52 protein-coding genes, 1 tRNA gene and 1 pseudogene (1 of these 54 only partly in view) are annotated in these 57,465 nt (G+C 75.5%); 45 read left to right on the forward strand and 9 right to left on the reverse strand.

Annotated features, from left to right (window positions below; all coding sequences use genetic code 11):
• Positions 1–149: 149 nt before the first annotated feature.
• The 5 genes from ACJTNH_RS08400 (at position 150) to ACJTNH_RS08420 (ending at position 2,834) form a co-directional block, all read left to right on the forward strand.
• A complete protein-coding gene (locus ACJTNH_RS08400) occupies positions 150–371 on the forward strand; it encodes a hypothetical protein (RefSeq protein WP_458174539.1) in 222 nt (73 codons plus the stop codon).
• Between the two features lie 37 nt (positions 372–408).
• Positions 409–1,488, forward strand: a complete 1,080-nt coding sequence (locus ACJTNH_RS08405) for a WD40/YVTN/BNR-like repeat-containing protein (protein ID WP_458174541.1) — start codon at positions 409–411, stop codon at positions 1,486–1,488.
• Complete coding sequence (locus ACJTNH_RS08410; RefSeq protein WP_458174542.1) at positions 1,485–1,769, forward strand: ubiquitin-like small modifier protein 1; 285 nt, start codon at positions 1,485–1,487, stop codon at positions 1,767–1,769. Before ACJTNH_RS08405 ends, ACJTNH_RS08410 begins: the two co-directional genes overlap by 4 nt.
• A gap of 95 nt (positions 1,770–1,864) precedes the next feature.
• Positions 1,865–2,392: an NUDIX hydrolase gene (locus tag ACJTNH_RS08415; RefSeq protein WP_458174544.1), complete on the forward strand. Its 528-nt coding sequence runs from the start codon at positions 1,865–1,867 to the stop codon at positions 2,390–2,392.
• Positions 2,367–2,834: a RipA family octameric membrane protein gene (locus ACJTNH_RS08420; protein WP_458174546.1), complete on the forward strand. Its 468-nt coding sequence runs from the start codon at positions 2,367–2,369 to the stop codon at positions 2,832–2,834. Before ACJTNH_RS08415 ends, ACJTNH_RS08420 begins: the two co-directional genes overlap by 26 nt.
• 4 nt (positions 2,835–2,838) lie before the next feature.
• Here ACJTNH_RS08420 and ACJTNH_RS08425 read toward each other — a convergent pair whose 3' ends face one another.
• Genes ACJTNH_RS08425 through ACJTNH_RS08435 form a run of 3 tightly spaced genes read right to left on the reverse strand, consistent with a single transcriptional unit; the run spans position 2,839 to position 4,741 of the window.
• Entirely contained in the window at positions 2,839–3,621 is a 783-nt protein-coding gene (locus tag ACJTNH_RS08425; protein WP_458174548.1) for an adenosylcobinamide-GDP ribazoletransferase, read from the reverse strand.
• Positions 3,618–4,181, reverse strand: a complete 564-nt coding sequence (gene cobU / locus ACJTNH_RS08430) for a bifunctional adenosylcobinamide kinase/adenosylcobinamide-phosphate guanylyltransferase (protein WP_458174550.1) — start codon at positions 4,179–4,181, stop codon at positions 3,618–3,620. Before cobU ends, ACJTNH_RS08425 begins: the two co-directional genes overlap by 4 nt.
• A complete protein-coding gene (locus tag ACJTNH_RS08435) occupies positions 4,178–4,741 on the reverse strand; it encodes a histidine phosphatase family protein (RefSeq protein ID WP_458174552.1) in 564 nt (187 codons plus the stop codon). Before ACJTNH_RS08435 ends, cobU begins: the two co-directional genes overlap by 4 nt.
• Positions 4,742–4,823: 82 nt before the next feature.
• Between ACJTNH_RS08435 and ACJTNH_RS08440 the strand changes: the two genes are divergently transcribed.
• A complete protein-coding gene (locus tag ACJTNH_RS08440) occupies positions 4,824–5,621 on the forward strand; it encodes an oxidoreductase (protein ID WP_458174553.1) in 798 nt (265 codons plus the stop codon).
• 49 nt (positions 5,622–5,670) lie between these two features.
• Entirely contained in the window at positions 5,671–6,660 is a 990-nt protein-coding gene (locus tag ACJTNH_RS08445) for an aldo/keto reductase (protein WP_458174555.1), read from the forward strand.
• Positions 6,661–6,716: 56 nt separating this feature from the next.
• Here the strand turns inward: ACJTNH_RS08445 and ACJTNH_RS08450 are convergent, their stop codons facing one another.
• Complete coding sequence (locus tag ACJTNH_RS08450) at positions 6,717–7,580, reverse strand: HAD family hydrolase (RefSeq protein WP_458174557.1); 864 nt, start codon at positions 7,578–7,580, stop codon at positions 6,717–6,719.
• Positions 7,581–7,705: 125 nt separating this feature from the next.
• Here ACJTNH_RS08450 and ssd point away from each other — a divergent pair, with 125 nt between their 5' ends.
• From ssd to ACJTNH_RS08485, 7 genes and pseudogenes are all read left to right on the forward strand, one after another.
• Positions 7,706–8,800 carry a septum site-determining protein Ssd gene (gene ssd, locus ACJTNH_RS08455; RefSeq protein ID WP_458174559.1) on the forward strand — a complete coding sequence of 365 codons (1,095 nt, stop codon included), beginning with the start codon at positions 7,706–7,708 and terminating at the stop codon, positions 8,798–8,800.
• Positions 8,797–9,951 (forward strand): TadA family conjugal transfer-associated ATPase, encoded by a 1,155-nt coding sequence (locus ACJTNH_RS08460; RefSeq protein WP_458174561.1) that lies wholly within the window; start codon positions 8,797–8,799, stop codon positions 9,949–9,951. The genes ssd and ACJTNH_RS08460 overlap by 4 nt, the downstream gene beginning before the upstream one ends.
• A complete protein-coding gene (locus ACJTNH_RS08465; RefSeq protein WP_458174563.1) occupies positions 9,948–10,739 on the forward strand; it encodes a type II secretion system F family protein in 792 nt (263 codons plus the stop codon). Before ACJTNH_RS08460 ends, ACJTNH_RS08465 begins: the two co-directional genes overlap by 4 nt.
• Before the next feature lie 7 nt (positions 10,740–10,746).
• Complete coding sequence (locus ACJTNH_RS08470; protein ID WP_458174565.1) at positions 10,747–11,478, forward strand: type II secretion system F family protein; 732 nt, start codon at positions 10,747–10,749, stop codon at positions 11,476–11,478.
• Between the two features lie 134 nt (positions 11,479–11,612).
• Complete coding sequence (locus ACJTNH_RS08475; protein WP_458174800.1) at positions 11,613–11,834, forward strand: DUF4244 domain-containing protein; 222 nt, start codon at positions 11,613–11,615, stop codon at positions 11,832–11,834.
• Positions 11,835–11,888: 54 nt separating this feature from the next.
• Entirely contained in the window at positions 11,889–12,227 is a 339-nt protein-coding gene (locus ACJTNH_RS08480; protein WP_458174567.1) for a TadE family type IV pilus minor pilin, read from the forward strand.
• A gap of 8 nt (positions 12,228–12,235) precedes the next feature.
• A pseudogene (locus tag ACJTNH_RS08485) lies at positions 12,236–12,565 on the forward strand (Rv3654c family TadE-like protein); the annotation flags it as partial.
• A 30-nt stretch (positions 12,566–12,595) separates the two neighbouring features.
• Here the strand turns inward: ACJTNH_RS08485 and ACJTNH_RS08490 are convergent.
• Complete coding sequence (locus ACJTNH_RS08490) at positions 12,596–15,148, reverse strand: DEAD/DEAH box helicase (protein WP_458174569.1); 2,553 nt, start codon at positions 15,146–15,148, stop codon at positions 12,596–12,598.
• Between the two features lie 195 nt (positions 15,149–15,343).
• On the opposite strand from ACJTNH_RS08490, the gene ACJTNH_RS08495 reads away from it, so the two are divergent.
• The 8 genes from ACJTNH_RS08495 to ACJTNH_RS08530 all read left to right on the forward strand — a co-directional run bounded on the left by ACJTNH_RS08495 (position 15,344) and on the right by ACJTNH_RS08530 (position 27,418).
• Positions 15,344–17,605, forward strand: a complete 2,262-nt coding sequence (locus ACJTNH_RS08495; RefSeq protein ID WP_458174571.1) for a sodium-translocating pyrophosphatase — start codon at positions 15,344–15,346, stop codon at positions 17,603–17,605.
• Between the two features lie 137 nt (positions 17,606–17,742).
• A complete protein-coding gene (locus tag ACJTNH_RS08500) occupies positions 17,743–18,066 on the forward strand; it encodes a hypothetical protein (RefSeq protein ID WP_458174573.1) in 324 nt (107 codons plus the stop codon).
• Positions 18,063–19,589 (forward strand): alpha/beta hydrolase, encoded by a 1,527-nt coding sequence (locus tag ACJTNH_RS08505; protein ID WP_458174575.1) that lies wholly within the window; start codon positions 18,063–18,065, stop codon positions 19,587–19,589. Before ACJTNH_RS08500 ends, ACJTNH_RS08505 begins: the two co-directional genes overlap by 4 nt.
• A gap of 195 nt (positions 19,590–19,784) precedes the next feature.
• Positions 19,785–22,667, forward strand: a complete 2,883-nt coding sequence (gene topA / locus ACJTNH_RS08510; RefSeq protein ID WP_458174577.1) for a type I DNA topoisomerase — start codon at positions 19,785–19,787, stop codon at positions 22,665–22,667.
• A 21-nt stretch (positions 22,668–22,688) separates the two neighbouring features.
• Complete coding sequence (locus ACJTNH_RS08515; protein ID WP_458174579.1) at positions 22,689–23,432, forward strand: class I SAM-dependent methyltransferase; 744 nt, start codon at positions 22,689–22,691, stop codon at positions 23,430–23,432.
• Between the two features lie 265 nt (positions 23,433–23,697).
• Complete coding sequence (gene tmk, locus ACJTNH_RS08520; RefSeq protein WP_458174581.1) at positions 23,698–25,983, forward strand: dTMP kinase; 2,286 nt, start codon at positions 23,698–23,700, stop codon at positions 25,981–25,983.
• 102 nt (positions 25,984–26,085) lie between these two features.
• Complete coding sequence (locus tag ACJTNH_RS08525) at positions 26,086–27,264, forward strand: DNA polymerase III subunit delta' (RefSeq protein ID WP_458174583.1); 1,179 nt, start codon at positions 26,086–26,088, stop codon at positions 27,262–27,264.
• A gap of 81 nt (positions 27,265–27,345) precedes the next feature.
• A tRNA-Thr gene (locus tag ACJTNH_RS08530) sits at positions 27,346–27,418 on the forward strand.
• A 172-nt stretch (positions 27,419–27,590) separates the two neighbouring features.
• Here ACJTNH_RS08530 and ACJTNH_RS08535 read toward each other — a convergent pair.
• The gene (locus tag ACJTNH_RS08535; protein WP_222192492.1) at positions 27,591–28,079 is read right to left on the reverse strand and encodes an inorganic diphosphatase; all 489 of its coding nucleotides are present in this window, start codon (positions 28,077–28,079) and stop codon (positions 27,591–27,593) included.
• Positions 28,080–28,793: 714 nt separating this feature from the next.
• Between ACJTNH_RS08535 and dacB the strand changes: the two genes are divergently transcribed.
• The 10 genes from dacB to ACJTNH_RS08585 all read left to right on the forward strand — a co-directional run bounded on the left by dacB (position 28,794) and on the right by ACJTNH_RS08585 (position 39,068).
• Positions 28,794–31,073 (forward strand): D-alanyl-D-alanine carboxypeptidase/D-alanyl-D-alanine endopeptidase, encoded by a 2,280-nt coding sequence (dacB, locus tag ACJTNH_RS08540; protein WP_458174587.1) that lies wholly within the window; start codon positions 28,794–28,796, stop codon positions 31,071–31,073.
• A 121-nt stretch (positions 31,074–31,194) separates the two neighbouring features.
• Positions 31,195–32,286: a zinc-dependent metalloprotease gene (locus ACJTNH_RS08545; RefSeq protein ID WP_458174589.1), complete on the forward strand. Its 1,092-nt coding sequence runs from the start codon at positions 31,195–31,197 to the stop codon at positions 32,284–32,286.
• Positions 32,287–32,308: 22 nt separating this feature from the next.
• On the forward strand, positions 32,309–33,316 hold the full coding sequence (tilS, locus tag ACJTNH_RS08550; RefSeq protein ID WP_458174591.1) for a tRNA lysidine(34) synthetase TilS: 1,008 nt from the start codon (positions 32,309–32,311) through the stop codon (positions 33,314–33,316).
• A 5-nt stretch (positions 33,317–33,321) separates the two neighbouring features.
• Positions 33,322–33,921: a hypoxanthine phosphoribosyltransferase gene (gene hpt, locus ACJTNH_RS08555; protein WP_458174593.1), complete on the forward strand. Its 600-nt coding sequence runs from the start codon at positions 33,322–33,324 to the stop codon at positions 33,919–33,921.
• Between the two features lie 227 nt (positions 33,922–34,148).
• Positions 34,149–36,152 (forward strand): ATP-dependent zinc metalloprotease FtsH, encoded by a 2,004-nt coding sequence (ftsH, locus tag ACJTNH_RS08560; protein WP_458174595.1) that lies wholly within the window; start codon positions 34,149–34,151, stop codon positions 36,150–36,152.
• A complete protein-coding gene (gene folE, locus ACJTNH_RS08565) occupies positions 36,149–36,838 on the forward strand; it encodes a GTP cyclohydrolase I FolE (RefSeq protein ID WP_458174597.1) in 690 nt (229 codons plus the stop codon). Before ftsH ends, folE begins: the two co-directional genes overlap by 4 nt.
• Positions 36,835–37,695, forward strand: a complete 861-nt coding sequence (gene folP / locus ACJTNH_RS08570; protein ID WP_458174599.1) for a dihydropteroate synthase — start codon at positions 36,835–36,837, stop codon at positions 37,693–37,695. The genes folE and folP overlap by 4 nt, the downstream gene beginning before the upstream one ends.
• Positions 37,688–38,050, forward strand: coding sequence for a dihydroneopterin aldolase (folB, locus tag ACJTNH_RS08575; RefSeq protein WP_458174601.1), 363 nt, complete (start codon positions 37,688–37,690; stop codon positions 38,048–38,050). Before folP ends, folB begins: the two co-directional genes overlap by 8 nt.
• On the forward strand, positions 38,047–38,550 hold the full coding sequence (gene folK, locus ACJTNH_RS08580) for a 2-amino-4-hydroxy-6-hydroxymethyldihydropteridine diphosphokinase (RefSeq protein ID WP_458174603.1): 504 nt from the start codon (positions 38,047–38,049) through the stop codon (positions 38,548–38,550). Before folB ends, folK begins: the two co-directional genes overlap by 4 nt.
• Positions 38,547–39,068 carry a DUF3180 domain-containing protein gene (locus tag ACJTNH_RS08585; RefSeq protein ID WP_458174605.1) on the forward strand — a complete coding sequence of 174 codons (522 nt, stop codon included), beginning with the start codon at positions 38,547–38,549 and terminating at the stop codon, positions 39,066–39,068. The genes folK and ACJTNH_RS08585 overlap by 4 nt, the downstream gene beginning before the upstream one ends.
• A 90-nt stretch (positions 39,069–39,158) precedes the next feature.
• On the opposite strand, the gene ACJTNH_RS08590 is transcribed toward ACJTNH_RS08585, so the two are convergent.
• A complete protein-coding gene (locus tag ACJTNH_RS08590; protein ID WP_458174607.1) occupies positions 39,159–40,349 on the reverse strand; it encodes an ABC transporter ATP-binding protein in 1,191 nt (396 codons plus the stop codon).
• A 47-nt stretch (positions 40,350–40,396) separates the two neighbouring features.
• Between ACJTNH_RS08590 and ACJTNH_RS08595 the strand changes: the two genes are divergently transcribed.
• From ACJTNH_RS08595 to ACJTNH_RS08605, 3 genes are all read left to right on the forward strand, one after another.
• A complete protein-coding gene (locus ACJTNH_RS08595; protein WP_458174609.1) occupies positions 40,397–41,074 on the forward strand; it encodes an ABC transporter permease in 678 nt (225 codons plus the stop codon).
• The gene (locus tag ACJTNH_RS08600; protein WP_458174610.1) at positions 41,071–41,793 is read left to right on the forward strand and encodes an ABC transporter permease; all 723 of its coding nucleotides are present in this window, start codon (positions 41,071–41,073) and stop codon (positions 41,791–41,793) included. The genes ACJTNH_RS08595 and ACJTNH_RS08600 overlap by 4 nt, the downstream gene beginning before the upstream one ends.
• 147 nt (positions 41,794–41,940) lie before the next feature.
• Positions 41,941–42,942, forward strand: coding sequence for a glycine betaine ABC transporter substrate-binding protein (locus ACJTNH_RS08605; RefSeq protein ID WP_458174612.1), 1,002 nt, complete (start codon positions 41,941–41,943; stop codon positions 42,940–42,942).
• 60 nt (positions 42,943–43,002) lie between these two features.
• Here the strand turns inward: ACJTNH_RS08605 and ACJTNH_RS08610 are convergent, their stop codons facing one another.
• Positions 43,003–43,611: a DUF1684 domain-containing protein gene (locus ACJTNH_RS08610; RefSeq protein WP_458174614.1), complete on the reverse strand. Its 609-nt coding sequence runs from the start codon at positions 43,609–43,611 to the stop codon at positions 43,003–43,005.
• Between the two features lie 234 nt (positions 43,612–43,845).
• Here ACJTNH_RS08610 and ACJTNH_RS08615 point away from each other — a divergent pair, with 234 nt between their 5' ends.
• Positions 43,846–45,714: a DUF6779 domain-containing protein gene (locus ACJTNH_RS08615; RefSeq protein WP_458174615.1), complete on the forward strand. Its 1,869-nt coding sequence runs from the start codon at positions 43,846–43,848 to the stop codon at positions 45,712–45,714.
• A 93-nt stretch (positions 45,715–45,807) separates the two neighbouring features.
• Here the strand turns inward: ACJTNH_RS08615 and ACJTNH_RS08620 are convergent, their stop codons facing one another.
• Entirely contained in the window at positions 45,808–46,560 is a 753-nt protein-coding gene (locus tag ACJTNH_RS08620) for an SDR family oxidoreductase (protein ID WP_222192476.1), read from the reverse strand.
• A 312-nt stretch (positions 46,561–46,872) separates the two neighbouring features.
• On the opposite strand from ACJTNH_RS08620, the gene ACJTNH_RS08625 reads away from it, so the two are divergent.
• From ACJTNH_RS08625 to ACJTNH_RS08665, 9 genes are all read left to right on the forward strand, one after another.
• The gene (locus tag ACJTNH_RS08625; protein ID WP_458174617.1) at positions 46,873–47,835 is read left to right on the forward strand and encodes a Rossmann-like and DUF2520 domain-containing protein; all 963 of its coding nucleotides are present in this window, start codon (positions 46,873–46,875) and stop codon (positions 47,833–47,835) included.
• Complete coding sequence (panC, locus tag ACJTNH_RS08630) at positions 47,832–48,686, forward strand: pantoate--beta-alanine ligase (protein ID WP_458174619.1); 855 nt, start codon at positions 47,832–47,834, stop codon at positions 48,684–48,686. The genes ACJTNH_RS08625 and panC overlap by 4 nt, the downstream gene beginning before the upstream one ends.
• On the forward strand, positions 48,683–49,189 hold the full coding sequence (gene panD, locus ACJTNH_RS08635; RefSeq protein ID WP_458174621.1) for an aspartate 1-decarboxylase: 507 nt from the start codon (positions 48,683–48,685) through the stop codon (positions 49,187–49,189). The genes panC and panD overlap by 4 nt, the downstream gene beginning before the upstream one ends.
• Complete coding sequence (locus tag ACJTNH_RS08640) at positions 49,186–50,853, forward strand: L-aspartate oxidase (protein WP_458174623.1); 1,668 nt, start codon at positions 49,186–49,188, stop codon at positions 50,851–50,853. Before panD ends, ACJTNH_RS08640 begins: the two co-directional genes overlap by 4 nt.
• Positions 50,850–51,803, forward strand: coding sequence for a carboxylating nicotinate-nucleotide diphosphorylase (gene nadC, locus ACJTNH_RS08645; protein WP_458174625.1), 954 nt, complete (start codon positions 50,850–50,852; stop codon positions 51,801–51,803). The genes ACJTNH_RS08640 and nadC overlap by 4 nt, the downstream gene beginning before the upstream one ends.
• A 1-nt stretch (position 51,804) precedes the next feature.
• Complete coding sequence (locus ACJTNH_RS08650) at positions 51,805–52,617, forward strand: type III pantothenate kinase (RefSeq protein WP_458174627.1); 813 nt, start codon at positions 51,805–51,807, stop codon at positions 52,615–52,617.
• 10 nt (positions 52,618–52,627) lie between these two features.
• Positions 52,628–54,133: a lysine--tRNA ligase gene (lysS, locus tag ACJTNH_RS08655; protein WP_458174629.1), complete on the forward strand. Its 1,506-nt coding sequence runs from the start codon at positions 52,628–52,630 to the stop codon at positions 54,131–54,133.
• 142 nt (positions 54,134–54,275) lie between these two features.
• Complete coding sequence (locus tag ACJTNH_RS08660) at positions 54,276–54,629, forward strand: histone-like nucleoid-structuring protein Lsr2 (RefSeq protein ID WP_458174631.1); 354 nt, start codon at positions 54,276–54,278, stop codon at positions 54,627–54,629.
• 439 nt (positions 54,630–55,068) lie between these two features.
• Positions 55,069–57,465, forward strand: the 5' portion of a protein-coding gene (locus ACJTNH_RS08665; protein ID WP_458174802.1) for an ATP-dependent Clp protease ATP-binding subunit. Its footprint extends 147 nt past the window's final position; only the first 2,397 of its 2,544 coding nucleotides appear in the window; its start codon is at positions 55,069–55,071; its stop codon lies beyond the right edge, outside the window.

Here is a 57,465-nt window from a genome sequence, read left to right on the forward strand (position 1 = left end):
ACCCCCCCCCCCCCGCCCCCCCCCCCCGCCCCCCCCCCCCCCCCCCCCCCCCCCCCCCCCCCCCCCCCCCCCCCCCCCCCCCCCCCCCCCCCCTGGCGAGGTCCCCCACCGCGCCTGACACCGGAGGCAGGCGGTGGCAGGGTGGGGGGATGGCTGAGCCGCGCGAGCGTCACGGCGGAGCGGCGGGGGGACTGGCGGTCGAGCTGGGCTGGTTCGCCGCGTACTTCGCCGTCGTCTACGTCGTCCAGGAGGTGGTCTACCGGGCGACCGGCTGGCCCCGGCTGTGGATCCTCCTGGTCGTGGTCTCGGTCGCCTGGTCGGCCAAGGTCGCTGCGCAGCGGTGGTGGGGGCGACGCTCCGCGAACCGGTGACCGATGAGTTCGTCGGCGCCGGGCGGTCCACCACTGCATGGCGACGACTCTGCTGGCGATCGGCACCCGCAAGGGGCTCTGGCTCGCGACGAGTGAGGACCGGCGCAACTGGTCGCTCTCCTCGCCGCACTTCCTGATGACCGAGGTGCCGAGCATCGGCATCGACACCCGTGCCGGCCGCACCCGGCTGATGATCGGCGTCCGGTCGGAGCACTTCGGCCCGACCGTCGTGCACTCCGACGACCTGGGGGTCACCTGGACCGAGCCGGCCGGCGGGGCGATCCGCTTCCCGGCCGACACCGGCGCCGCGGTCGAGCGGATCTGGCAACTGCGGCCGGACGCCGACGACCGGCCCGGGGTGGTCTGGGCCGGCTGCGAGCCGATCTCGGTCTGGCGCTCGGACGACGCTGGCGAGCACTTCGAGCTGTGCCGCGGGCTCTGGGACCACCCGCACCGCGCCGAGTGGGGAGCCGGCTACGGCGGGGCGGCCGCGCACTCCGTCGTCCCCGGGCCCGGGAGCACGGTGCACGTGGCGATGAGCACCGGCGGGGTCTACCGGACCCGGGACGGCGGGGCGTCCTGGCAGCCGCGCAACGCAGGCATCTCCGCCTACTTCCTGCCCGGCCCCGCGCCGGAGTTCGGCCAGTGCGTGCACAAGATCGCCCGGGACGGCGCGGTGCCCACCCGGCTGTACGCGCAGAACCACCACGGTGTGTACCGCTCCGACGACGACGGTGACACGTGGACCTCGATCGCCGACGGGCTGCCCTCGGACTTCGGCTTCGTGATGCTGGCCGACCCGCGCCGGGGCGGGCGGATCTGGGTGGTCCCACTGGTCGCCGACGCGCAGCGGATCCCGCCGGACGGGCGCCTGGCGGTGCACCGCAGCGACGACGCGGGGCAGACCTGGCAGCGGCTGGACGCCGGGCTGCCGGCCGACGAGTACAACGCCGTGCTGCGGGACGCCGCCTGCGTGGACACCGACGACCCGGTGGGCGTCTACGTCGGCACCCGCGGCGGCGAGGTGTACGCCAGCGCCGACGCCGGGGAGTCGTTCACCCAGGTCGCCGGCCACCTGCCCGACGTGCTCTGCGTCCGCGCCGCGGTGCTCCCGTGACCGTGCGGGTGCGGCTGCCCTGCATGCTCGCCGACTGCACCGGCGGCCGGACGTCGGTGTCCCTCGACCTCGCCGACGACGCCACCGTGTGCGCGGTGCTCGACGCGCTGGCCGCGCAGCACCCGGTGTTCGACCGCCGGGTGCGCGACGAGACGGGCGCGCTGCGGCGCTTCGTCAACGTCTACGTGGACGGCGACGAGGTGCGCCGGCTGGCCGGGCTGGCCACGCCGGTGCCGGCGGGAGCCGAGGTCATGGTCGTGCAGTCGGTCGCCGGCGGTTGACCCCCCATGACGAGTCGGTCACTCCGGAGGTGTGCTGGCCGCGTGTCTGTGGACGGGCTGCTGCGTCGACGTCGTCGAGCTGCAAAGCTGGCTTCATGCCGGCACCGAGTCCGACCTCTCTGATCGACGTCGTCGACGAGAGCAACGAGCCCATCGGTGCTGTACCGCGCGGTGAGGTCTTCGAGCGTCGGGTCAACTTCCGCACAGTCCACGTGCTGGTCTTCAACGCTTCTGGTGAGCTCCTGCTGCAGCAGCTCAGCTCGTCGAGGCGGCACCCACTGCAGTGGGGCAGCAGCGTCGCCGGATATCTGCACGCGGGGGAGTCCTATCAGCACGCGGCGGTGCGACGACTCCATGAGGAGCTGCAACTGTCGGCTCCCGTCAGCTCCCTCGGCGTGCTGTCGATGACGGATGAGGGGCTCACCAAGTTCGTCGGCGTGTTCACCGCGCAGTCCGACACACCGAAGATCGGCGAGCCTGACCACATCGCTTCGTTGGCGTTCCGACCGCCGGCGCAGATCCGCGAAGACGTCGACAGCCATCCAGAGCTCTTCACCGAGACCCTTCGAGAGGTCCTCGCTTTCTGGGAGAAGGTGGATGGCGGCACCCGCAGGCGAGGGTGACGATCGGGCCGAAGCGTTGAAGCTGTACGAGTTGGCCGTCGACGAGTACCGCTTCCAGGTCCAGCTGAACTGGGATCGATCCAAGTACCTGCTGGGCTTCACCGTCGCCATCATCGGTCTCGGCGCGGGATTGCTCCGGGTGGGGGATCGAGCAAGTCCGTTCTTGGTGTTCGTGTTCGTCGTCGGACTGTTCGCGTCGTTGCTGTCGCTGCTCGTCATCCACCTCCAGCACGGCTACTACCAGCGCACACGCGATGTCATGACGGCTCAGGGCAGAGGCCTTGGGTTGGCTGAACGGGCCGTCTCCACCACCCCCGGGGCGCGTGGGGAACGAACGACCTGGAGTTTCCGCCTCCTCAAGGTCCAGACAGCGCTCTACCTCTTCTTCGTCTCCTGCTCGCTGGTCAACGTGATCGGGATCCTCTTCGTGTTCCTGACCTGATCTCTCACCCGAGCAGCAGGGCCGCCGTGAGCAGGGTGACCGTGGCGGCGACCTCGCCCATCGCGCCCATCACGTCGCCGTTGACCCCACCCAGCCGGCCGACGGCGCGGGCGGACAGCGCCTCGGACGCACCCAGCCCCGCCGCGAGGGCGGCCACCTGCACCAGCGCCGCGGTCGTGCCGGAGCCGACCAGCAGCGCGACACCTGCGGCTGCGGTTCCGGTGAGCAGGGCGGCGACGGCCAGCCAGCCGCGGGAGACGGTGCCGGCCACCGCCTGACCCAGCGACGAGCCCTCGGCGATCGGCACGCCGGGCAGGCCGGTGCGGGCCATCGCCAGCCGGGCGGTGACCACGGCCGCCGGCAGGGCGAGCCAGCCGCCGTCCACGGTGAGCAGCTGCGCCAGGCAGCCGACCTGCAGGAGCAGGACGAGCACCAGGGTGACCACGCCGAAGGGCCCGACGTCCCCGGCGCGCATCACCGCCAGCGCGCGCTCCCGGCCGCGCAGCGGGCCCAGCCCGTCGGCGGTGTCGGCCAGCCCGTCCAGGTGCAGGCCGCGGGTCAGCCAGGCCAGCACGGCCACCCCGAGGACGGCGCCGACCAGCGGGCTCGCGGCCCGGCCGGCGGCCCAGGCGACCGCGGTGGCCACCGCGCCGAGCACCAGCCCGACCAGCGGCGCCCACGGCAGCACCCCGCGGGCCGACGCGGCGGCCGGCACCCGCAGGCTGGTCAGCAGCGCGAACGACTCCGCCGGCCCCGCCCACCGGGACCGCCGCGTGCCCTCGCTCACCGCAGCCGCTGGGGCAGCCCGGCGACGACGAACCACACCTCGTCGGCGGTCGCGGCCAGCCGCTGGTTCACCTCACCCAGGGTGTCCCGGAACAGCCGCCCGGCCCGGGTCTCCGGCACCACGCCCAGCCCGACCTCGTCGCTGACCGCGACCACGTGCGCCGGTGTCATCACCCAGTTGTCGACCAGGGCGTCACAGCGGGAGGCCAGCCGGTCGCGGGCCGCGGCGGCGTCGGTGGCCGAGCCCGCGGCGTGGGCGCCGGTGGTGTCCAGGGTGTCCCAGATGCCCGTCTCGTCCATCAGCGCGGCCACCCAGGTGGTGACGCTGTCGACGAGCACGGCACCGGCGCGGATCAGCTCCGACGGTGCCGTCGTCTCCAGCGTCGTCCACCCGGCGGGGCGGCGGGCGCGGTGCGCGGCGACCCGGGCCGACCACTCGGCATCGGCGTCGTCGACCCGGGAGGTCGCGAGGTAGGTGACCTCGGTCCAGCCCGCCAGCAGCTGCTCCGCGTGCGCGGACTTGCCCGACCGCGAGCCGCCCAGCACCAGCGTCCGGCTCACGCCAGCACCAGCCGGGTGACCGTGCCGTTGTGCGGGGTCACACCCGGCAGCTGGTCCGGGCCGAGCCCGGCGACCACCGCCTGCGCGGCACGGATCGTGTCGCCGTGGGTGACCAGCGCGACCACGTCGGCCGGCGGGTCGGCGCGGAGAGCCTGCAGGTAGCCGGCGACCCGGGCGTGCAGCGCGGCCAGGCTCTCGCCGCCCTCGGCCGACCAGTGCGGATCGGTCCAGTCGACGACGTCCCACAGCTCCCGGGACGGCCGGCCCTCCAGCACGCCGTAGCCCTGCTCGCGCAGCGCCGGGGTGGTGGTCAGGGTCAGCCCGGTGGCCGCGGCGCAGTGCTCGGCGGTCTGCACCGCCCGCAGCAGGTCGCTGGAGACGAGGGCACCCGGGCCGGCGCCGTCCCGGGTGAGCGCGGCCAGCTCCGCCGCGGCCTGCGCGGCCTGCTGGTGGCCGAGCTCGGTGAGCGGGACGTGCGCGGTCTGCCCCTGCATCAGCCCGGCGGCGTTCCACTCGCTCTGCCCGTGCCGGACGAGGAGGAGGGTCAGCGGGCTGGTCATCGCAGGGAGCCTAGGTGGGCGCCCCGGGCCCGGGGACACCCGACCGGGTGGCCCGGGCGGCGCGGCTCGTACGGTCGCAGCCGTGACGATCCCGCTGCGCCCCGGCGCCGGCCGCGCCCCCCGGCCCGCCGCCCGCCCGACCGGCCCCGACCCGCTCGCGCCGCTGATGGACCTCCCCGGGGTCGCCGAGGCCGCCGAAGGTGCCCGCGCCGCCGTCGACCGGCTGCTCGGTCACAAGGTGCTCCGCCGGGAGTCCGCCGGGGTCAGCGCCGAGTCGGCGCTGCGCGGCGCCCGGGCGTCGGCCGCGCTGGAGGGCGTGGACCTGCCGCTGGGCCAGCTGCGGGCCGGTGAGGTGAGCGACCCCGTCGTCCAGGGGGCGCTCCGGGTCTCGGTCGGGCTCGGCTCGATGGTGGAGACCTGGGAGCGGGCGCCGGGGCAGGTGCTCGCCCGGCTGCACGTGCTGGCCGCCACCGACCTCGCCGACCCCGCCGACCTGGGGCGCCCGAACGGCGCGGCCGGGCCGCGGCTGGGCGGGCTCTTCTCGATCATCACCGGCGCCACCACGGTGCCGGCGGTGGTGGTGGCCGGTGTCGTCCACGGCGAGCTGGCGGCGCTGGCCCCCTTCGGGGTGCAGGACGGCGTGGTCGCCCGGGCCGCGGGCCGGCTGGTGGGGATCACCCGGGGGCTCGACCCCAAGGCCGTGTCGGTGCCCGAGGTCGGGTTCGCCGAACTGGGCGCGGACTCCTACGGCGCGGCGCTGGAGGGCTACCGCTCCGGTGGTCCCGCCGGGGTGGCCGGGTGGCTGGTGCACTGCTGCCGGGCGACCGAGCACGGCGCCACCGAAGGGCTGGCCATCTGCGAGAGCCTGCTCCGCGGCTGACCCCGCCGCCCGGACTGCCGTACCGCGGTGTCGACCCGACACTGGGCAGATGCGCTTCCTCGAGGTGGACGGTCTGGGACAGGTCAGCCGGGTCGGGCTGGGCACGTGGCAGTTCGGCTCCCGGGAGTGGGGGTACGGCGCCGACTACGCCTCCGGCCCGGCCCGGGACATCGTGCGCCGCGCCCGCGAGCTGGGCGTCACCTTCTTCGACACCGCCGAGGTCTACGGCATGGGGAAGAGCGAGCGGATCCTCGGTGCGGCGCTGGGGGAGGACCGCGGCTCGGTCGTCGTGGCGAGCAAGGTCTTCCCGGTCGCGCCCTTCCCGGCCGTCGTCCGCAACCGGGCGCAGGGCAGCGCCCGCCGGCTCGAGCTCGACCGCATCCCGCTGTACCAGGTGCACTGGCCCAACCCCGTCGTCCCGGACTCGGTGGTCATGCCGGGGCTGCGCACCCTGCTGGACGAGGAGCGCATCGGTGCCGTCGGTGTCTCCAACTACCCGCTGGACCGCTGGCGCGCCGCCGACGCCGCGCTGGGCCGGCCGGTGGTCAGCAACCAGGTGCAGTTCTCCCTCGCCTCCGCCGGGCCGCTGGCGGACCTGGTGCCCTTCGCCGAGCGGGAGGGGCGGTTGGTGATCGCCTACAGCCCGCTCGCCCAGGGCCTGCTCGGGGGCCGGTACTCCCTCGACCACCGCCCCGGCGGGGTCCGGGCGACCAACCCGCTGTTCGGCACGGAGAACCTGCGTCGCGCCGAGCCGCTGCTCCAGCTGCTCCGGGACGTCGCCGCCGCCCACCAGGCGAAGCCCGCCCAGGTGGCGCTGGCCTGGCTGCTTGGCCTGCCGCAGGTGGTCGTCATCCCGGGGGCGTCCAGCGTCGAGCAGCTCGAGTCGAACGTGGCGGCCGCCGAGCTGGAGCTGACCCCTGCCGAGCAGCAGGCGCTGACGACCGCGGCCCGGGAGTTCCAGCCGGTCTCGGCTGCCCGCACCGTGGTCGACCAGGTGCGCGAGAAGGTGGCCCAGGTGCGGGAGCGCGTGGGCGGCTGAGCCGCCCACGCCGTCGGTCGCCGGGACGCCGCGGTCGGGTGGTGGGAGCCGGCCGGTCAGGCGCCGGGACGACGCCGGCGGCCGGGCGAGGGCAGTGCCAGGGCCGGGCCGGCGACCGGCGCGGCGGCCGGGAGCGCCCGGAGCGCGCGCCGCCGGGCGTACCAGGCGATCCCGGCGACAGCGGCACCCACGCCCATCGCGGTGCCGGTGACCACCGGGGTGCGGGCCGTGGCCGAGCGGGACCGCAGCGTCACCGGGCGGGTGAACTCCAGCACCGGCCAGCCCCGCTCGGCGGCGGCCCGGCGCAGCCCCCGGTCGGGGTTGACCGCCGTCGGGTGGCCGACCGCCTCGAGCATCGGCAGGTCGGTGACCGAGTCGCTGTAGGCGAAGCAGTCGGCCAGGTCCCAGCCCTGCTCGGCGGCCAGCTCGCGCATCGCGGCGGCCTTGTTCTCGCCGTAGGCGTAGTACTCGATCTCGCCGGTGTACCGCCCGTCGCGGGTGACCATCCGGGTGGCGACCACCCGGTCCACGCCGAGCATCTCGCCGATCGGCTCGACCATCTCCGCGCCGCTGCTGGAGACGATCACCACCGCGCGGCCGGCGGCCCGGTGCGCCTCGATCACGTCGGCGGCCTCGTCGTAGATCAGCGGGTCGACGATCTCGTGCAGCGTCTCCCGGACGATCTCGTGCACCACGGCGACGTCCCAGCCGGTGGTCATCGCGGTGATCTGGCGGCGCATCCGCTCCATCTGGTCGGCGTCGGCGCCGGCCAGGGAGAAGACGAACTGCGCGTAGGCGCCCTTGAGGACGGCCCGTCGGTTGATCAGCCCACCCTGGAAGAAGGGTCGTCCGAAGGCCAGCGTGCTGGACTTCGCGATGACCGTCTTGTCCAGGTCGAAGAACGCCGCAGCGCGGGTCATGTCCTCCACGGTAGGAGGATCGGCACCGCGGGCAGCCGGGTGCAGCGGAATCCACACCCCGATGGGTGGTCCACAGATCCTCCGCCGGGCTGTCCCGCCGTGCTCCCGTCGGCTGCGCTGGTGCGGTGTCCACCGCCAGCCGCGCCGCCGGTCCTGCCCCTGCCCGCCCGCTCGTCGTCAGCACCGACCCGCTGCTGCTCGACGACCTGCTCCGGTTGCTGGCCGCCGCCGGCAGCACCGGCGAGCTGACCAGCGGCGGGAGCCCGCTGCGCCGCGCGCACCGCGATGCGCCGCTGGTGCTGCTGGGCACCGAGGTGCTGGGCAGCGCCGCGGTGCGCGCCCTGCCGCGGCGGCCCGGGCTGCTGGTGGTCGCCGCCGACGAGCCGGGGCCCGAGGTGTGGCCGGCGGCGGTCGAGCTGGGCGCCGAACGCGTGGTGGTGCTGCCGCGGGACGAGACCTGGCTGGTCGAGCGGGTCGCCGCGGCCGTGCGGGCACCGGTGCGACCGGGCTGGCTGGCCGTGGTCGGCGGGGCCTGCGGCGGCGCCGGGGCCAGCACCCTGGCCACCGCCCTGGCCCTGACCGCCCGCACCCGGGCCGGCGACGACGTGCTGCTGGTCGACGGAGACGGCTGGGGCGCGGGGCTCGACCTGCTGCTGGGCGCGGAGAGCGAGCCCGGGCTGCGCTGGCCCGAGCTGGCCGGGGTCAGCGGGCGGGTCGCCGGCCCGGCGCTGGCCGCCGCGCTCCCGGAGGCCGCCGGGGTCGCCGTGCTCGCCGCCTCCCGCGAGCAGCCGCAGCCGGTGGTCCCCGACGCGCTGCTCGCGATCGCCGCCGGCGCCCGGGACAGCGGCTGCGGCGTGGTGGTCGACCTGCCCGCGCGCGGCGACGGCGCGGCCGAGCTGCTGGCCGAGGCGGACCTGGCAGTGCTGGTGGTCCCGGCCCGGCTGCGCGCGGCGGTGGCCGCCCGCCCGCTGGTGCGCGGACCGGACGACGAGTCGGGGCCCTGGTCGTCGGCCCTGGTGGTGAGCCGCCCGGTGGCCGGCGGTCTGACCCGCGCCCAGGTGGCCGACGCCGTCGGGCGGCCGGTCTTCGCCGAGCTGGCCGCCGACCGGTCCGCGGTGGCCCGCAGTGAGCGCGGCGAACCGCCGTCCGTCGCCGGGCGCGCGCCGTTCGGCGTGCTCGGCCGGCTGCTGCTGGCCCAGCTGCCCGGGCGGGCGGCGTGAGCACGGAGGCGGCGTCCCCGCTGGTCGAGCGGGTGCGGGCGCGGCTCGCCGCGGTGTCCGGGCCGCCCAGCCCGGCCGCGGTCGCGGCACTGGTCCGGGAGGAGTCCGGTGGCCTGCTCGGTGACCGGGGCGTGCTGGACGCCGTTCGGGCCGCGACCGACGAGCTGTCCGGGGCCGGCGCGCTGGAGCCGCTGCTGCGCAGCCCCGGGGTCACCGACGTGCTGGTCAACGGGCCGGACTCGGTCTGGATCGACCGGGGGAGCGGGTTGGAGCGGGTCGACGTCCGGTTCGTCGACGAGGGGGCCGTGCGCCGGCTGGCGGTGCGGCTGGCCGCCTCCGCCGGGCGGCGGCTCGACGACGCCTCACCGTGGGTGGACGCCGGGTTGCCCGACGGCACCCGCCTGCACGCGGTGCTGCCCCCGGTCTCCGGATCGGGCACCTGCCTGTCGCTGCGGGTGCTGCGCCGGGCGGTGCTCTCCTTCACCGACCTGGCCGCACGCGGTGCCTTCCCGGGGGCGGCCGGCGACCTGCTGGCGGCCGTGGTGCGGGCCCGGCTGGCGTTCCTGGTGACCGGCGGCACGGGCACCGGCAAGACCACGGTGCTCTCCGCGCTGCTCGGCCTGGCCGACCCGGTCGACCGGGTGGTGCTCTGCGAGGACGCCCCGGAGCTCACCCCGCAGCACCCGCACGTCGTCCGGCTGCTCACCCGGCCGCCGAACGTGGAGGCCGCCGGTGCGGTGACCCTCCGCGACCTCGTCCGGCAGGCGCTGCGGATGCGGCCGGACCGGCTGGTGGTGGGTGAGGTCCGGGGTGCGGAGGTGGTCGACCTGCTGGCGGCCCTGAACACCGGTCACGACGGGGGCTGCGGCACGGTGCACGTCAACCGGGCGCGCGACCTGCCCGCCCGGCTGGAGGCCCTCGGCGGTGCCGCCGGGCTCGGCCGGGCGGCGGTGCACAGCCAGGCCGCGGCCGCGCTCTCCCTGGTGGTGCACCTGCGGCGCAGCCCGGCCGGGCGGCACGTGGCCGAGCTGGGCGTCGTCCGGCGGCGCGGGGAGCTGATCGAGGTGGCACCCGGCTGGCGGGCGGACGGCGGCGACTGCCCGGCCCGGTCGGAGCTGGCCGACCTGCTGGGTGTGCGGGTGCCCGGGTGACCCCGGCGCTGCTCTGCCTGGCGGCGGCGCTGCTGGCCTGGCCGTCCGGCGCCCGGCCTGGCCGGCTCGTCTCGCGGCCCGGCGTCCGGGCCGGCCGCACGCCGGTCGCCGTGCTGGCCGGCCGGGGCGGGGTGGTGGTCCCGGCGCTGGCGGCCCTCGCCACCGGTGCACTCGTCTCGACGCCGGTGGTGGCGGCCCTGGCGGGGGTGTGCGCCGGGTTCGTCGGCCGGGCCCTCCAGGCGCGGGGCCGCGCAGCGGCCGGGCAACGGCGCACCCGGGCGCTGGTGGAGGCGCTGGGCGTGCTCACGGCCGAGGTGCGTGCCGGTCGTTCCCTGGCGGAGGCGACCGGCGCGGCGGTCGAGGGCTGCCCGGACCCGGCGACGGCGGCGGCGCTGGGGCCGGTGCTGCGGCTGGGTGAGCCGCCGCCGGGCGGACCGGACGGCGGGAGCGCCGCGGCGCTGGTGCGGATCGCGGCGGCGGTGCGGCTGAGCGCGCACACCGGCTGCTCGCTGGCCGGGGTGCTGACCGCCGTGGAGGACGACCTGCGGGCGAGGCTGCGGGCCGAGGAGGAGCTCCGCTCCGCGGTGGCCGGGCCGCGGGCCAGCGCGGCCGTGCTCGCCGGGCTGCCCGTGCTGGGCCTGCTGATGGGCAGCGGTGTCGGCGCCGACCCGTGGCGGGTGCTCACCACCACGGCGCCCGGCACGGTGCTGCTGGTCGTCGGGGTCGGCCTGGAGCTGGCCGGCACGGCCTGGTCTGCGCACCTGGTCCGGCGGGCGGTGCAGGGGTGAGCCGGCGGTGCTGACCGCGTTGGCCGTGGCGGCGCTGGCCGGGGCGCTGTTGCTGTGGGAGCCGGCCGCCGACGTCCGCCGGGACCGGCTGGCGGCCGTCGCCCCCGCCTCGCGACGCGCCTCGCCCCGCAGCCACGTGCCCGACCGGCCTCCCGGGACGCCGCGGCGCTGGTCCATGGCCGCGGCGGCGGGTGCGGGCGTCTTCCTCCTCCTCGGCGCCGGGCTGCCGGCCGCGGTGCCGGCGGTCGTCGCGACGGTGCTCGCCGAGCGGTTGCTGCGCCGGGCCGGGACGCCACCGGAGGACGCCGACCGGCTCGCCCGGGACCTGCCCGTGGTCTGCGACCTGCTCGCCGTCTGCCTGACCGCCGGCACCCCGGTGGGCGCTGCGCTGGCCGCGGTCGGCGGCTCGGTGGCCGGGCCGCTGGGCGAGCGGCTGGTCGCCGTCGGTGGGCTCTACCGCCTCGGTGCCGCCCCGCGCCAGGCCTGGGCCGGGGCGCCGCCGCCGGTCGACGCGCTGGCGCGGGTGGTGGTGCGGGCGGGGGAGTCCGGGTCGGCCGTCGTCCCGGCCCTGCAGCGGCTGGCCGGCGACCTGCGCAGCACCGAGCACAGCCGGGTCGAGGCCGCCGTCCGCCGGGCCGGGGTGTGGGTGCTGGCGCCGCTGGGGCTCTGCTTCCTGCCCGCCTTCCTCTGCCTGGGCGTCGTCCCGCTCGTGCTCGGGATCGCCGCGGACGTCTTCTGAGGCCGTGCGCTGCCCGGCGTCCACAGCGGGCCCCGCCGTCCACACCTGCCCGGCAGCCCTGGGGCGCCGGGCCCGCGCGCCGGAGGCTCGATGACGACGGGCCGGTGGTCGGCCCGCGGAGAGGGGACGTGGAGATGGGCATCCAGCAGGAGGAGCAGGTGCCGACGCCGAGGCAGGTGCGGCGCTGGGTGCGGAGCCGGCTCGTCGAGGAGGACGGGATGAGCACCGCGGAGTACGCCGTGGGCACCGTCGCGGCCTGCGCCTTCGCCGCCGTGCTCTACCAGGTGGTCACCGGCGGCTCGGTGGTGTCTGCGCTGGGCGAGCTGGTGCAGTCGGCGCTCAGCACGCTCTCCTGAGTCGACGTGTCGACACGTCGACACCGGACGGCCCGGTGGCACGGCGAGGCGGGGATGGTCACCGCCGAGACCGCGGTGGTGCTGCCGGTGCTGCTGGTGGTGCTGGCCGGCGCGGTGGCGGCGGTGGTGGTGGTCGGCGCCCAGCTGCGCTGCGTGGACGCCGCCCGGGAGGGGGCCCGGGCGGCGGCCCGCGGCGACGAACACGGCCGGGTCGTGGCGCTGGCCGGCCGTGCCGCGCCGGACGGTGCCCGGACCGATGTCGGCGGTGACGGGGAGTCCGTGCGGGTCACCGTCTCCGTCACGGTCGCCCCGCTGGGCCCGCTGCCCTGGCGGGTCGAGGTCTCCGCCTCGGCCACCGGGGTGCGGGAGCCGGCCGCGGGCAGCCCACCGTGACCGGGTCGGTGCACGACGGCGAGCGCGGCTCGGCCACCGTGTGGACCGTCGCCCTGGCCGCGGTGCTGGCCCTGATCGGTGCGGCGACCGTGCTGGTGGGTGCCGCCGTGGTGGCGCGGCACCGGGCGACCACGGCTGCCGACCTGGCGGCGCTCGCGGCGGCCGGCAGTGCGGTGCAGGGCGATCCGGCCGCGTGCGCGGTCGCGGGCGAGGTGGCCGTGGCGAACGCCGCGGTCCTGGACTCCTGCCGGCTCACCCCCGGCGCGGTGGTCGAGGTGCGGGTGCACGTGCCGGTGCGCCTGGGGCCGCTGGGCGTCCTCGACGCCCGGGCCCGCGCCCGAGCCGGCCCGGCGCCACCGGGGATCGGGTCAGAAGACCAGGTCGTCGGGGTCGGCGTCCTGGGCCACGGCGCTCTGCTCCACAGGAGCAGAGCGGGACGCCGCGTCGGTGGCCGCCCCGGGCCCGGCCGGGGCGCTGGTGCCGAACAGTGCCGGCGTCGGCCGCCGGGTCACCTCCGCCTCCTCCGCGGTGAGCTCGGGGGCCGAGGCCAGCTCGTCCAGGACGACGTCGAGCACCCGCACCGCGCCGGCCTTGTCCAGCGGGTCGTTGCCGTTGCCGCACTTGGGCGACTGCACGCACGACGGGCAGCCGGACTCGCACTCGCAGCTGGCCACGGTCGCCCGGGTCGCCTGCAGCCAGTCCCGCAGCACCGCGTAGCCGCGTTCGGCGAAACCGGCACCGCCCGGGTGCCCGTCGTAGACGACGATCGTCGCCGCGCCGGTGTCCGGGTGCAGGGCGGTCGAGATGCCGCCGAGGTCCCACCGGTCGCAGGTGGCCAGCAGCGGCAGGATGCCGATGGAGGCGTGCTCGGCGGCGTGCAGCGAGCCGGGCAGGGCGGCGTCGTCGACGTCGGCGCGGGCCACGGCCCGCTCGTCGAGCGTCAGCCAGACCGCCCGGGTGCGCAGCTGCCGCGCGGGCAGGTCCAGCGGGAACTCCGCCAGCACCTCGCCGGTGCCCAGCCGGCGTCGCTGGTAGGCGACCACCTGGTTGGTCACGTCGACGACGCCGGTGTGCGCGGTGACCGCGCCCAGTGCCCGGGTGCGGTCGATCGAGACGATGGAGAGGTCGACGGTGTCCCGGGCCACCGTCGTCCACTCCGGGCTCTCCGGGTGCACCACGGCACAGGAGTCCTCGACGTCGAACTCGTCGACCACGTAGCTCTCGCCGCGGTGCACGTACAGCGCACCGGTGTGCACCGTGGCGTGCGAGGCGTCGCCGTCGACGGTGCCCAGCAGGCGCCCGGTCGCGCCCTCGATGATCGAGACCGGGGCCTCGCCGCTGCCCCGGATGTCGACGTCCGGCCGGCCCCGGCCGGCCCAGTACCAGCCGGTCGGGCGGGCGCGCAGCAGCCCCTCGGCGACCAGTTCGGCCACCTGCGCCTCGGCCACCTCGCCGCCGAAGTCGGCGAGCTCGTCGGCGCGCAGCGGCAGCTCGGCCGCCGCGCAGCACAGCTGCGGGCCGAGCACGTAGGGGTTGGCCGGGTCGGTGACGGTCGCCTCGACCGGCCGTCCGAACACCGCCTGCGGGTGGTGGGCCAGGTAGTGGTCCAGCGGGTCGTCACGGGCCACGAACACCACCAGCGACTCCCGCTGCGCCCGGCCGGCCCGGCCGGCCTGCTGCCACATCGAGGCCAGCGTGCCGGGGTAGCCGGCGAGCACCACGGCGTCCAGCCCGGCGATGTCGATGCCGAGCTCCAGGGCGTTGGTGGTGGCCACGCCCAGCAGGTCGCCGGCCGACAGCGCCCGCTCCAGCTCCCGGCGCTCCTCGGGCAGGTAGCCACCCCGGTAGGAGTCGACCGTGCGCACCAGGTCGGCCCGGCCCCGCGAGCGCAGCAGCGCCCGGGCCTGCTCGGCCACCGACTCCGCCGACCGGCGGGACCGGACGAAGGCGAGCGTCCGGGCCCCCTGCTCGACCAGGTCGGCCAGCAGGCCCGCGGCGTCCGCGGCGGCCGAGCGCCGCAGCGGCGCCCCGTGCTCACCGGTCTTCTCCGTCAGCGGCGGCTCCCACAGGGCGAAGGTCGCGCCCGGCCGGGGGGAGCCGTCCTCGGTCACCGCGGCCACCGGTGCGCCGACCAGCCGGCTGGCGGCCGCGGCCGGGTCGGCGACGGTGGCCGAGGCCAGCACGAAGACCGGTTCGGCGCCGTAACGCCGGCAGACCCGGCGCAGCCGGCGCAGCACGTGGCCGACGTGCGAGCCGAACACCCCGCGGTAGGCGTGGCACTCGTCGACCACCACGTAGGCGACCCGGCGCAGCGTGCTCGACCACTTCTGGTGGGCGGGCAGGATCCCGCGGTGCAGCATGTCCGGGTTGGTGACGATCCACCGCGAGTGCCGACGCACCCACTCCCGCTCCTCGCCCGGGGTGTCCCCGTCGTAGGCGGCCGGCCGCACCGAGGGGTCGGCCAGCGCGGCCACCGACGCCAGCTGGTCGCGGGCCAGCGCCTTGGTGGGGGCGAGGTAGAGCACGCAGGCCCGGGCGTCCTCGGCCAGCGCGGTGAGCGCGGGCAGCTGGTAGGCCAGCGACTTGCCCGACGCCGTCCCGGTGGCCACGACGACGTGGTCGCCCGCGTGGGCCAGCTCGGCGGCGGCCACCTGGTGGCTGAACGGCGCCAGCACGCCCCGTTCGGCCAGCCGCTCGCGCAGCGGGCCGGCCACCCACTCCGGCCACGGCGCCGTCCGGCTCTCCCGGACCGGCAGCCGGTGCACGTGGGTCACCGGGTCGTCCTCGGCCTCGGTGCCGGCGAGCAGTGCGGCGAGCAGCTCGGTACCCGGCAGCGCGGTCACCTGCGGCCCCTCCTCGGGCTCGGGGCCGGCCGCGGCGGGCACCTCGGCGGGGAGCCGCACGGAGCGCAGGGACGTCACCACCCCACTGTCACACCGCCGTGCAACCAGCCGCCGCGAGGGTGACCAGGATGACCGTGCGTGTGAACGAGATCACATGGGGGTCTGGCGGTGTGAGAGCGGCTGCGGCACAGTGCGTGCCACGCCGGGCCCTCCCCCGAGCGAGAAGCGGGGGACGCCGGGCCGGTGCGTGCCCACCTCGCCGCGGAGGACCACATGCCCGACACCGACCTGTCCGGAGGAGACCTCGCCCTCGTGGCGATCGCGCTCCTCATCTCCCTCGCCGCCCTGGGCTTCGCCGCCTGGCTGGTCCGCGCCGTGCTCGCGGCCGACCAGGGCACCGCCTCGATGCAGGAGATAGCGAGGGCGGTCCAGGAAGGTGCCGTCGCCTACCTGCAACGGCAGTTCCGCACCCTCGCCGTCTTCGCGGTGATCGTCTTCGTGCTGCTGCTCCTGCTGCCGGTCTCCGACGGTGGGCTGGGCACCCGGCTGGGGCGCGCCGCCTTCTTCCTGGTGGGGGCGGCGTTCTCGGCCAGCGTCGGCTTCATCGGGATGACGCTCGCCACCCGCGGCAACGTCCGGGTCGCCGCGGCCGCCGCGGCCGGTGGGCACCGCCCCGCCTTCCGGATCGCCTTCCGCACCGGTGGGGTGGTCGGGATGATCACGGTCGGCCTGGGCCTGTTCGGTGCGACCCTGGCGATGCTGCTGTTCCAGGAGACCGCGCCGGTCGTGCTGGAGGGGTTCGGCTTCGGCGGCGCGCTGCTGGCGATGTTCATGCGGGTCGGCGGCGGCATCTTCACCAAGGCCGCCGACGTCGGCGCCGACCTCGTCGGCAAGGTGGAGGCCGGCATCCCGGAGGACGACCCGCGCAACGCCGCCACGATCGCGGACAACGTGGGCGACAACGTCGGTGACTGCGCCGGCATGGCCGCGGACCTGTTCGAGTCCTACGCCGTGACGCTGGTCGCCGCGTTGATCCTCGGGCAGGTCTTCTTCGGCGCCGTCGGCATGGTGTTCCCGCTGGTCGTCGCCGCGGTCGGGGTGATCGCCTCGGTGGTCGGCATCCTGGCCAGCAACCCCGGCGCCCACGACCGCAACTGGATGTCCCCGGTCAACCGCGGCTTCTTCGCCTCCGCGGCGGTCTCCCTGGTGCTGGTCGCCGCCGCGTCCTTCACGGTGCTGCCCACCATCTCCGACGGCCTCGACGTCGCGGTCAGCCCGCAGGTGCTCGGCTTCGTGTCGGTACTGGTCGGCATCGTGCTCGCCGCCGCCATCCAGCAGCTCACCGGCTACTTCACCGAGACCGCCCGCCGGCCGGTCAAGGACGTCGGCCGCAGCTCGCTGACCGGCCCGGCGACGGTGATCCTGTCCGGGGTCTCGCTGGGCCTGGAGTCGGCCGTCTACGCCGCCCTGCTGATCGGGGCGGCCGTCTACGGCGCCTTCCTGATCGGTGGGGCCGCCGCGCTGTACGCCGTCGCGCTGGCCGGCTGCGGGCTGCTCACCACGGCCGGGGTCATCGTCGCGATGGACACCTTCGGCCCGGTCAGCGACAACGCCCAGGGCATCGCCGAGATGTCCGGGGAGATCGACGAGGAGGGTGCCCAGGTGCTCACCGACCTCGACGCGGTGGGCAACACGACCAAGGCGATCACCAAGGGCATCGCCATCGCGACCGCGGTTCTGGCGGCCACCGCGCTGTTCGGCTCCTACAACGCGAGCATCCTGCTGGCCCTGGACGACGCCGGCTCCGTCCTGGGCGAGGCCTTCACCCTGGTGTCCCCGAACAACGTGGTGGGCGCGGTGATCGGCGCCGCCGTCGTCTTCCTCTTCTCCGGCCTGGCGATCAACGCGGTCTCCCGCGCCGCCGGCCGGGTGGTGTTCGAGGTGCGCAAGCAGTTCCGCGAGCACCCCGGGATCATGGACCGCACCGAGCGGCCGGACTACGGCGCCGTCGTCGACATCTGCACCAAGGACTCGCTGCGCGAGCTGGCCACGCCGGGCCTGCTCGCGGTGCTGGCGCCGGTCGCCGTCGGCTTCGGCCTGGGCTTCGGCCCGCTGGCCGCCTACCTGGTGGGTGCGATCGCCACCGGCACGCTGATGGCCGTCTTCCTCTCCAACTCCGGCGGGGCCTGGGACAACGCCAAGAAGATGGTGGAGGACGGCGCCTACGGCGGGAAGGGCAGCGAGGCGCACGCCGCGACCGTCATCGGGGACACCGTGGGCGACCCGTTCAAGGACACCGCCGGGCCGGCGATCAACCCGTTGATCAAGGTGATGAACCTGGTGGCGCTGCTCATCGCCCCGGCGGTCGTCTCCCTCTCCGTCGGGGCGGACGCCAACACGCCGGTGCGGGTGGCCATCGCGGTGGTCGCGACCCTGGTGATCGTGGTGGCTGTGGTGGTGAGCAAGCGCCGCTCGACCGTGGTCGGTGGGGAGACCGACGCCACCACCGGGGCGCTCACCACGAGCGCCCCCTGACCGTGCTGCGCGGCGGCGGCGTCCGGGTGTGGACACCACCGCCGGATGTGGACGACGGGCCCCGGGTTGGCCGCCGGCCTTCCTAACGTCGCCGCATCGGTCCCTCCCCGGGGCCGCCGTCGCGCCGGGAGGCAGCCGTGTCCGACCTGATCTCCGTCCAACTCGACGCCCTGGGCGCGCTGCTGGCGGAGCTCACCGCGCTGGGTGCCGAGCTGGGGGAGGAGGGGGAGCTGGCCGAGGTGACCGGCCGCTCGCTGGGCACCGCCCTGGCCGGGCCGGTCGGCGCCGGTGCCGCGACGGCCGGTGCCGGCTGGGCCGAGGTGCTCACCGCCCTGGCGGCCCGCACCCTCGCGGTCGCCGCCACGCTGCACGGCGCCCTGGATGCCTACCGCCGGGCCGACGCCGGGATCGCCGGGCAGCTCGGACCGGGGCTGGTGGGGTCCACCCCGGTGCCGCGATGACCACGACGCTCACCGAACTGGCCGGCTGGGACGTCCCGCAGCTGCGCGGCTGCGTCGGGACGCTGGGCCTGGTCGCCGACCGGCTGCTGCCCTGGCGGTCCCGGCTGGACGCGCTGGGCCGGGAGCTGGGAGCCGCGGAGTGCTGGTCGGGTCCGGCCGGCACCGTGGCGGCGTCCGCGCTGGTCGAGCTCTCCACGGTGGCCTCCGGGCTCTCGGGGGCGCTGGCCGCCTCGGCGGCCGACCTGGACGGGCTGGTCGCCGCGGCCGCCGAGGCGCAGGAGCGGGCCGCGACCGCGCTCGCCGTCGCCGGCTCCGCCGGTCTGCGGCTGGACGAACGGGGGACGGCGGCGGGGGTGCCCGCCGCGCCGCTGCCGGTCATGGCCGCCGACCAGGTCGCCGACGTCACAGCTGCACGCGCGGCCGCCGCGGTGGCCGAGGCGACCGCGGCGGGCGCGCTGGTCGCGGCCGCGCGCGCCGCGGCGCATGCGGCCGCGGCAGCCGGGCCGCTGGCCGGGCTGGGGGTGCTGGACGCGGGCCCGGTCGACCTCACCGACCTGGCGGTCCGCCTCCCGGCGCCGGTCCCGTCCCTGCCCTCCGGTGGCGGGCCGCGCTCGGTCGCGGCCTGGTGGTCCGGGCTGACGGCCGGGCAGCAACTGGCGGCGATCGACACCTGGCCGGGTGCCGTCGGTGCCCTGGACGGGCTGCCGGCGTGGGCCCGCGACCGCGCCAACCGCCTCGACCTCGCCGCGGCGCTGCGCCACCTGCCGCCCGGTTCGGCCCGGCACGACATGGCCCGGGCCGTGGAGTCCGCGCTGGCGGAGGTGACCGACGCCGGGCAGGTGGCGCAGCTGCTGCAGTTCGACCCGGCCGAGGGCCTGGTCGCGATGAGCCGGGGCGACCTGGACACCGCTGACGCCGTGGGCGTGCTCGTCCCCGGGATCAACACGAGCCCCATCGGCGACCTGGGCGGGCTGGTCGCGGATGCCGCCGGCGTCGCTGCGGCCGCGGTGGCCGCCGCGCCCGGGCTGGCCGTCGCCACCGTGGCGTGGCTCGGCTACCGCACGCCGATCGGCCGGGAGGCGGTCGAGCTCCGGGCCGCCCGCACCGGCGGTCCGGCGCTCGACCGGGCGCTGGACGGGCTCGCCGCGGCGCGCACGGCCCCGGGCGCGCCGGCCCCGCCCCGGGTGACAGTCGTCGGGCACAGCTACGGCACGGTCGTCACCGGGCAGGCCGCCCGCGCTCCGGGGCGCCTGGCCGCCGACGCCGTGGTGCTGCTCGGCAGCCCGGGCACCAGCGTGGGGCGGGCCGACCGGCTGGAGGCACCGGAGGTCCACGGCGCGTGGTCGGTGGCGGACCCGATCTCGACGAGCGGGTTCTACGGAGCCAGCCCCTCCGGTCTCTTCTTCGGCGACGTCCCGTTGCCGACCGAGCTCACCCAGGGCCACACCGACTACTACGACGCCGACCGGCCCACCCTCGCGGCGCTGGGTGAGGTCGTCGCGGGCACCCGGGCGCCCCGGTGACCTGCACCGACGCCGTCGGGAACCGGCGCCGTCCTCATCCGTTGGAGTCAGGACGGCGCGCCCGTGCTGGTCCGCCGCCCGGCCTCCCCGCCGCGCGGTGGCCTACCGTGGCCTCGCCGAACGGGTGCAGCTCCCACTGCCCCGTGCGCGTCCGGGTCCACCCGGCGCCTGCACCAGCACCCCGACAGGAGCACCGTGCCGCCCACCAAGACCACGAAGTCAGCCACCAGCACCGGGAGCCGCGCGCCGCGCAAGCAGGCCGCCGCGGCCGGCGGCAAGCCGCTGGTCATCGTGGAGTCGCCGACCAAGGCGAACAAGATCGCGGGCTACCTCGGCAGCGACTACGTCGTGGAGGCGAGCGTCGGGCACATCCGCGACCTGCCGCGCAACGCCGCCGACGTGCCCGCCGCGCACAAGGGCGAGTCGTGGGCCCGGCTCGGGGTCGACGTGGACAACGGCTTCTCCCCGCTCTACGTGGTCAGCCCCGACCGCAAGCAGCAGGTCACCCGGCTCAAGCAGCTGGTGAAGGGAGCCAGCGAGATCTACCTCGCCACCGATGAGGACCGCGAGGGCGAGGCCATCGCCTGGCACCTGATCGACACCCTCAAGCCGACCGTGCCGATCCGCCGGATGGTCTTCCACGAGATCACCCGCGAGGCGATCGCCCGCGCCGTGGCCAACCCGCGTGAGCTGGACACCGCGCTGGTCGACGCCCAGGAGACCCGCCGCATCCTCGACCGGCTCTACGGCTACGAGGTCTCCCCGGTGCTGTGGAAGAAGGTGCTGCCGAAGCTGTCGGCCGGCCGCGTGCAGTCGGTCGCCACCCGGATCGTGGTGGAGCGCGAGCGCGCCCGGATGCGGTTCACCGCCGCGGACTACTGGAGCCTGGACGGCGTCTTCGAGGTCGCCGAGAAGCGGGCCGGCACCGACGCGGGAGAACCGACGACCCTGCGGGCGCGCCTGGTGACCGTGGACGACGGCCGGGTCGCCACCGGCAAGGACTTCGACGCCGACACCGGCACGGTGACCAGCAACGTCGTGCACCTGGACGAGGCCGGTGCCCGTGGCCTGGCCGCCCGGCTCGAGGGGCGCGCGGTCACGGTCAGCCGGGTCGACGAGCGGGACTACACCCGCAAGCCCTACGCCCCCTTCATCACCTCCAGCCTGCAGATGGAGGCCGGCCGCAAGTTCGGCTGGTCGTCGGCCCAGGTCATGCGGGTGGCGCAGCGGCTGTACGAGAACGGCCACATCACCTACATGCGGACCGACTCGACCAACCTGTCCAACGAGGCGATCACCGCCGCCCGCCGGCAGGCCGCCGAGCTGTACGGCGACGCCTACGTCCCGGCCGAGCCGCGCCGCTACGACAAGAAGGCCAAGGGCGCCCAGGAGGCGCACGAGGCGATCCGCCCGGCCGGTGACTCCTTCCGCACGCCCGGTCAGCTGGCCGGTCAGCTGGCCCGCGACGAGTTCCGGCTCTACGAGCTGATCTGGCAGCGCACCATCGCCTCGCAGATGGCCAACGCCGTGGGCAAGACCCTCAGCATCCGGCTCGCCGGCAGCTCGAGCACCGGTGAGGCCGTCGAGTTCACCGCCTCCGGCCGGACGATCACCTTCCCGGGGTTCCTGCGGGCCTACGTCGAGGGCAGGGACGAGGGCTCGGGCACCGACGACGAGGCCGACGACAGCGAGCGCCGGCTGCCGCGGGTCGAGCAGGGGCAGCGGCTGGACACCCGGGAGCTCGACCCCCGCGGGCACACCACCAGCCCGCCGGCCCGGTACACCGAGCCGAGCCTCACCGCGCGGCTGCAGGAGCTGGAGATCGGTCGGCCCTCGACCTACGCGTCGATCATGCAGACCATCCAGGACCGCGGGTACGTGTGGAAGAAGGGCTCGGCGCTGGTGCCGTCCTTCATCGCCTTCGCCGTGGTCAACCTGCTGGAGCAGCACTTCGGCCAGCTCGTCGACTACGACTTCACCGCCTCCCTGGAGCGCGAGCTCGACGAGATCGCCGCCGGTCAGCTCGGCCGGGTCGACTGGCTCACCGAGTTCTACTTCGGCGGCGAGGGTCAGCACGCCGGCGGCATCGGCGCCTCCGGCGGGCTGAAGTCCGTCGTCGGCCAGCGGCTGGAGGAGATCGACGCCCGCGGCGTCAACTCCATCCCGCTGCGGGCGGTCGCGCCCAACGGCGACCCGGTGGTCGTCCGGGTCGGCCGCTACGGGCCCTACCTCCAGGCCGGCGGTGAGGACGGCGCCCGGGTGAGCATCCCGGAGGACATCGCCCCCGACGAGCTGACCAGCGAGAAGGTCCAGGAGCTGCTCAACGCCCCCTCCTCCGACCGAGAGCTGGGCACCGACCCGGAGTCCGGCTTCCCGGTGGCGGTCAAGGCCGGCCGGTACGGGCCCTACGTCACCACGCTGGTGCCCGAGGGCAGCAAGGAGCAGCCGCGCACGGCGAGCCTGTTCAAGTCGATGGCCCCCGAGACGGTCACCCTGGAGCAGGCGCTGCGGCTGCTGACCCTGCCGCGCACGATCGGCAAGGACGCCGACGGCGAGGAGATCCAGGCGCTGAACGGCCGCTACGGGCCCTACATCAAGAAGGGCACCGACTCGCGCTCGCTGGAGACCGAGGACGCGCTGTTCACGATCACCCTCGACGAGGCGCTGGCCGTCTTCGCCCAGCCCAAGCAGCGCGGGCGGGCCGCGGCCAAGGCGCCGCTCAAGGAGCTGGGCGCCGACCCGGTCAGCCAGGGGCAGGTCACGGTGCGCGAGGGCCGCTTCGGTCCCTACGTCACCGACGGGGAGGTCAACGCCAGCCTGCGCAAGGGCGACGAGGTCGAGACGATCACCCTCGAGCGGGCCGCCGAGCTGCTGGCCGACCGGCGCGAGCGGGCGCCGGTGAAGAAGAAGGCCACCAAGAAGGCAGCGGCGAAGAAGGCCCCGGCCAAGAAGGCCGCCGCCAAGAAGACGGCCAAGACGACGACGGCGAAGACCACGGCGGCGACGAAGAAGACGACGGCGACGAAGGCCGAGCCCGTCGCCGCCGACGTCGCCGAGTCGGTGCCGGCCGGCAGCTGAGCCGGCGGGGGAGGGGCAGCGGTGGACGACTGGCAGCAGCGGCGCACCTCCTTCGGGTCGGTGGCGGCCGACTACGCCGCCCTGCGGCCGGGCTACCCCGCCGACGTGGTGCCGTTCCTCCTCGGGGCGGCACCACGCCGGGTGCTCGACCTGGGCGCCGGCACCGGGCTGCTGACCGAACGCCTGCTGGCCGCCGGGCACGAGGTGGTCGCGGTCGACCTGTCCGAGCCGATGCTCGACCAGCTGCGGGCCCGGCTGCCGGGTGTCACGGCGGCGGTCGGCGGTGCCGAGGAGGTCCCGCTGCCCGACGGTGACGTCGACGCGGTGGTCGCCGGGCAGGCGGCGCACTGGTTCGACGTCGCGCCGGCCGCCGCCGAACTGCGCCGGGTGCTCCGCCCGGGCGGGGTCGTCGGCCTGGTCTGGAACACCCGGGACGAGCGGGTGCCGTGGGTGCACGCACTGGGCGAGCTGCTCGCCGACGAGGCCCGCGACCACGAGGCCGACCAGACGGTGGTCGACCGGTTCGCCGCCGAGCTGCCCGCCGACGTCGCGGTCCTCGACTCGGCGGTCACCCAGCCGGTCACCCCGGACCAGGTGGTCGCCGGCATCGGCACCCGTAGCTACGTCGCCACGATGACCGCCGCGCGGCGGGCCGAGTTCCTCGGCCGGGTCGAGCAGCTGCTCGCCGGCCACCCCGACACCCGGGGCCGGGCACAGCTGGAACTGCCGTACACCACCCGGGCCCACCGGCTCACGCCGCGCTGAGCCCACCCGCGGCCCGACCGTCGGCCGGAGGGCGGCTCACGGCCGGGCGCGGGTGTCGATCGGCCCGACGCGCCGGGCCGGGCTCCCCGAGCTGCGGAACGGGGCGTTCCCGTCGGCGCTGCCCGGTACGGTGGCCCCGCCGGACCACGGCCGGACACATCGGCAGCACCGACTGCACAGCCACACCCTGGGGGTCCCGATCAGCTCCGACCCGACGGACCGCCCGTCCCCGGGCGGGGCGTCCGATGCCGACCCGGCGGACGGGGTGAGCCGTGCGGCACCCGGCGCCGGTTCGGGCGGCGTCGTCGACGGTGACCCGGGCGGCGCACCGGGGTCGGTGCCCGCCGACGGGCTCCCGCCGGCCGGCTCACCCACGCCGGACGGCGCGGGGGTGCCGCTCTCGGAGTCACCGGACGGCGCCGAGCGCGACGACCGGTCCGGCGCCGACGAGGACGAGCACCCCGGGGCGGGAGCGGTCAGCCAGGTCGCCAAGATCCGGGCGGTGCTGCGGGTCCGCGACTTCCGCAAGCTCTGGCTGTCGACCGCGCTGTCCAGCTTCGGTGACTGGCTGGGCCTGCTGGCGATCACCTTCACGGCGTACTCGCTGGTCGACGGCTACGCGGCCAACTTCGCCCTCGGCGGGGTGCTGGCCTTCCGGCTGCTGCCGGCGATCCTGCTCGGGCCGGTCGCCGGCGCGTTCGCCGACCGCTTCGACCGGCGCAAGACGATGGTCGTCTCCGACGTCCTGCGGTTCGGGCTGTTCGCCTCGATCCCGCTGGTCGGCGAGCTGTGGTGGCTCTTCGTCGCGCAGTTCCTCATCGAGGCGATCAGCCTGTTCTGGATCCCGGCCAAGGACGCCGCGGTCCCCAACATGATCCGCCGGGACCAGCTGGAGCCGGCCAACCAGCTGTCGCTGGTCACCACGTACGGGTTCACCCCGGTGCTGGCCGCGGCGGTGTTCGCGGTGCTGACCGCGGCCGACGGGCTGGGGCAGCTGATCCCGGGGCTCGACGAGGCCGACCTCGCCCTCTACCTCAACGCGCTCACCTTCCTGGTCGCGGCCGTGGTGATCTGGAACCTGCCCTCGATCAGCGGCCGTCGGGCCGCCCGGGCGGAGGTCACCGGCGACGGCTTCCTGCGGTCGCTGCGCGAGGGCTTCTCCTTCGCCGGGCACACCCCGCTGGTGCGCGGCCTGGTCATCGGCATCACCGGCGCGTTCGTGGCCGCCGGGGTGGTGATCGCCACCGCGCAGGCGTTCGTGGTGTCCATGGGCGGCGGCGCCGCGGCGTACGCCCTGCTGTTCGGCGCGGTCTTCATCGGCCTGGGGCTGGGCATCGCAGTGGGCCCCAGCGTGGCCCGGGACCTGTCCCGCGAGCGGTTGTTCGGGGTGGCGATCGTCGGCGCCGGTGCCGCCCTCCTGCTGCTGGTCTGGACCTTCACCCTGTGGCTGGCCCTGGTGCTGGTCGTCGGGATGGGGTTCTTCGCCGGGATCGCCTACCTGGCCGGGTTCACCCTGCTCGGCACCGAGGTCGACGACGAGCTGCGCGGGCGCACCTTCGCGCTGGTCCAGTCGCTGGTGCGCGCGGCGCTGATCCTCTCCCTGGCCGTGGCCCCGTTCGGGGTGGGGCTGATCGCCCGGCACACCGTCGACCTGGGGGCGGTGGCGTTCACCTTCACCGGGGAGCGGCTGATGCTGGGCATCGCCGGGCTGCTCGCCGCCGGCGTCGGGGTGCTGGCCTACCGCCAGATGGACGACGGCCGGCCGGTCCCGCTGCTCGCCGACGTCGTCACCGCCCTGCGCCGCGACACCACCGCCCGCCGCCGGCTCGCCGGCGGCGGGGTGTTCATCGCCTTCGAGGGCGGGGAGGGCGCCGGCAAGTCCACCCAGGTGCGTCGGCTGCAGGAGTGGCTGACCGAGGAGGGCCTGGTCGCCCGGACCACCCGCGAACCCGGCGGGACGGCGCTGGGCGGCAAGATCCGCGGCCTGCTGCTGGACCCGGCCAGCGCGGGGCTCTCACCGCGGGCCGAGGCGCTCATGTACGCCGCCGACCGCGCGCAGCACGTGCACGACGTGCTGCGTCCCGCGCTGGACGCCGGCGAGGTCGTCATCACCGACCGGTTCGTCGACAGCTCGCTGGCCTACCAGGGCGCCGGCCGCACCATCCCCATGGACGACGTCCGGTCGATCTCCCGCTGGGCGACCCAGGGCCTGCGGCCCGACCTCACCCTGCTCCTGGACCTGCCCCCCGAGGTGGGGCTGGCCCGGGCCCGCGGGCGTGCCGCGGCCGACCGGCTGGAGTCGGAGTCGCTGGACTTCCACCAGCGGGTCCGCCGCACCTTCCTCGCCCTGGCCGAGGCCGAGCCCGACCGCTACCTGGTGCTCGACGCCCGCCGGTCGCCGGACGAGCTCGCCGCCGCCATCCGCACCCGGGTGAGCGTGCTGCTGGAGGGCCTGCCGCTGCAGCAGCTCCCGACCGACGTCCCCGCCCCGCGGGGGCGGCGGGGTGAGCACGCCGTCCAGACCGGCTCGACCCCGCAGTTGCACCCTTGAAGGACCCCGTCCCCCTCACCCCTCGCACGCTCGGGGTGAGCCTCGGGACGGGGCCGAGGGAGCCCAGGGACGGGGCTGGACCGACTGAGGGAGGATGACGACGTGACGACCGGTGGGGTGTGGGCCGACGTCGTCGGGCAGCCGGCGGTCGTCGCCGAGCTGCAGGCCGCGGTCGCGCAACCGGGCTCGATGACCCACGCGTGGCTGTTCACCGGCCCTCCCGGGTCCGGTCGCTCGGTCGCCGCCCGGGCCTTCGCCGCAGCCCTGCAGTGCCCGGCCGGCGGTGACGGCAGCTGCCACGAGTGCCGCACCGTGCTGGCCGGCAGCCACGCCGACGTGCACCGCGTCGTCCCCGAGGGCCTGTCGATCGGGGTCGCAGAGGTGCGGCAGATCGTTCGCACCGCCGGCCGGGCGCCCTCGCAGGGGCGCTGGCAGATCGTGGTGGTCGAGGACGCCGACCGGATGACCGAGCAGGCGTCGAACACGGTGCTGAAGATGCTGGAGGAGCCGCCGCCGCGCACGGTCTTCCTGCTCTGCGCCCCGTCGCTGCACCCCGACGACGTGCCGGTGACCATCCGGTCCCGCTGCCGGGTCGTGCCGCTGCGCACCCCGCGGGTCGACGACGTGGCCGAGGTGCTGGTCCGCCGGGACGGCATCGACCCGGCGCTGGCCGCGTGGTCGGCGGCGGCCGCCGGCGGGCACGTGGGCCGCGCCCGGCACCTGGCCCGGGACGAGGCGGCCCGGCTGTCCCGCAAGGCCGTGCTGGACATCCCGCTGTCCCTGGTCTCGCTCGCCGCCTGCCTCAACGCCGCGGACGACCTCGTCGCCGCCGCCAAGGACGAGTCGGACAAGACCGCCGCCGAGGTCGACGCCGTCGAGACCGACGCGGTGAAGGCCAGTCTCGGCGTCGGCGCGCGGGGGCCGGGCGTCGCCGCCGCGAGCCGGGGCGCCGGCCAGCTCAAGGAGCTGGAGAAGCGGCAGAAGTCGCGGGCCACCCGGCTGGGCCGCGACTCCCTGGACCGCGCGCTGGTGGACCTCGCGGCGCTGTACCGGGACGCGCTGGTGGTCAGCGCGGCGGCCGACGCGGCGGGGGAGCTCACCGTGCCGCTCGCGCACCCCGACCGCCGCGCCGACGCGGTCGAGCTGGCCCGCCGGATCGGCGCCGAGGGCGCGCTGCGCCGGATCGACGCCGTGCTGGCCGCCCGCACCGCGCTGGAGCAGAACGTGAAGCCGCAGATCGCGGTGGAGGCGCTCACCGTGGCGCTGCGCCTGCCCGCCTGAGCCGGCGGGCCGGCTCGCTCGCCACGGGCGGGGGTGTCGCAGCGGAGCCGGGGCGGTGCCGTAAGCTCACCCGCGCAGTCCGCCGCCTTAGCTCAGTCGGTAGAGCATCTCACTCGTAATGAGAAGGTCGTCGGTTCGATTCCGACAGGCGGCTCTCCTCCAGCCTCCGCTGCCCACCGCAGGTGCCCCGTGCCGCGGTCGGCGGCTCCCCTCCCCACCGGCGCCCCAGCCCGGAGATGCGGAACGGCGGCGCGCCCCCGGAGGGGCACGCCGCCGTCTGGGTCGGTGCGTGTTCGGCGAGGACCGCCTCGATCAGTGGTGCTGGGTCAGTGCCCGGCGTCCAGGGCGCGCTGGCGGGAGGCCTCGATCTCGGCCTCGGCCTCGGCGCGGCCCACCCACTCGGCGCCCTCGACGGACTTGCCCGGCTCGAGGTCCTTGTAGGTCTCGAAGAAGTGCTGGATCTCCAGCCGGTCGAACTCCGAGACGTCGTTGATGTCCTGCAGGTGCGCGACCCGCGGGTCGGTGGCCGGGACGGTGAGGACCTTGTCGTCCCCGCCCTTCTCGTCGGTCATCCGGAACATCCCGATCGCCCGGCAGGTGATGAGGCACCCGGGGAAGGTCGGCTCCTCCAGCAGGACGAGTGCGTCCAGGGGGTCACCGTCCATCCCGAGCGTCTCCTCGATGTACCCGTAGTCGGCGGGGTACCGGGTCGAGGTGAACAGCATCCGGTCCAGGCGGATGCGTCCGGTGGCGTGGTCCAGCTCGTACTTGTTCCGCTGGCCCTTGGGGATCTCTACCGTCACGTCGAACTGCACGCCGATAGTGTGTCGTACGACTGGCCGTCGCGTCGGCGGAGGTCACTCCAGGGGGTGGGGGAGATCGCGTCAGGTCCGCGCGAGGAGGCGTCCGAACAGCCGGTGGACGAGGCCGGTCAGGCCTCCGCCGAGGCGCCGGACGACGCAGCAGCCACCGTGCAGCTGCCGTCCGACGGGCAGCCGGACACGGCCTCGCGAGTGACGGGTGAGGACGCCGCGACGGCTGGGGCGACGCCCCCGGACTCACAGGGAACGCCCTCGACCACCGGCGCCGCCGACGCGCAGGTGCCCGACGAGGCGGCCGCGGAGGCACCGACCGAGGGGCCGACGCCGGACGGGACGGACACCGCGGCGCCCGCGGTGGCGGGGGAGCCCGGCCCCTCGCCCGCACCGGTCACCCCCGACCGGACCACTGCCGCGGAGCCGGCCCCTGCGGCCGAGCCGGCGCCTGCGGCCTCGCCCGCTGAGCCGGCCGCTGCGCCCCAGCCGGCTCCTCCGGCCGATCCGGTGGTCGTCGGTGAGCCGGCCACCTCGGCGGAGCCCGTCCCGGAGGCGGCGACGAGCGGACCGGCGGGGGACGGGGCCACGGCGGCTGGCGCTGCTGCCCCGAGTGCGGCGACTGAGGTGCCTCCGGCGGCCCCGACGGCAGGGCCGGGAGCCGCGGCAGCGGGGGGAGGCGCAGTCGCGCCGGGGCCCTCCGAGGGAGCGGCGACGGTGCCCCCGGGTGCGCCGACGCCCGAGGAAGGCGAACAGCCTGGCGACTCGGACGGCGCAGTCCGGGAGGAGAGCCCGACCCAGGCGCTCGACGCGCCCGGCCAGGACGGCCCGGCGGACGAGCCGGCCGAGGACCCGGCCGCGGCCGCGCGGGCAGCTGCCGAGCAGGCGGCCGCGGCCCAGGCCGCCGCCGACCTGGCGGCGGTCAAGGAGTGGGCCGCGCAGCGCGCCGCCGCCGAGCAGGCGGCTGCCGCGCAGGCCGAGGCCGACCGCCAGGCGGCCGAGCAGCTCGCCGCCGACGAGGCGGCGGCCGAGCGCGCTGCCGCCGAGCAGGCCGCCGCCGACCTGGCCGCGGTCCGGGAGTGGGCCGCGCAGCGTGCCGCCGCCGAGCGGGCGGCCGCGGAGCAGGCAGCGGCGGAAGCCGCCGCAGCGGCCGCAGCGCGGGCGGCGGCCGAGCAGGCGGAGGCGGACCGGCTGGCGGCCGAGCGCGCCGCCTTCGACGAGGCCGAGGCCCAGCGGGCGGCGGCGGCCGAGCAGATGGCCGCCGAGCGGGCCGCGGTCGCGGCACAGATCGCGGCCGAGCGGGCGGCGGTGGAGCGCGCGGTGTCGGAGCAGGCCGCGGCGGCCGAGCGCGCAGCGATCGAGCGGGCAGCGGCGCAGCGCGCCGCTCAGCAGGCAGCGATGGAGCGGGCCGCTGCGCAGCAGGCCGCCGCCGAACGGCCACCCGTGCAGCGTGCGGCGACGGAGCAGCAGGCGGCGGGCCGGCCGGCGGCCGCGCGCCCCACCCCCGGTCCCCGGCGGGACGGCGCCTCGGCCGCAGCACCGGCCGAGGACGAGACCCGGACCCGGGCAGGGCGCAGGCGCGCGGGTGCCACGGCGGCGGAGGGAGGTCGGTCCGGGGGGCGCCGGCTCACGAAGGTCCTCGTCGCCGCCGTCCTGGCCCTGGTGCTGGTCGCGGCGGGCGTGCTGCTGGCCGTCCAGCTCACCGGGGGCCCCGGCGACCCCGGCGTCGCACCGGACGCCGAGCAGGTGCCCGACGCCGTGCTGCCCGAGCTCAGCGACCCGGCACCGGTGCTGGCCGCGCTGTCGGCCGAGGCACCGGTGCCCGACCCGGCCGCGCTGGCCGCGGTGCTCGGCCCCCTCCTCGATGCGCCCGCGCTGGGCACCGGTCTCTCCGCCGAGGTGGTGGACGTCGCCACCGGCCGGGTCCTGCTCGAGCGCGACGCCACCGACCCGAGCACGCCGGCCTCGACGACCAAGCTGCTGACCGGGCTGGCCGCGGTGACCACGCTGGGCCCGACCGAACGGATCGAGACCACCGTGGTGGCCGGTAGTGCACCGGGGGAGGTGGTGCTGGTCGGCGGCGGCGACCCGACGCTGTCCACCACCGCGCCCTCGGTCGACTACCCGGGTGCGGCGACCGTGGCCGACCTCGCCGCGCAGGTGCAGCAGGCGCTCGCCGGGCAGCCCGTCACCCGCGTCGTCGTGGACAACTCGCTGTTCACCGGCCCGCTGACCGCCACCGGCTGGGGGGAGGGCGACGCACCCTCGACCTACGCGGCACCGGTCACCGCCACCGCGGTGGACGGCGCCCGGGTCACCCCCGGCCAGTCGCAGCGCAGCGGCCAGCCGGGCACCGACGCCGGCCGGGCCCTCGCGGAGGCGCTCGGGGTGCCCGGTGCGCCCGTCGCCCTCGGCGCCGCCCCGGCCGGGGCGCGCACGCTGGGCACCGTGGAGTCCGCGCCGGTCGGGCGGCTGGTGGAGCAGGCGCTCACCGCGTCCGACAACCTGCTCGCCGAGACCCTCGCGCGGCACGTGGCCATCGCGCGGGGGCTGCCGGCCACGTTCGACGGGGCGGGCGCTGCGGTGACCGCCGCGCTGGCCGAGGCGGGGCTGGACACCACCGGGCTCAGCCTCGCCGATGCCAGCGGGCTCTCCCAGGACGACCGGGCACCGGCCCGGCTGCTGGTCGACGTGGTGCAGGCGGCGGCCGACGGGAGCATCCCGGACGCCGATGTGCTGCTCTCCGGCCTCCCGGTGGCCGGCTACGACGGCACGCTGGCCGAGCGCACCGCGGACGGGGCGGGCAGCCCGGGCGCGGTGCGGGCCAAGACCGGCACCCTGCTGGGCGTCAACGACCTGGCCGGCACGGTGCAGACCGCCGACGGCCGGCTGCTCGCCTTCTCCGTGCTGGCCGACGGGGCCGCCGGCACCATCGGCGCGGCCGAGGCGGCGCTCGACGAGGTGGCCGCCGCCCTGGCCGGCTGCGGCTGCCGTTAGTCGAAGGACCCTGCTGCCCCCCACCCCTCGCAGGCTCGGGGTGGGCCCCTGCAGCAGGGTCGGACGTGGGCCCCTGCAGCAGGGCCGGACGGCGAGCGGTTGCGCCGCGTACGGTCGGGCCATGAGCCGAGCCTCGTCACTGGTCGACTGGGACCTCGCCGGCCGCACCGCCCGGCGCCTGGTCAGCTCCGGTCCGGAGACCTCGCGCGCCGAGGCGGCCGCCGTCGTGGCCGAGCTGCACGAGGCCGCCGCGACCGCGGTCGCCCACGTGGAGGCGCTCACCGGCCTGCGGCCGGTGCCGGGCGGGCCGGTGCCCACCGTCGCCGTCGTCGACCGGCCCGGCTGGGTCGAGGCCAACACCGCCGGCATGGCCGCGCTGCTGGACCCGCTGTCCGACGCGCTGCAGAGGGGGCAGGACCGCACGCCCGGCCCGCTCGCGACCGCGATCGGCTCCCGCGCCACCGGCGTCCAGGCCGGCGGCGTGCTGGCCTTCCTCTGCACCCGGGTGCTGGGGCAGTACGAGGTGTTCGGCTCGGGTGGCCGGCTGCTGCTGGTCGCGCCCAACATCGTGGAGACCGAGCGCCGGCTGGGCGTGGAGCCCAGCGACTTCCGGCTGTGGGTGTGCCTGCACGAGGTCACCCACCAGCTGCAGTTCACCGCCGTCCCCTGGCTGCGCAGCTACCTGGAGGAGCAGATCGCCTCCTTCGCCGAGGCCACCGACCTGACGCCGGACGTGCTGCGCGACCGGCTCACCGACCTGGTGCGCGGCCTCGGCGACGCCGTCCGTGGCGGGCAGGACGACGACGCGCCGCAGGGCCTGATGGCGCTGGTCCGCGACCCCGAGCAGCGCGCCGCCCTCGACCGGGTGACCGCGGTGATGAGCCTGGTGGAGGGGCACGCCGAGTACGTCATGGACGGCGTGGGGCCGGACGTCGTCCCCTCGGTCCGCACGCTGCGCAAGCGGTTCGCCCAGCGGCGCAAGGGCCGTGGCCCGATCGACCGGGTGCTGCGCCGGCTGCTGGGCCTGGAGCAGAAGATGCAGCAGTACGCCGACGGCCGGGTGTTCGTCGCCGGCGTCGTCGACCTGGTCGGGATGGACGGGTTCAACCAGGTGTGGGCCGGGCCGGAGAACCTGCCGCTCAAGGACGAGCTGACCGACCCCGCCCGCTGGGTGACGCGGGTCCTGGAGACCCGGCCGGCCTTCCCGGCCTGAGCCGGCGGCCAGGAGCTCCGGGATGGCCGGACCCGATCCCGCCGTCGCCGCCCTGCGCACCGCGGTGCGCCCCGGGCTGGCCGTGGGCACCGGCCCGGTGCTGGTCGCCTGCAGCGGGGGAGCGGACTCGGTGGCCCTCGCGGCGGCCCTCGCCTTCGAGGCGCCGCGGGCCGGGCGTGCGGTGGGCGCGGTGACCGTCGACCATGGCCTGCAGGCCGGCTCCGCCGACCAGGCCCGCCGCACCGCGGCGCTGCTGGAGTCGCTGCGGCTGTCCCCGGTGCTGGTCGTGCCGGTCTCGGTGGGCACCGACGGCGGGCCCGAGGGCGCCGCCCGTGCCGCACGCACCGCGGCGCTGACCGCCGCGGCGGCCGCGCACGGCGCGACGGTCGCGCTCGGCCACACGCTGGACGACCAGGCCGAGACGGTGCTGCTCGGGCTGGCCCGGGGGTCGGGGCCGCGGTCGGTGGCCGGCATGGTCGAGCACCGGCCGCCGTTCTGGCGCCCGCTGCTCGGCGTGCGCCGGGAGACCACCCGGGCGGCCTGCGCCGCCCAGCAGCTGCCGGTCTGGGACGACCCGTGGAACACCGACCCCGCCTACACCCGCGTCCGGCTGCGCACCGAGGTGCTGCCGCTGCTGGAGGAGGTGCTCGGCGGTGGGGTCGCCCCGGCACTGGCCCGCACCGCCGGGATGGTCCGGGAGGACCTGGACGCCCTCGACGCCCTGGCCGCCGCCGAGGCGGACGCGCTCGTCGGGCCGGACGGCGGGCTCCCGGCCGCGCCGCTGGCCGAGCTCCCGGCCGCGCTGCGCCGCCGGGTGCTGCGCGGCTGGTTGCGCGGCGCCGGGGTGCCCGACCTGCAGGCGACGCACCTCGCGGCGGTCGACGCGCTGCTCACCCGCTGGAGGGGGCAGGGGCGGGCGGACCTGCCGGGTGGTCACGGGGTGGTCCGGGCGTCTGGCAGGCTGACGGTGCAGCCCGGCCCTGGTCGCCGCGCCGCGTCTCCTGACGACTTCCCCCCAGAGGAGCCCTGACACCCGTGAGCGAGCCCGCCACCACCGGAGCGCAGGCACCAGGACCGTTGGGCCCCGACCACGGCTACGGCCCGGACATCGACCACGTGCTCCTCTCCGAGGAGCAGATCCAGGCCAAGATCACCGAGCTGGCCGCGCAGATCGCCCACGACTACGCCGGCCGCGAGGTGCTGCTCGTCGGCGTCCTCAAGGGCGCGGTGCTGTTCATGTCCGACTTCGCCCGGGCCCTGCAGCTGCCGACCCAGATGGAGTTCATGGCGGTCTCCTCCTACGGCAGCTCCACCAGCTCCTCGGGCGTCGTGCGGATCCTCAAGGACCTGGACCGGGACATCGCCGACAAGCACGTGCTGGTGCTCGAGGACATCATCGACTCCGGGTTGACGCTGTCCTGGCTGCTGAAGAACCTGGGCAGCCGCCGGCCGGCGTCGCTGGAGGTGTGCACCCTGCTGCGCAAGCCCGACGCGGTCAAGGTCGACGTCCCGGTGCGCTACATCGGCTTCGACATCCCCAACGAGTTCGTCGTCGGCTACGGCCTGGACTACGCCGAGCGCTACCGCGACCTGCCCTACATCGGCACGCTGAAGCCCGAGGTCTACTCCTCCTGAGGAGGACCCGCTGCCCCCCACCCTCCCGAACCCGGGGCGGGACCCGGCAGCGGGACGGGTGGCCGGGGGCCGTGCGCGCAGCTGTTGCACAGGTCCTGCGGTGTACCTTCGTGCCCAACGACGTCGCCCCGTGACGGGGTGTTCCCCGCCGGTCGCGGGCGGCGTCCCGCGACGATCAGGAGGGTCGACGGGCGAAGCCGGGCGTCCCCGGTGCCCGGCCACGGTGTATGGAACGTAAGAAGATCGTCCGGAACGTCTGGTTCTGGATCGCCATCGTCGTCGTGCTGGGCCTCGTGGGCTCCAGCTTCTTCCGGGGCAACGGCGGCTACGACGAGGTGTCGACGTCCACCGCGTTGGACCAGCTCGCCAGCGGCAACGTCTCCTCCGTCACGATCAACGACAAGGAGCAGACGCTCGACCTCGACCTGGAGAACGCGGTCGACGGCAGCACCCAGATCACCGCCTCCTACCCGCTCGGCGCCTCCGACGACGTCTTCGACCTCGTCCGCGGCGCGGGCGACGAGGACGGCGGCGCCGGCTCCTTCGACACCAACGTCACCCAGGACAACCTGCTGGTCTCGGTCCTGGTCAGCTTCCTGCCCTTCGTGCTGCTGCTCCTCCTGCTGTTCTGGCTGTTCAACTCGATGCAGGGCGGTGGCCGCGGGGTCATGGCCTTCGGCAAGTCCAAGGCCAAGGTGGTCAGCAAGGACACCCCGAAGACGACGTTCTCCGACGTCGCCGGGGCGGACGAGGCCATCGAGGAGCTGCACGAGATCAAGGACTTCCTGCAGAACCCGGTCAAGTACCAGGCGATCGGCGCGAAGATCCCCAAGGGCGTGCTGCTGTTCGGCCCGCCCGGCACGGGCAAGACGCTGCTGGCCCGCGCCGTCGCCGGCGAGGCCGGGGTGCCGTTCTACTCGATCTCCGGCTCGGACTTCGTCGAGATGTTCGTCGGTGTCGGCGCCAGCCGGGTGCGCGACCTGTTCACCCAGGCGAAGGAGAACGCCCCGGCGATCATCTTCATCGACGAGATCGACGCCGTCGGCCGGCAGCGCGGTGCCGGCATGGGCGGCGGGCACGACGAGCGCGAGCAGACGCTGAACCAGATGCTCGTCGAGATGGACGGCTTCGACGTCAAGGGCGGCGTCATCATGATCGCCGCCACCAACCGGCCCGACGTCCTGGACCCCGCACTGCTGCGCCCGGGCCGCTTCGACCGGCAGATCGCCGTCGACCGTCCCGACCTCCTCGGCCGGGTGGCCGTGCTCGAGGTGCACGCCACCGGCAAGCCGCTGGCCGACGACGTCGACCTGATGACGCTGGCCCGGCGCACCCCCGGCTTCACCGGTGCCGACCTGGCCAACGTGCTCAACGAGGCGGCGCTGCTCACCGCCCGCAACGGCGGCACGCTGATCACCGACGCCACCCTCGAGGAGGCGATCGACCGCGTGCTCTCCGGCCCGGAGCGCAAGACCCGGGCGATGAGCGAGAAGGAGAAGAAGGTCACCGCGTACCACGAGGGCGGGCACGCCCTGGTGGCCCACGCGCTGCCGAACACCGACCCGGTGCACAAGGTGACGATCCTGCCGCGCGGCCGGTCGCTCGGGCACACCCTGGTGCTGCCCACCGAGGACAAGTACACCCAGACGCGATCGGAGATGATCGACCAGCTGGCCTACATGCTGGGTGGTCGCGCCGCCGAGGAGCTGGTGTTCCACGAGCCGACCACCGGTGCCGGCAACGACATCGAGAAGGCCACCTCGGTGGCCCGCGCGATGGTCACCCAGTACGGGATGAGCGCCAAGCTCGGTGCGGTGAAGTACGGCAGCACCGACTCCGAGCCGTTCCTCGGCCGGGACATGGGCTCGCGCCCGGACTACTCCGACGCCGTCGCCGCCGACATCGACGGCGAGGTGCGCGCGCTCATCGAGGCCGCGCACGACGAGGCCTGGGAGATCCTGGTGGAGTACCGGGACACCCTCGACCGGCTGGTGCTGGAGCTGCTGGAGAAGGAGACCCTGTCCCGCGAGGACATGGACCGGATCTGTGCCGGGGTCGTGAAGCGCCCGTCGATGGCCCCGTACAACGGCTTCGGCAAGCGCACCCCGTCGGAGCGCCCGCCGGTGCTCACCCCCGCCGAGGTGGCCGCGGCCAACGGCACCGGTGCGCACGTGAACGGGTCCTCGCCGTCCCCGGTCGGCGACGTCGGCGCGCCGGTCCAGGGCCGGTGAGCGCCGGTACCGGGGGAGCGGAGCAGCCGGGGCCGGCGGGTGGGCAGCTCGCCGACCGGGTCGACGGTCTGGGCCAGGACCGGCTGACCGGTGACCCGGTGGCCGACCTGGCCGACGGCCGGGTCGACACCGCCCGGATCGAGGCAGCTGTCCGGGAGGTCCTGCTCGCCGTCGGCGAGGACCCCGACCGGCCCGGTCTGGTGGACACCCCGGCCCGCGTGGCCCGCGCCTACGCGGAGACCTTCGCCGGTCTCGGCCAGGACCCCTACGACGTCCTGGCGACGACGTTCGACGAGGACCACGACGAGCTCGTGCTGGTCAAGGACATCCCGATGTACTCGACGTGCGAGCACCACCTGGTGCCCTTCCACGGCAAGGCGCACGTCGGCTACATCCCCGGTGCCGACGGGCGGGTGACCGGCTTGTCGAAGGTGGCCCGGCTGGTCGAGGTGTACGCACGGCGTCCGCAGGTGCAGGAGCGGATGACCCGGCAGGTCGCCGACGCCCTGTTCGAGGTGCTGCAGCCGCGGGGCGTGATCGTGGTCATCGAGGCCGAGCACCTGTGCATGGCGATGCGCGGGGTCCGCAAGCCGGGGTCGACGACGATCACCTCGGCGGTGCGCGGCATCTTCCGGGAGAACGCGGCCACCCGCAGCGAGGCGATGAGCCTCATCCTGGGCAGGTGAGCGCCCTCCTGCCGCGGCCGGGTCGGTGCCTGGTGATGGGCGTCCTCAACGTCACCCCCGACTCGTTCTCCGACGGTGGCTGCTACGCCGACGCGGGGGCGGCGATCACCCACGGCCTGCAGATGGACGCCGCCGGTGCCGACTACGTCGACGTGGGCGGGGAGTCGACCCGCCCCGGCGCCGACCGGGTGGACGCGGCCGAGGAGTGCCGCCGCGTCGTGCCGGTGGTGCGCGAGCTGGCCGGCGCCGGTGTCCGGGTCAGCGTGGACACCACCCGCGCCGAGGTGGCCGCCGCCGCTCTGGACGCCGGGGCCGCGCTGGTCAACGACGTGAGCGGCGGGCTGGCCGACGAGGGCATGGCCCGGCTGGTCGCCGAGTCCGGCGTCCCGTGGGTGCTGATGCACTGGCGCGGGCACAGCCGGGAGATGTACGCCGCGGCGCGCTACGGCGACGTCGTGACCGAGGTGGCGGCGGAGCTGACCGCCCGGGTGGAGGACGTGGTAGCCGCGGGTGTCGACCCCGGTCAGCTGGTCCTCGACCCCGGGCTCGGGTTCGCCAAGAACGCCGACCACAACTGGGCGTTGCTGGCCGGGCTGGACCGGCTCGTCGCCCTGGGCCTGCCGGTGCTGGTCGGCGCCTCGCGCAAGACCTTCCTCGGCCGGCTCCTGGCCGCCCCCGACGGGCAGGTGCGCCCGGTCGAGGGCCGGGAGGCCGCGACCCTGGCGATCTCGGTGCTGGCGGCGCAGGCCGGGGCCTGGGGCGTGCGGGTGCACGACCCGGTGCAGTCCCTCGACGCGATCGCGACCGTGGCCGCCGTGCAGGCGGCCCGCCGCGCTGGAGGAGGAGAACGTGCCTGACCGCATCACCGTGCACGGCCTGACCGGGCACGGCTTCCACGGGGTCTACCCGGCCGAGCGCGAGCGCGGTCAGACCTTCCGCGTCGACGCCGTGCTGGAGCTGGACACCGCACCGGCCGCGGCCTCCGACGACCTCACCCGGACGGTCGACTACGCCGAGCTCTCCCAGCGGCTGCACGCCGTGCTGGTCGGCGAGCCGGTCGACCTGCTGGAGACGCTGGCCCAGCGGCTGGCCGACCTGTGCCTGGCCCACCCCCTGGTCGAGGCGGTCGAGATCACCGTGCACAAGCCGGAGGCCGACCTGGGGGTCCCCGCCGCCGACGTCACGGTCGCGATCCGGCGCGAGCGCCGGTGAGCCGGGCGGTCCTGTCCCTAGGCGGCAACCTGGGTGACCGCGCGGCCACCCTGCGCCGGGCACTGGTCGCGCTGACCGGCCACGGGCTGGTGGCCCGTTCGACGTTGTACGAGACCCCGCCGTGGGGGCCGGTCGAGCAGCCGCCGTACCTGAACGCGGTCGCCGTCGTCCGGGGCGACCGGGACGCCGCCGGCTGGCTCGCGCTCGCGCACGAGCTCGAGCAGGCCGCCGGGCGCACCCGGGAGGTGCGCTGGGGCGCCCGCACGCTGGACGTCGACGTCGTCACGGTCACCGGGGACGACGGGACGCCGGTGCGCTCGGACGACCCGGTGCTCACCCTGCCGCACCCGCGGGCGCACGAGCGGGCGTTCGTGCTGGTCCCGTGGCTGGCGCTGGACCCGGCCGCGACCCTGCCCGGGCACGGTCGGGTGGCCGACCTGGTCGCCGCCCTGCCGGCCGACGAGGTCGCCGCGGTGACCCGCTGGGAGCAGCTGGCATGACGCCGGTGCGCCGCCGGGACCTGGTGTTCCTGGGCGTGGCCGTCGCGGTCGCCGTCTGGCTCGTGGTGCGTGCCGCCTACGGGGACCTGCCGCCCTTCCGGTGGTGGCTGCCGGTGCCGCTGGGCGTGCTCGCCGTGGCCGAGGCGCTCGGTGCCCGCACGCTGCGGGCCCGTCTGTCCGCCGAGCGGGAGGGGCGCCCGGCCCCGGGCAGGTCCGCGGCGGCGGCCCGGCCGGTGGAGCCGCTGCTGGTGGCCCGGGTGGCGGTGCTCGCCCAGGCCAGCGCCTGGGTCGGCGCCGTGCTCGCGGGTGCCTGGGCCGGGCTGCTGCTGCACACCGTGCCGGCGCTGGGTCGCCTCGCCTACGCCCGCGGCGACACGGCTACCGGCGTGATCGGGGTGCTCCTGGCCATCGGGCTCGCCGTCGCCGCGCTGTGGCTGGAGCACGTCTGCCGCGTGCCCCCGGACTCGGACGACGAGGACCCGGGAACGGGGTCCGCGCCTGGTCGACGGTCGGGTTGACCCGCCTCACCTGAGGTGGAGCCGTGCCATGGCGCGGCCTCACATCGGCTCGGGTGGGTCGACCCGGGCAGCCGCCGCGCCGGCGCAGCGTCAGACCACGGCGCCGGCGGTCTCGGGCACCTTGCCCTCGACCGAGCGGCGCAGCGCCGCGTGCAGCGACTCCGGGGTGAGGACGCCGCAGAACCGGTCGCCGTCGAGCACCGCGACCCAGCCGGCCTCCAGCTGCAGCATGGTCGAGAACGCCGTCTTGAGGGTCGCGTCGATCGGCACCCAGGCCTCCATCCGCCGGGCGGCGTCGCGGACGGTGCCGCTGCCGGCGGCGCGCTCGAGGGAGATCCAGCCGTGCAGCGCCTGCCGGTCGTCGAGCACGACCGCCCACCGGGCGCCGGACCGGTCGAGCGCGGTGCGGGCATCGGCCAGCCGGTCGTCGACGTGCACCACCGGCGGCTGCTCGAGGTCGGCCATGTCGATGCCGGTCACCGCCAGCCGCTTGAGGCCGCGGTCGGCGCCGACGAAGTCCGCGACGAACGGGGTGGCCGGAGAGCCCAGCAGCTCCGCGGGCGCGGCGAACTGCTCGACCGTGCCGCCCTCGCTCATCACCGCGATCCGGTCGCCGAGCCGCACGGCCTCCTCGATGTCGTGGGTGACGAAGACGATCGTCTTGCGCACCGTCTCCTGCAGCCGCAGGAACTCCGACTGCAGCCGCTCGCGGACGATCGGGTCGACAGCGGAGAACGGCTCGTCCATCAGCAGCACCGACGGGTCGGCGGCCAGCGCCCGGGCGACGCCGGCGCGCTGCCGCTGGCCGCCGGAGAGCTGGTGGGGGTAGCGGTCCCCGTGCGCCGCGGGGTCGAGCCCCACCAGCTGCAGCAGCTCCTCGACCCGGTCCCGGGTACGGGCCTTGTCCCAGCCCAGCAGACGGGGGACCGTGGCCACGTTGCGGCGCACCGTCTGGTGCGGGAAGAGGCCGACGTTCTGGATGACGTAGCCGATCCGGCGGCGCAGCTGCACGGGGTCGACCCGGGTGACGTCGTCGGCGCCGAGCAGGATCCGGCCGCTGCTGGGCTCGATGATCCGGTTGATCATCTTCATCGTGGTCGTCTTGCCGCAGCCGGAGGGGCCCACCAGCACGGTCAGCTCGCCGGCGGCGAAGGTCAGGTCGAGCTCACGCACCCCGACGGTGCCGTCGGGGTAGACCTTGCTCACGCCCTCGAGCCGGATCTCCTCGGCGCCGGAACCGGCGGGCGGTGCGAGCTCGGGGGAGGGAGCAGTAGCGTCCACGGCGTGGCCTTCCTGGCAGGCGCCCCATGCTGAGCGCGGCGAGCACCATGGTCCTCGCAGTCGATGCGGCGCCGAACCCGTGGTTCGACCCGTCCTACGTGTCGGGCAACTGGAGCTCCATCCTGCCCCTCCTGGGCGAGCACGTGCGGCTCACCGTCGCCGCGGTCGCGCTCGGCACCCTGCTCGCGTTCCCGCTGGCGCTGCTCGCCCGGCGCAGCCGGTGGCTGGCCGGGTCGGTGCTCGGGCTGTCCACGCTGATCTACACGATCCCGTCGCTGGCGATGTTCGCCTTCGTCGCGCCGGTCACCGGTCTCACCGCCACCACCGTGCTGGTCGGGCTGGTGCTGTACTCGCTGGTGGTCCTGGTGCGGAACTTCCTGGCCGGGCTGCAGTCGGTGCCGGCCGACGTCCGTGAGGCGGCGCTCGGCATGGGCTACGGCAGGGCGCGCACCCTCTGGCAGGTCGAGGTGCCGCTGGCCCTGCCCTCGATCATGGCCGGCCTGCGGGTGGCCACCGTCTCCACGGTCGCGCTGGTGACGGTCGGCGTCATCGTCGGCCACGGCGGCCTGGGCCAGCTGATCACCGGTGGGTTCGCGGCGAACTTCTACCGGGCCGAGATCGTCACCGGCGCCGTCGGCTGCGTGCTGCTGGCCCTGCTGGCCGACCTGCTGCTCGCCGGGGTCGGCCGTGCGCTGACCCCCTGGGCCCGTGGAGCACGGTCGTGAACCTGCTGCAGGACGCCGTCCGCTACCTCAACGACCCGTTCAACTGGACCCGGGCGAACGGCATCCTCGAGCTGCTCGGCCAGCACCTGCGCATCTCGGCGCTGGCGGTGCTGGCGGCGATGGCGATCGGCATCCCCGTCGGGGCCGTCCTCGGGCACGTCGGGCGTGGCGGCGGCTTCGCGGTCGCGCTGTCCAACGTCTCGCGCGCCGTCCCGACGCTGGCGCTGCTGACCGTGTTCGCGGTGACCCCGATCGGCTTCGGGCCGACCGCGACGACCATCGCGCTCGCCCTGTTCGCCATCCCGCCGGTGCTCACCAACACCTACGTCGGGTTCCGGGGCGTCGACCGGGACGTCGTCGAGGCCTCCCGCGCGATGGGGATGAGCGGGCGGCAGGTGCTCCTGCGCGCCGAGCTGCCGCTGGCCACCCCGTTGATGATGACCGGGGTGCGCACCGCCGCCGTCCAGGTGGTGGCCACGGCAACGCTGGCCGCGCTGGTGGCCGGCGGCGGGTTGGGGCGGATCATCACCCTGGGCTTCCGCCAGCAGGACTACGGCGCCGTGCTGGCCGGGGCGATCGTGGTGGCGGCGCTGGCGGTGCTCACCGAGCTGCTGCTCGCCGCGGTCAGCTGGGCGCTCACGCCGGGGGAGAAGCGGCTGCCGTTCGGCCGGGTGCGCGCCCGCCGGGCCGCCGTCGCCGGGGCGGCCGCCGCGCGCTGACCGCTCCACCGCAGGTCAGCACGGTGGTGCACAACGGACTTGCCACGAGGCGGTCCGGGGAGTTGGATCAACGGCCGCGGGAGACCTCCCGCCAGACACGCGTGGCCGTCCGACAGCGGGCGCCACGGGACACAGAAGGCGGAGCTGATGCGCGCACGCGCCCACTTCCTGACCCCTCTCGCACTCGCCGCCGTCCTGACCACCGCCGCGTGCGGTGAGTCCGGCTCCTCGGGCACCGGCGGCAGCGCCGACTCCGGCGGGTCGGGCGCCTCCGGCGACGCCTGCGCGCCGGTCGCCGGCGACCAGCTGGTGGTGCTCGAGGACGACCAGCAGCTGCAGAACGCCGACAACATCATCCCGGCGGTCAACGCCGCGGCCGCCGCGGCGAACCCGGCGCTGCTGGAGACGCTGGACAGCGTCTCCGAGGTGCTCACCACCGACCAGCTGATCGAGATGAACGCCGCCGTCGACGTGCAGCGGCAGAGCGCCGAGGACGTCGCCGCGGCCTACGTCGCCGAGCAGGGGCTGGACGCCGGCGTCTCCGGTGGCAGCGGGCCGATCGTGGTCGGCGCCGCCGACTTCACCGAGTCGCAGGTGCTGGCCAACGTCTACGCCGACGTGCTGAACGCCGCCGGCTTCTCGGCCACCGTGCAGACCGTCGGCAACCGGGAGCTCTACCTGCCGGCGCTGCAGCGCGGGGAGATCCAGGCGTTCCCCGAGTACCTGGCCACCGTCACCGAGTTCATCGAGGCCGACGACGCGACGCAGGTCGCCTCCGGTGACGTCGACGAGACCGTCGCGGCGCTGACCCCGTTGGCCGAGCAGGCCGGCCTGGTGTTCGGCGAGCCGGCCGAGGCCGCCGACCAGAACGCCTTCGCCGTGACCACCGAGTTCGCCGACTCCCTCGGGGTCAGCACGCTCTCCGAGCTGGCCGACGCCTGCGGCGACGGCTCGCTGGTGCTCGGTGGGCCCGGCGAGTGCCCGGAGCGCCCGCAGTGCCAGCCGGGCCTGGAGGAGACCTACGGCCTGGACTTCGCCAGCTTCAGCGAGCTGGACGCCGGTGGCCCGCTGACCAAGGCCGCCATCCAGCAGGGTGAGGTCTCGATCGGCCTGGTCTTCAGCTCCGACGGCGCGCTCGCCCAGGGCTGAGGAACGACCTGGCCGACACACCGGGCCCGGTACCGCATCGCGGTGCCGGGCCCGGTGTGTCTAGTACCAGCCGCCGGGGGGCAGCTGCTCGCCGGCGGTGACGGGGGTGGTCACCCGGTTGCCCTCCGGGGCCAGCGGGCAGGTCCAGCGCGGGTCGTAGGCGCACGAGGGGTGGTAGGCGAAGTTGAGGTCGACCACCAGCCGGCCGCCGGACCCGCCGAGGTCGGCGCTCTTGATCGTGTCCAGCAGGTAGCGGCCGCCGCCGTAGGTCGTCGTCCCGGCGGTGCCGTCGCGCAGCGGCAGGAAGAGCCCGCCGGCGTAGCCACCGATCCACCACACGTCCAGCCGGCCCACGTCGCCCAGGGTCACCCAGCCGATCCGGTCCAGCACCACGACACCGTCGGCGGCGGTCGGCACCTCCCGGCGCTCGGGGTCGACGTCGGTGTCGAGCGGGACGACGAAGCGCAGGTCGGGGTCGTAGGGGGCGAACGGCAACCCCGCGAAGGCACCCCGGGCGGTCGCGCCCAGCGGTGAGTCGGGGTGGTCGGCGAGCAGCGCGTCGCGGCCGGCCCGCCAGGTGTGCCAGCCGGTCTCGGGGTCGTCGGCGGCCCGGACGTCGGTGTAGAGCGCGGCCACCCGGCGCCGCCAGTCCAGCAAGGAGAGGGTCACCGGGCCCAGCCTGCCACCGCCCGGGCGGCTGACCCGCCGCACACCGGCGCGGATGACCGCCTGAACGCGGTCGGTCACCGTAAGGTGAGGACCATGGCAGGTCGTCGGGACGACAGCGGTCCCGGTCGAGGGGACCTCCCACCGGTCCCGCGGCGTCCGGGAGCGGCCCGTCCCGTCCCGGGCCCCGTCGCCGACCGTCCTCGAGCCGATCACCCGGCCGTCGGCCGAGCCGGTGTGGGCCGTCCTGCCGTCGACCGGCCCCTGCCCGAGCTGCAGGAGCCCGGCGACGACCCGGCGACCCCGTCGAGCCGGCGCGGCTGGCTGGCCGGCGGCCTGGTCCTGGCCGGCGGTGCCACCGCCGCCGTCTTCTTCACCGACGACCCGGTGTACCTGCGCGTCGCGCTGCTCGCGGTCTGCTGGGCCTTCGTGATCGCCGCGTTCCTGGCGGGCAGTCGCCGCGCCGACCAGGTGGCCGCCGCCGGCCGGGAGGCCGAGCTCCGGCACGCCTACGAGCTCGAACTGGAGCGCGAGGTCGCCGCCCGGCACGAGCACCAGCTGCAGCTGGAGAGCCGGCTGCGGCAGGAGGCCGAGCAGGGGATGCGGGACGAGCTGACCCGGCTGCGCAGCGAGCTCGCCGGCTTCTCCCGGCTGGAGCAGGACCTCGCCGCTGTGACGGAGCTGCGCAGCGAGCTCGCCGCGCTCACTGAGGTCCGCGGCGAGCTGGCCGGGCTCGGACAGGTGCGCGCCGAGCTCGCCGGGCTCGCGGAGCTGCGCGCCGACCTGGGCCGGATGCGCAGCGAGCTCACCGAGCAGCTGTCCGGTGAGCTGCTGGTCGAGCGCATGGTCATGCGCGCCCAGTCGGTCCGCGGGCCCGCGCAGCCGTCCCCGCACGCCGGCAGCCCCCGGACGCTGGACGTCTCACCCTGGGAGTCACCCGCGGTGGCCTGGGACGTCGACCACTGGGAGTCGACCCGGACCGACCTCCCGGCACCGGCACCGGCCGAGCCCGCGCCCCGGGTGATCGCGACACCGCCGCCGGTGCCCCCGCGCGCAGCCGAGACCCCGCCGACGGAGGCCGACCTGCCGCCCCGGCCGCCCTCGCCCCTCGAGTGGCTGGTCGAGGAGTCGGTGCTGGAGCCGTGGGTCGAGCCCAGCCCCAGGTCGCCGCTGCAGTGGCTGGGGGACCGGGCACTGCTGGACGACGCCGGTCGGCCGACCGGTGAGCTGCCGGTGGTCCCGATGCCCGCACCGTCCCCGCCGCCGGTGCCCACGACCGGGTCGCCGCGTCGCCACCGCCGGGCCGCCGAGCCCGACGACGAGGACGACGTGCGCCCGGCCGGCCGCCGCCGCAGCCACGCCGCCGCGGAGGAGACCGTGCCGTCGACTTCCGCGGCCGACCAGGCGGCCTGGGCGACCTGGACACCGCCGGTCAGCTCCGCCGAGCCGATGGACCGCGACGCGGGGGAGCTGCCGGGCGTGAGCGCTGCCGAGCCGCCGGTCGAGACCCCCTGGTGGGAGACGTCCCTGCCGTCGACGTCCGAGGGGACGTCGACCGGTGCGTCGACGTCCGTCGGGTCGTCCTGGGAGCCGGCTCGATCCTGGGAGCAGCCGTCCTGGGAGCAGCCGTCCGGGGAGGCGCCGTCCCCCGCGGCTGCGGCGCACGAGGTGCCGTCGTGGGAGTCGTCGTCCTACCGGACCCACCTCGACGAGACCCCGTCCTCGGAGGCGCCGTCCCACGAGGCGCCGTCCCCGGAGGTGCCGTCCTATGAGGTGCCGTCCTATGAGACGCCGTCCTGGACGTCCGGGTCCGTCGGGACGACCACCGCGGGCGACGCCCCGTCGTCCGGGACGTCCTGGTCGGGCGGCCCGGCGGACGACCTGTGGTCCACCCCGGCCTGGTCGCCGGCGCCGGCGGAGCGGCCGGCCGCCACGTCCTCCCCGGCACCGGAGCCGGCGCCGCAGGGGCACGCCCGGCTGGAGCAGATCCTGGCCCAGAGCGGGGTCGAGGCGCCCAGCGGCGGACGGTCCCGCCGTCGGCGCTACCGCGAGGAGGGCGAGGACGCCGGCGACGACGTCCTCGCCCGGGTGCTCGGCCAGCGGTAGCCGGCCCCCGGCCCCCGCCCCCGACCTCGCCCGGCCCCCTTGCAGGGCCCCGCCGCGAGCTCGCGAGTGGTGGGGGGCAAGGGGGGTCCTTCGTCAGATGGGGCCGCGGGAGAGCGCGCCGCCGTCGAGCACCAGCGTCTGCCCGGTGACCCAGCCCGCCTGGTCGCTGAGCAGGTAGGCGGCCGCCTCGCCGATGTCCTCGGGCACGCCGAGCCGGCCCACCGGGTACTGGCCGCCGAGCTCGTCCTCGCGGCCGGTGAACAGCGCCTCGGCGAAGCGCGTCTTCACCACGGCCGGGGCGACGGCGTTGACCCGCACCTTGGGGCCGAGCTCCACGGCCAGCTGCGTGGTGAGGTTGATCAGCGCGGCCTTGCTCACCCCGTAGGCGGCGATGCCCTCGCTGGACTTGAGCCCGGCCACCGACGCCACGATCAGCACCGAGCCGCCGTGCTCGGACATCCACGCCTTCCACGCCTCCTGCACCAGGCCGAGGCTGGAGACGACGTTGGTGTCCAGGATCTTGCGGAAGGCGTCGAGCGGGGCGTCCATCAGCGGCCCGAACACCGGGTTGATGCCGACGTTCCCGACCAGCACGTCCAGGCTGCCGAAGGTGTCGATGGCGGTGCGGACGGCCTCCGCGCGGTGCTCGGCGTCCCCGGCGTTGCCCGCGACGGCGACCGCCTTCTCCGGGCCACCCAGGGTCTCCACCGCCTCGGCGAGCGCCTCGGGCTTGCGGGCGGTGATCACCACCCGGGCGCCGCGGTCGACCAGTGCCTGGGCGATGCCGAGACCGATGCCCCGGCTCGCACCGGTCACCAGTGCGGTGCGTCCCTCGAAGCTGCTCACCGTGCTCCTCCTGCTGGTCCGAGCCGGCTCCGCTGCCGGCGCCGGCTCAACGTAACCGGCCGTGCGGTGGCCCGTCCGGGCACCCGGGTGAGTCAGGACACACCTCAGCAGCGTTGCCGGGGGCGCAGGGGAGGCACAGACTCGCCTCCGGCGGCACCCCCGCGTGGCACACCTCCCGGTGGCCGCAGCGGACCGGGCCGCCGGCTCGCCAGCGACACCGCACCACCAGCTCCACCTGCGGTCCACGACGACGTGGGCCGACGCGATCCGAGTCCGGTACCCGCCAGGGACTGGAACGAGAGGTGCACCGGGATGTCGAACCGTCCCCCGCGCGCGGCCGACCGCGCGCGCCCCGCCGTCCCCGCCGCCGGGCTGCTCCCGGCCGCGGCCGCCCCCGCCCGCCTCCGCGTGGGCGTCGTCGGCGCCGGCCGGGTCGGTGCGGTGCTCGGCGCTGCGCTCGCCGCCGCCGGACACGACGTGGTCGCCGCCTCGGGCCTGTCCAGCGACTCGCAGCGGCGCGCCGCCCGGCTGCTGCCCGGCGTCCCGCTGCGGCCCGCCGACGAGGTGGTCGCCACCAGCGACCTGGTCGTGCTCGCCGTCCCCGACGACACGCTGCCCGGGCTGGTCACCGGGCTCGCCGAGACCGGCGCGTGGCGCCGCGGCCAGCTGCTCTTCCACACCTCGGGCGCGCACGGCCTGGCCGTCCTCGAGCCGGCCGAGCGCGCCGGCGTCCTCTCCCTCGCCCTGCACCCGGTGATGACCTTCACCGGCGGCCCGGAGGACCGCGACCGGCTCGTGGCCGCGCCCTTCGGCGTGACCAGTCGGCCGGAGCACCGGGCCGTCGCCGAGACCCTCGTGCTGGAGATGGGCGGCGAGCCGGTCTGGGTCGCCGAGGCCGACCGCGGGCTCTGGCACGCGGCCCTGGTCACCGGCGCGAACCACCTGGTCACCCTGGTCGCCGAGGCCGCCGACCTGCTGCGCACCGCCGGGGTCGACGACCCGGCCCGGGTGCTGACCCCGCTGCTGACCGCCGCGCTGGAGGGCGGTCTGCGCCGTGGTGACCAGGCGCTCACCGGTCCGGTCAGCCGGGGGGACGTCGGCACGGTCGCCGCCCACCTGCAGACGCTCACCGAACGGGCGCCGTCCTCGGTCGACGCCTACGTGGCCATGGCCCGGCGGACCACCGAGCGGGCGCTGGCGTCGGGCCGGCTCCGCCGGCACGAGGGGACGCCGCTGCTGGACCTGCTCGACTCGGCCGAGGAGACCGCCCGATGACCGCCACGACCCGCCCGGCGGTCGCCGAGACCACCGCCGAGCTGCACACCCGCCGCGCCGCCCTGCCGGGCCCGGTGGTGCTCGTGCCGACCATGGGCGCGCTGCACGAGGGGCACCGCACGCTGGTGCGCGCCGCCCGCGAGCGCGGTGGCAGCGTGGTCGTCTCGGTGTTCGTCAACCCCACCCAGTTCGGCCCGGGGGAGGACTTCGACCGCTACCCCCGCACCTGGGACGCCGACCTCGCCGCGCTGGCCGAGGAGGGCGCCGACCTGGTGTTCCACCCGCCGGTGGACGAGGTCTACCCGCCCGGGTCGCTGGGCGTGACCGTGCAGCCCGGCCCGCTGGGCGACGTCCTCGAGGGCGCCGTGCGGCCCGGGCACTTCGCCGGCGTGCTCACCGTCGTGGCGAAGCTGTTCGGGCTGGTCCGCCCCGACGTCGCGGTGTTCGGCGAGAAGGACTACCAGCAGCTGACGCTGATCCGGGCGATGGCCCGCGAGCTGGCCCTGGGCGTGGAGGTCGTCGGCGTGCCCACGGTCCGCGAGGACGACGGCATGGCGCTGAGCTCCCGCAACCGCTACCTCTCCGCGGAACAGCGCAGCACCGCGGCGGCGTTGTCCAGAGCACTGCGGGCCGGAACCGCAGCCGGACCGGAGGGCGCCGGCGCCGTCCTCGCTGCCGCCCGCGAGGTGCTGGCCGCCGCGCCCGGTCTGCTCCAGGACTACCTGGAACTGACCGATCCAGACCTGGGACCGGCGCCCGCCACCGGCCCCGCCCGACTGCTGGTCGCCGCCCGCGCCGGCAGCACCCGACTGATCGACAACACGGCCGTAGAACTGGGGAGCCCCCGATGATGCGCACCATGCTCAAGAGCAAGATCCACCGGGCCACGGTGACCCAGGCCGACCTGCACTACGTCGGGTCGGTCACCGTCGACGAGGACCTGATGGACGCCGCCGACCTGCTGGCCGGTGAGCAGGTGGCGATCGTCGACGTCACCAACGGCGCCCGGCTGGAGACCTACGTCATCCCCGGCGAGCGGGGCACGGGCGTGCTCGGCATCAACGGCGCCGCTGCGCACCTGGTGCACCCCGGCGACCTGGTGATCCTGATCAGCTACGGCCTGATGGACGAGACCGAGGCGAAGTCGTACCTGCCCAGGGTGGTGCACGTCGACGCCGACAACCGCGTCGTCGAGCTCGGTGCCGACCCCTCCGCCCCGGTGCCCGGTGCCGACGACCACGAACGCAGCCCGCTTGCGGTCGAGCGTCCTCGGCCCCGTCCCGGGTTCCCTCGCGAGCCTGCGAGTGGAGGGCAGGACGGGGTCCTTCCACCGCTCGGCGTCCCGATCCGGTGACCCTCGCCGCGGAGCCGGTGACCGGCCTGCCGTTGCGGCTGCGCGCGCCCGAGCCGGGCTGGGAGTTGACCGCCGACGTCTGTGTGGTCGGCTCCGGGGTCGCCGGCCTCTGCGTGGCGCTGCACGCCCGCGCCGCCGGGCTGTCGGTCGCCGTGGTCACCAAGGTCGAGGTGGACGACGGCTCGACCCGCTGGGCGCAGGGCGGTATCGCCGCCGTCCTCGACCCGGCCGACACCCCGGCCGCGCACGCCCGGGACACCGAGGTGGCCGGGGTCGGGCTCTGCGACCCGGCCGCGGTGCAGGCGCTGGTCACCGAGGGGCCGGCGCGGCTGCACCAGCTGATCAGCTGGGGCGCTGCCTTCGACCGCGACCCGTCCGGCCGGCTGCTGCTCACCCGGGAGGGCGGGCACTCCACCGACCGGATCGTGCACGCCGGTGGTGACGCCACGGGTGCGGAGGTGCAGCGCGCGCTGCGCGACGCGGTGGCCGCCGACCCCGGGGTCACGCTGGTCGAGCACGCGATGGTGCTGGACCTGGTGCGGGACGCCGACGGGCGGGCCGCCGGGGTCACCCTGCACGTGCTCGGCGAGGGCAGCGCGGACGGCGTCGGCGCGGTGCGCTCGCGCGCGGTGGTGCTGGCCACCGGCGGCATGGGGCAGGTGTACGCGGCGACCACCAACCCGGGCGTCTCCACCGGCGACGGGGTGGCGCTCGGCCTGCGGGCCGGGGCGGTCGCCACCGACCTGGAGTTCGTGCAGTTCCACCCCACGTCGCTGTACCTGGGCCCGGCGGCCCGCGGTCAGCAGCCGCTGGTCTCGGAGGCACTGCGCGGCGAGGGCGCGGTGCTGCGCGACGGGGCCGGCGAGCGGTTCATGACCGGCGTCCACGAGCTCGCCGAGCTGGCCCCCCGGGACGTCGTCGCCAAGGCGATCACCCGGGTGCAGTTGCGCGACGGGGTCGACCACGTCTGGCTGGACGCCCGCGCGGTGCCCGGCCTCGCGGACCGCTTCCCGACCATCGTGGCCCGCTGCCGCGAGGCCGGGATCGACCCGGTCACCGAGCTGGTGCCCGTCACCCCGGCCGCGCACTACGCCTCCGGCGGGCTGGCCACCGACCTGACCGGCCGCACCACCGTCCCGGGCCTCTACGCCTGCGGGGAGGTGGCCTGCACCGGCGTGCACGGGGCCAACCGGCTGGCGTCGAACTCGCTGCTGGAGGGCCTGGTCTTCGCCGGCCGGATCGGGGCGGCGCTGGCCCGGGAGCTGCCGGTGCCCGCTCCCGCCGCGCCCGCCGACGAGCGGCCCGAGGGCCTGGTCGACGTCGCCGCCCGCGCGCCGCTGACCGCCACCATGTCGGCCCGGGTCGCCGCGCTGCGCAGCGGTCCCGGGCTCGCCGAGGCGGCCGGCCGGCTGGCGGCGCTGGCCGAGCGGACCACCGCCGTCCCGGGGGTGCCCGGCTGGGAGACCACCGACCTGCTCACCGTGGCCACCGCGATCACCGCTGCGGCCGCCGCGCGGCAGGAGACCCGCGGCTGCCACTGGCGGGAGGACCACCCCGACGCCGCCGACGACTGGCGGGTGCACCTCGACGTCCGGCTGGACGCCGAGGGCGGGGTCCGGCTGACCCGCCGTCCGGTCGGCACTGCCGTGGCGGTGGACTGGTGAGCGAGCATGACCCGGTGACCACACCGGCGAGCCGATCGCTGCCCACCGACCCCACCGACCTGACCGGCACCGGCCTGGCCGCCGGCTGGGTCGACGAGCTGGTCGAGCGCACCCTCACCGAGGACCTCACCGGCGGTGCGCCGCTGCCCAGCGCCCCCGACGTCGCCGTCGGCTACGACGTGACCAGCGCGGCCACCGTGCCCGGCACCCGGTTCGGCACCGCCGACCTGGTCGCCCGCGCCGACGGCGTCGTCGCCGGCCTGCCGGTGGCCGCCCGGGTGTTCACCCGGCTCGCCCCGGGGGCCACCCTCACCGCGGGCGCCACGGACGGCGACCGGGTGCGCCGCGGCGACGTGCTGCTGACCGTGCGCGGGCCGGTGCGGGCGCTGCTGGCCGCCGAGCGCAGCGCGCTGAACATCGCCAGCCGGGCCAGCGGCATCGCCACCGCCACCCGGGCCTGGGTCGATGCGGTGGCCGGCACCGGCGCCGTCGTGCTGGACACCCGGAAGACCACGCCGGGGCTGCGGCCGCTGGAGAAGTACGCGGTGCGCTGCGGCGGCGGGTCGAACAAGCGGATGGGCCTCTACGACGTGGCGATGGTCAAGGACAACCACGTCGCCGCCGCCGGGTCGGTGGCCGCCGCCGTCGCGCTGGTCCGCGAGCGGGCGCCCCGGGTCACCGTGCAGGTCGAGTGCGACACCCTCGACCAGGTCGGCGAGGCGATCGACGCGGGCGCGGACTTCCTGCTGCTGGACAACATGACCCCCGACCAGCTGCGGCAGGCCGTCACGCTGGTCGGCGACCTGGACGTCGACCTGGAGGCCACCGGCGGGCTGACCCTGGACGTCGCCCGGGAGGTCGCCGACACCGGCGTCGACTACCTCTCCGTCGGGGCGCTGACCCACTCGGCGCCGATCCTCGACCTCGCGCTCGACCTGCGAACGGACTGACGTGCTGCTCACCGTCGACGTCGGCAACAGCCAGACCGTGCTCGCCACCTTCGACGGCGACCGGCGGGTCGACTGCTGGCGGGTGACCACCGCCCCGCACGCCACCGCCGACGAGCTGCACATGCTCTGGCGGGCGCTGCTGCGCGACACCGAGGTCACCGGCGTCGCCGCCTGCTCGACCGTCCCGGCGCTGCTGCCCGCGCTGCGCCAGCTGCTGGACCGGCTCGCCGTCCCGGTGACGCTGATCGGGCCGGGGGTGCGCACCGGGGTGCCGTTGCACGTCGACAACCCCCGCGAGGTGGGCGCCGACCGGGTGGTCACCGCGCTGGCCGCCCACGAGCTCTTCGGGCGGCGCCCCGACGGCAGCGGCCGGCCGGTCGTGGTCGTGGACTTCGGCACCTCGACCAACGTGGACGCGATCGGGCCCGACGGGCAGTTCCTCGGCGGGGCGCTGGCCCCCGGGGTGGAGGTGAGCCTGGAGGCGCTGGCCACCCGGGCCGCGCAGCTGCGGTCGGTGGAGCTCACCGTGCCACCGCAGGCGATCGGCAAGAACACCGTGGCCGCGCTGCAGTCCGGTCTCGTCCTGGGCTTCGCCGGGCTGGTCGACGGCCTGGTCGCCCGGATCGCCGCGGAGCTGGTCGCGCAGTTCGGGTCGGCCCCGGTGGTCGTGGCCACCGGCGGGCTGCACCGGCTGGTGGCCGACAGCTGCCGCTCGATCGGGGAGCGTGAGCCCGATCTCACCGTGCACGGGTTGCGGCTGGCCTTCGCCCGCGATCGGGCCAGCGGTGGCGGGACGTCGTCCCGGCGCCCGTAGGCTCGCAGCCGTGAGTGGAGAACCGCCCAGCCTGCCCGACGACGAGCTCCCGGAGCAGCTGCGGGTCCGGCGGGCCAAGCTGGACCGGCTGCGCGAGGCCGGCATCGACCCCTACCCGGTGACCGTCGCCCGGACGACGGGCCTGGCCGAGGTCCGTGCCGCGCACCCCGACCTGGAGCCGGACACGATGACCGGCGAGCAGGTCGGCGTGACCGGGCGGGTGATCTTCTCCCGGAACACCGGCAAGCTCTGCTTCGCGACGCTGCGCGAGGGCGACACCGAGCTGCAGGTGATGCTGTCGATCGACCGGGTCGGCGAGGAGGCGCTCGCCGCCTGGAAGGCCGACGTCGACCTCGGCGACCACGTGCTCGTCACCGGCGAGGTCGGGACGTCGCGCCGCGGCGAGCTGTCGGTGTTCGCCGACTCCTGGCAGCTGGCGGCCAAGGCGCTGCGGCCCCTGCCGGTGGCGCACAAGCCGATGAGCGAGGAGCTGCGGGTCCGCCGCCGCTACGTCGACCTGATCGTGCGCGACGAGGCCCGGCGCACCGTCGCCCAGCGGGCCACCGTCAACGCCACGCTGCGCGCCGGGCTGACCCGGCGGCAGTTCCTCGAGGTCGAGACGCCGATGCTGCAGACCGTGCACGGTGGGGCCACCGCCCGGCCGTTCCGCACGCACATGAACGCCTTCGACCTCGACCTCTACCTGCGCATCGCCCCCGAGTTGTTCCTCAAGCGCTGCATCGTCGGCGGGCTCGACCGGGTCTTCGAGATCAACCGCAACTTCCGCAACGAGGGTGCCGACTCGTCGCACTCGCCGGAGTTCGCGATGCTCGAGTTCTATGCCGCCCACGGCGATTACACCGACGGTGCCCGCATCACCCGGGAACTCATCCAGGAATGTTGCGAGGCCCTGTTCGGCGACCAGGTGGCACGACACAACGACGGCACCGAGGTCGACCTCTCCGGAGAATGGCCGCAGGTCAAGCTGTACTCGGTGGTCTCGGATGCCGTCGGTGAGGAGGTCACCCCGCAGACCCCGGTCGAGCGGCTGCGCGAGATCGCCGAGCGGCACGAGGTCGGCGTCGACCCGGCGTGGCTGCCCGGGAAGGTCGTGGAAGAGCTGTTCGAGGCCCTCGTCCAGCACACCCTCCAGTCGCCGACCTTCGTCATCGACTACCCGATCGACACCTCGCCGCTGACCCGCGCCCACCGCACCGACCCCGGTGTGGCGGAGAAGTGGGACCTCTACATCGGCGGGATCGAGCGCGGCACGGGCTACTCCGAGCTGGTCGACCCGGTCGTCCAGCGGGAGCGGTTCACCCAGCAGGCGCTGCTGGCTGCCGCCGGCGACCCCGAGGCGATGCAGTTGGACGAGGACTTCCTGGAGGCGCTCGAGTACGGGATGCCGCCCACCGCGGGCGTCGGCATGGGGATCGACCGCCTGATGATGACCCTCACCGGTCTGGGCATCCGGGAGACGATCCTGTTCCCTCTGGTGCGCCCACTGCACCAATAGGTCACCTGTCCGGGTCATTCTCCTGGGGAAATGCAACGGGATTGGCGGAATTGACACCGACTGTGGTGCAATGACCGGCGTCGAACACGGGGCAGCAATTTCGACGGTCCACATGCCCGTAGCAACAGGAGTGAGCAGACAAATGGCACGCAAGGTCCAGGTGATCCTGAGCGACGACCTCGACGACAGCATCCCCGCTGACGAGACGGTCACCTTCGCCCTCGACGGGACGACGTACGAGATCGACCTGTCGGAGAAGAACGCCTCGGAGATGCGTGACGTCTTCGGGAAGTACGTCTCGGCGGCGCGGAAGGTGAGCAGCCGGGGCACCCGCACCTCCGGTGCCGGCCGTTCCCGCGCGACCGGCGGCGGTGGCCGGATGGACCGCGAGCAGGCCGGCGCGATCCGCGACTGGGCGCGCAAGAACGGTCACGAGGTCAGCGACCGCGGCCGCATCCCGGCCAGCGTCGTCGAGGCCTACGAGGCCGCGCACTAAGGCCTCATCCGGAGGCTCGCGGCGCGCGAAGCGCGTCGGGAGGAGGACGAGGTCCTTCCTCCCCTCGCCCCCCACCACGAGCAAGCTCGCGGCGGGGCCCTGCGAGGGGGCCGTTCCAGCACGTCACCGGCGCGCGGAGCGCGTCGCGAGGAGGACGACGTCCTTCATCCCCTCGCCTGCGGCCCGGCACCTCATCGAGGTGCCGGGCCGTCGTGCGTCCGCTGTCGGCGTAACCGCGGCGGAACAGTGCCAGTGGGACGACAGTTGACTCCTACGAGCCCCCGATCCGGTCCGACGGCCTGGTCTCGACGCCGATCGGGTGGTGCGAACTACAGTGGAGCGACCGGTGCCCCAGCGCGCCGACGAACGTCGGGTGTCCACCGTCCCCTTCGAGGGGCACGAGCACAGCAGGTCCAGCCGGTCAGAGGAGAAGCAGCAGATGTTCGAACGGTTCACCGACCGAGCCCGTCGGGTGGTCGTCCTGGCCCAGGAAGAGGCCCGGATGCTCAACCACAACTACATCGGCACCGAGCACATCCTCCTGGGCTTGATCCACGAGGGTGAGGGCGTCGCCGCCAAGGCGCTCGAGTCGCTCGGCATCTCGCTGGAGGGCGTCCGCCAGCAGGTGGAGGAGATCATCGGCCAGGGCCAGCAGGCCCCGTCCGGCCACATCCCCTTCACGCCGCGCGCCAAGAAGGTCCTGGAGCTGTCGCTGCGCGAGGCGCTGCAGCTCGGCCACAACTACATCGGCACCGAGCACATCCTGCTGGGTCTGATCCGCGAGGGCGAGGGCGTCGCCGCCCAGGTCCTGGTCAAGCTCGGCGCCGACCTCAACCGCGTCCGCCAGCAGGTCATCCAGCTGCTGTCCGGCTACCAGGGCAAGGAGCCGGCCGCCGCCGGCGGGCCCGCCGAGGGCACCCCGTCGACCTCGCTGGTCCTCGACCAGTTCGGCCGCAACCTGACCCAGGCCGCGCGCGACTCCAAGCTCGACCCGGTCATCGGGCGGGCCAAGGAGATCGAGCGGGTCATGCAGGTGCTGTCCCGCCGCACCAAGAACAACCCGGTGCTGATCGGTGAGCCCGGCGTCGGCAAGACCGCCGCCGTCGAGGGCCTGGCTCAGGCCATCGTCAAGGGCGAGGTGCCCGAGACGCTGAAGGACAAGCAGCTCTACACCCTCGACCTCGGCGCCCTCGTCGCCGGTTCCCGCTACCGCGGTGACTTCGAGGAGCGGCTGAAGAAGGTCCTCAAGGAGATCCGCACCCGCGGCGACATCATCCTGTTCATCGACGAGATCCACACCCTCGTCGGGGCGGGCGCCGCCGAGGGCGCGATCGACGCCGCCAGCATCCTCAAGCCGATGCTGGCGCGCGGTGAGCTGCAGACCATCGGCGCCACCACGCTGGACGAGTACCGCAAGCACCTGGAGAAGGACGCCGCGCTCGAGCGCCGCTTCCAGCCCATCCAGGTCAGCGAGCCGACCCTCGCCCACACGGTGGAGATCCTCAAGGGCCTGCGCGATCGCTACGAGGCGCACCACCGGATCAGCATCACCGACAGCGCCCTGGTGGCTGCCGCGACGCTGGCCGACCGGTACATCTCCGACCGCTTCCTCCCGGACAAGGCGATCGACCTGATCGACGAGGCCGGCGCCCGGATGCGGATCAAGCGGATGACCGCCCCGCCGGACCTGCGCGAGTTCGACGACCGGATCGCCGGCATCCGCCGCGAGAAGGAGTCGGCGATCGACGCCCAGGACTTCGAGAAGGCCGCTGCCCTCCGGGACACCGAGAAGCAGCTGCTGGGCGAGAAGGCCGAGCGCGAGAAGCAGTGGAAGGCCGGCGACATGGACGTCGTCGCCGAGGTCGACGACGAGCAGATCGCCGAGGTCCTCGCCAACTGGACCGGCATCCCGGTGTTCAAGCTCACCGAGGAGGAGACCTCGCGTCTGCTCCGCATGGAGGACGAGCTCCACAAGCGGATCATCGGCCAGGAAGAGGCCATCAAGAGCGTCAGCCAGGCGATCCGGCGCACGCGGGCGGGCCTCAAGGACCCGCGCCGTCCCGGTGGCTCGTTCATCTTCGCCGGCCCCTCGGGTGTCGGTAAGACCGAGCTGGCCAAGGCGCTCGCGCAGTTCCTCTTCGGCGAGGACGACGCCCTCATCCAGATCGACATGGGCGAGTTCCACGACAAGTTCACCGTGTCTCGGCTCGTCGGTGCCCCTCCCGGCTACGTCGGTTACGACGAGGGTGGCCAGCTGACCGAGAAGGTGCGGCGCAAGCCGTTCTCGGTGGTCCTCTTCGACGAGATCGAGAAGGCGCACGCCGATGTCTTCAACACGCTGCTCCAGGTGCTGGAGGACGGCCGGCTGACCGACGGTCAGGGCCGGATCGTGGACTTCAAGAACACGATCCTGATCCTGACCACGAACCTCGGTACGCGGGACATCTCCAAGGCCGTCGGCCTCGGCTTCCAGGCCGGGAACGACAACCAGAGCAACTACGAGCGGATGAAGCTCAAGGTCAACGAGGAGCTCAAGCAGCACTTCCGGCCCGAGTTCCTCAACCGCATCGACGACATCGTCGTGTTCCACCAGCTGACCGAGAACGAGATCATCCACATCGTGGACCTCATGCTCGGCCGCCTGGAGACGCAGCTGTCGAACAAGGACATGTCCCTGGAGGTCACCCCGGCGGCGAAGAAGCTCCTCGCCGCCCGTGGCTTCGACCCGGTCCTGGGTGCCCGGCCGCTGCGCCGGACCATCCAGCGGGAGATCGAGGACGCGCTCTCGGAGAAGATCCTCTACGGCGAGCTGGCCGCTGGTCAGATCATCGTGGTG

The sequence above is a fragment of the Modestobacter lacusdianchii genome (assembly GCF_054177765.1).

What these genes read in the sequence shown, in the direction of transcription:
- ACJTNH_RS08435 (WP_458174552.1), bottom strand. Translation starts at nt 4,741, where the DNA reads ATGACCAGCCCGCTGACCCTCCTCCTCGTCCGGCACGGGCAGAGCGAG.
- ACJTNH_RS08445 (WP_458174555.1), top strand. Translation starts at nt 5,671, where the DNA reads ATGCGCTTCCTCGAGGTGGACGGTCTGGGACAGGTCAGCCGGGTCGGG.
- panD (WP_458174621.1), top strand. Translation starts at nt 48,683, where the DNA reads ATGATGCGCACCATGCTCAAGAGCAAGATCCACCGGGCCACGGTGACC.
- ACJTNH_RS08400 (WP_458174539.1), top strand. Translation starts at nt 150, where the DNA reads ATGGCTGAGCCGCGCGAGCGTCACGGCGGAGCGGCGGGGGGACTGGCG.
- ACJTNH_RS08625 (WP_458174617.1), top strand. Translation starts at nt 46,873, where the DNA reads ATGTCGAACCGTCCCCCGCGCGCGGCCGACCGCGCGCGCCCCGCCGTC.
- ACJTNH_RS08495 (WP_458174571.1), top strand. Translation starts at nt 15,344, where the DNA reads ATGCCCGACACCGACCTGTCCGGAGGAGACCTCGCCCTCGTGGCGATC.
- ACJTNH_RS08420 (WP_458174546.1), top strand. Translation starts at nt 2,367, where the DNA reads ATGGCGGCACCCGCAGGCGAGGGTGACGATCGGGCCGAAGCGTTGAAG.
- ACJTNH_RS08415 (WP_458174544.1), top strand. Translation starts at nt 1,865, where the DNA reads ATGCCGGCACCGAGTCCGACCTCTCTGATCGACGTCGTCGACGAGAGC.
- ACJTNH_RS08405 (WP_458174541.1), top strand. Translation starts at nt 409, where the DNA reads ATGGCGACGACTCTGCTGGCGATCGGCACCCGCAAGGGGCTCTGGCTC.
- ACJTNH_RS08475 (WP_458174800.1), top strand. Translation starts at nt 11,613, where the DNA reads ATGGGCATCCAGCAGGAGGAGCAGGTGCCGACGCCGAGGCAGGTGCGG.
- ACJTNH_RS08450 (WP_458174557.1), bottom strand. Translation starts at nt 7,580, where the DNA reads ATGACCCGCGCTGCGGCGTTCTTCGACCTGGACAAGACGGTCATCGCG.
- tilS (WP_458174591.1), top strand. Translation starts at nt 32,309, where the DNA reads ATGGCCGGACCCGATCCCGCCGTCGCCGCCCTGCGCACCGCGGTGCGC.
- ftsH (WP_458174595.1), top strand. Translation starts at nt 34,149, where the DNA reads ATGGAACGTAAGAAGATCGTCCGGAACGTCTGGTTCTGGATCGCCATC.
- panC (WP_458174619.1), top strand. Translation starts at nt 47,832, where the DNA reads ATGACCGCCACGACCCGCCCGGCGGTCGCCGAGACCACCGCCGAGCTG.
- ACJTNH_RS08505 (WP_458174575.1), top strand. Translation starts at nt 18,063, where the DNA reads ATGACCACGACGCTCACCGAACTGGCCGGCTGGGACGTCCCGCAGCTG.
- ACJTNH_RS08660 (WP_458174631.1), top strand. Translation starts at nt 54,276, where the DNA reads ATGGCACGCAAGGTCCAGGTGATCCTGAGCGACGACCTCGACGACAGC.
- ACJTNH_RS08585 (WP_458174605.1), top strand. Translation starts at nt 38,547, where the DNA reads ATGACGCCGGTGCGCCGCCGGGACCTGGTGTTCCTGGGCGTGGCCGTC.
- ACJTNH_RS08480 (WP_458174567.1), top strand. Translation starts at nt 11,889, where the DNA reads ATGGTCACCGCCGAGACCGCGGTGGTGCTGCCGGTGCTGCTGGTGGTG.
- ACJTNH_RS08595 (WP_458174609.1), top strand. Translation starts at nt 40,397, where the DNA reads ATGGTCCTCGCAGTCGATGCGGCGCCGAACCCGTGGTTCGACCCGTCC.
- ACJTNH_RS08605 (WP_458174612.1), top strand. Translation starts at nt 41,941, where the DNA reads ATGCGCGCACGCGCCCACTTCCTGACCCCTCTCGCACTCGCCGCCGTC.
- ACJTNH_RS08545 (WP_458174589.1), top strand. Translation starts at nt 31,195, where the DNA reads ATGAGCCGAGCCTCGTCACTGGTCGACTGGGACCTCGCCGGCCGCACC.